Below are 57,671 nucleotides of genomic sequence, written 5' to 3'. Positions count from 1 at the left end.
CTATGGACTCGTTCGTCTGTAACGTAATAAGCAATATTCAAGTCAGAAATACGAGAAATTGTACAGTGCTGATTGTTTGTAATACTAATGATCGTGCTGCCTTCTCTTTTAAGTTTCGAAATATGATCAATCGTAATACTGTTCTCTCCTGATACCGACAGCACAATGGTGACACTATTGTCTAAATACTGCATATTCATCGGGAAAAACGGATCGTTGATGTAGAATGAAAATTTCTCAAGACTCGAAAAGTACCTTGCCCCATACTGCGCCAAAATACCAGAACTGCCCGTCCCAATAAACAGCACATTCTTTGCACCCGCAATGAGCTTCGCTGCCTCTTTAATCTTCTCCTCAAAATCTCCTTTAAGTGTCCGTTCGATAAATTCATACAGGAAATGCTGCGTGCTTTTCAAAGAAGGTGTTTGTTCTGCTTCTAAATACATTTTGAGCTTCACCTTAAATTCTGAAAAGCCTTCACAATTCACTTTTCGACAAAAGCGAAGGACAGATGAGGTCGATATATGTGCGGCATCTGCCAAATCACGAATTCTCATATAGACGACTTTTTCACTGTTTTCCATAATGTATCGGTATAAAGCGCTTTCTAGTTCATTAAAGCTGGAAATGACCTCACTTGAAAACATCTGACTTCCCCTTTCTCCAACAACATGACACAACACGTTTCTTTTATGTAACAAATCTCTAAATAAGGCACCCTTGCCTAAAGACGCTGAAACCGTTTACGCACAAGGGACTCTCACGATAAGCTATAGATGTACAAACAAATGATAAAAGATTGATTCACTCTATTATAACATTGTGCGTTACATTATTCGGAGGTGCAGAACATGGCAAAAGGATTAAAGGTTGTCACAATCGGCGGAGGATCAAGCTATACACCAGAACTTGTCGAAGGATTCATTAAACGGTACGAGGAATTTCCAATTAGCGAACTTTGGCTCGTCGATATCGAAGCAGGTAAAGAAAAGCTTGAGATCGTCGGAAATCTTGCAAAACGCATGGTGAAAAAAGCAGGGCTTCCAATCGAGGTTCATTTAACTTTAGATCGCCGGAAAGCACTGGTAGACGCTGATTTCGTCACAACACAATTCCGCGTCGGATTACTGGAAGCACGTATGAAGGATGAACGCATTCCTTTAAAATATGATGTCATTGGTCAAGAAACAAACGGTCCAGGCGGTCTATTCAAGGGTCTGCGCACCATCCCTGTCATTCTTGAGATTGTGAAAGATATTGAAGAATTATGCCCGGATGCTTGGCTTGTGAATTTCACAAATCCAGCTGGTATGGTCACAGAAGCCGTACTTCGCTATTCAAACCATCGCAAAGTCGTTGGACTATGTAACGTACCAATCGGCATTCGCATGGGCATCGCCAAAGGACTTGATGTCGACGCAAGCAGAGTCGAAGTCAGCTTTGCTGGATTAAACCATATGGTATTTGGACTGAACGTGTTCTTAGATGGCAAAAGCATCATGGATCAAGTGATCGAAGACATGGCAGATCCAAACTCTACGATGTCGATGAACAACATTCACGCCATTCCGTGGGATGCAGATTTCTTAAAAGGGCTTGGCGTAATCCCTTGTCCGTACCACCGCTACTATTACAAAACAAGTGATATGTTGGCTGAAGAAAAGAAAGCAGCAGAGAATGAAGGAACTCGTGCAGAAGTCGTCCGTGCACTAGAAAATGACCTGTTCGAGCTTTACAAAGATCCTGATCTTGATATTAAGCCGCCACAACTTGAAAAACGAGGCGGTGCTTACTACAGTGATGCAGCATGTAACTTGATCGCATCCATTTATAACGACAAGCATGACATTCAGCCTGTAAACACAATCAACAATGGCGCCATCAGTGACATTCCAAATGATTCTGCCGTTGAACTGAACTGTGTCATCACAAAAGACGGCCCAAAACCAATTGCTGTTGGTGAAATGCCGGTCGCTGTCAAAGGACTTATTTCTCAAATTAAATCCTTTGAACGTGTAGCCGCTGAAGCAGCCGTGACAGGCGACTACAACACAGCACTTGTCGCCATGACCATCAATCCGCTCGTCCCATCAGATGCCATTGCAAAAAGCATCCTAGATGAAATGCTAGAAGCACACAAAGAATATCTGCCACAGTTTTTCAATAAAGTAGAAGCATAAAACAGAACCGCACTTGTGAAAAGTGCGGTTTTTCTTATTTCCCGGCAAACAACTGATCCATCTGAGCACGGTCATAGTCTAAGAGCCAGTGCTGTAAACCTTCATAAACTGGACGCAGATGTTCTGGATCTGCCGCAATAAGATCGCAGCCTCGATCATCATATAAGTGGAAAATCATCTGTTTTGAGAGATTGATGAGATAAATGTCATAACCAAGCTTTCCTTTCAAGATTTGATTCGGTTTGTAGAAATCCTCTTGGCATATGGCTTGTAATAGCGGGCGCAATCGAATATCTTGCAACTGACACTTGAGTGTAAATCTCTCTCTTTTCATTGTTTCTTCTTGTTTTGGTTGTATATAGGTCAAACGCTCGTGACGCAATCGGTGACGCACTTGTCGGTATGCATATTTCTGATAAACTAGGAGCTTTTGCTTCGTTAATTCATGTTCATGCTGCGTATAGACATCCGTGACAAGTAGAATATCGTCTTCTGGATCAAAAGCATATCTGATAATTTTTAAAGCCCGATCGCCTGCTTTTTCTAATACAACCGATTCTTCTCCTAATGACCAATCTGCCACTTCAAAGCGAAGACCAAAAGGCCACCTATAAAAAAGAGACGGCGTGAGGACAAGATCAGGAAAATGACTTTTTAAAAAACGATTGGTTTGATCGCTCATCTCATGTCCTTCCATTGGTTTTATTTCTTATTTTACCGTTGAAACTGATGGAAATTCAATTGGAAATAAACTGTCATTTCTTATATGATAGAAAGAGAGGGAGGTGTGACCAATTGAAAAAATGGTTTTTACAGGTGTTCCTCACCGCATTGATCACGATGTGGATACAGGCTGGACTTGATCAGGCGAACATCATTCATATCAACAATGTATGGGTCGATGTCAGTAGCTGGATCCTAATCTTCTTTGTCATCTACGCACTTTTTGAATGGACTGCTCACGTCTTAGTAAAACGGAAAATCGCTCATCGCTGAACATCTCTTTTTACAGAGATGTTTTTTGTTGAAACTCTTCCTGCACAAGTTCATGAATGACGCCCATTCCTGCCTGACTTCCAGCTGCTGCTGCAAGAACAAGCTGAGCAGGTCCGCCTAAATTATCACCACATGCAAAAATACCGCTGACGGTTGTACGCCCAAGAATATCTGTTTCAATGCCCCCATTTTTCGTCATTTGACAGCCTAGTTTTTCAGCAAAAGGGGTTGACTGCTTGAAATCACTTGCGACAAATCCGCCTTCTCTTATCACTATCTCTCCATTTACAAGCTGAAGAGAGCGTAGCTGACCATTGTCATGATGGATCGCTACAATTGGCACATCAATAACTTGAATAGAATGTGTTGATAACAGTGCTTTCTCCTCTTCAGCTAACACTTGCTGTCCATTTGTAAATACAATCAAATCGTTTGTCCAATTGGAAAGAAGTTTCGCCATATGCAAAGCGCGCTGGTTCTCTGCAATCAGGGCAAGTGGCTTGTCCTTCAGCTCCCAGCCATCGCAGAAAGGACAGCTAAACAACGTCTTTCCATACACTTCATGAATCCCGTTGATCTTTGGTAATATGTCCTGAAGTCCTGTGGCCAAAATGATTTTTTTCGCTTCGAATCTTTCTCCTTCTTGTGTCAGTAACGCGAAGTTATCCTCATGATTTTGTATCTCCACAACTCTGCTTCGTTTGATTTGGATATTGGGGTAGTTTTGAAGATCCGCTTCTCCCGCTTGTCTGATCTCAAACGGTGTCATTCCATCGTTTGTAATAAATCCATGTGATTCATGAGTCACTCGATTTCTTGGCATCTCGTCATCGAATATCATGACCTGTTTTCTGCCCCGCCCCACAACAAGAGCTGCATTTAATCCGGCTGGCCCGCCTCCAATAATGGCACAATCTAATATCATATAAACCGCTCCTTTTCATTCAAGACTTTAAAGACTCTTAATATCTATAATTAGTTCAAAAAAATCACATGTTGAAAAATGGATTTTTTTCTGTCTGCTCTATTTGGCTTGCAATATCAACTAATCGCTTTTGACTTAACGTTTCCTGCATTTTCGTTTCAACATCCTGCATGACTTGTTCAATCAAACAGCCATCGTGAGGCATGAAAGAATCATGTGCTAAGGAACAACGAAATAAATGGGTTTGTCCTTCTACCGCCTGAATAACGTCTAGAAACGAAATGTCCTCCTTCTTTTTCAGAATGGTGTAACCACCTTTTGCGCCAGGTGTTGATTCAATCAATCCCGCCTTCACAAGCTTTGTTAAAATTTTAGATAAATAGGTAGGTGAAAGATCTTGCATCTTGGCGAGAGGCTCAACGCCTATTGCTTTCCCCTTTGGTGCAAGGGTTAAAAATACCATCGTATGCAGCGCATAGTTGGTCGCTTTAGAATATTTCATAGAAACATTCCTTTCTATCTATTGTAGACCTTTTATATCTGTAATTGATCATAGAGGATTCAAGAAGAAAAAGCAAGTATTGTGGATCTGCTTCTTTTTTCATTCCACATTTCGCATTTCCTTCCGATAATAGAAGTAAGCACGAATAAAAGCTTGATGAAGACTAGAAGGAGTGAAAAAAATGTCAGATCAACAGCACAATGCAGCACACGAAGAAGAAGAGGAATTTAACGTATACGACATGCTTCCACCCGCAGGAACAATCATTGGCGAAGCAACAGAAGAAGAAATGGAAGCTGCGGCAGCATTAGAAGTGAGACATTACGCCTTTATGCGTCTGCAAGACTCGTACATTCAATTTGATGGATCTTCTTATAAAGAATTGCTTAAAGACTTTCAAGAACTAGAATTTGATTCTGCAAAATTTTGGAGAGCCATCGCACGACGCCTGCAAGTCCCATACGAATGGCCAATCCGAATCGACCATGCAAACGGCCCTATTTATATTGGTGAAACAGAAGATAGCCGTGAGGTTGAGGAGAGTGCAGAGTAAAGGAATTGGTGACCCCCTTTTGGTGAGGGGGTCTATTTTAAAATTGATAGATCTTATTCCTCTAAATCAAATTCCAATGCGATTGATATATTAAAGGCAATGTGGGGCATTTCATCTATTTCTGATTGATTCAAACGCTTCGCAAAACGACGTGCATGCTCGACAACATCAACATGCTGCTTAATCATTTCGTCATTCATTATAAAGATCGTATTGATTGCCCAGCCAACAGTCGTTAACATTTCTTCGTCCTGAAGGGTTTCCATATATGTTTCTACTTCAGAAAAAATCCACTTGATATCATCAATTTGTTCCACTTGGAAATTCGAGATTTTTGAAAGCTGTTCAGGGTCTTTGGTTAAAAAGATATCTTTCACTTCTTCTTTTGATAATGGCGGATTCTGCTTTTCATATTCAGCCTGCCACTCTTCATCTGACATCCCATCTTCTTCGCTATCTTCTGCGGTATAATGCCCTGCAATTAGTTCATCAAACGAATCCGCTAATTTGAAATCCGTCTCATATTCTAGATCAAAGTAATGAATCGGCGGATGTTCCTTTGTTTCTCTATAATCCAAAGCGATCCACGTGTGACCATCCCCACAAATCAGTACAAGCCCCTCAGGCAATTCCCATTCTTCTATTAAATAATCACTGTCCATAATACCTTCGCCTTTGGCAATTCCTCTTAAGTGATCAAATGACACATGATCCTCTGCCCATCCATTCGGCTGGTCTGTTGGAAAAGCATTATGCAAGGTATAACCGCCATTTTGTTCGAGGATAAGCTTCTTATATGTATCAGGCAAGGTGACGCCTAGTTTCTTTTCTGCTTTTGCAATGCCTTTTTCATTGATTTTCTTAAAAGTCTCTTCACTTTCTCTGTCTGTGTCCCAAAATGGTTTCAAATAAAATACCTCCAATTGTTATTTCTATCTCATTTTACCATTTGAGAGAACTAGCTTAATAGTCCTATTCATAAAAAAAGAGAAGGGTTCCCCCTCCTCTTGTTGATCATGATTGTTCCTGATTTCTCGCTTCAAATTCATCTAGTATTGCACGCACTTCATCTGTTGATGATGTGTTCATTAATTGGTTTCTTAGGAAGCTCGCTCCTCTGAACCCTTTCACATAAATCTTAAAGAAACGATGAAGTGCCTTAAATGGACGCAAACCTAATGAAGAATATTGATCATGAAGATCAAGATGTAATCTTAAAAGACCTAACAGTTCGTCACTCGTATGCTCTTTCGGCTCTTTTTCAAAGGCAAATGGGTTATGGAAAATTCCGCGCCCAATCATCACTCCGTCTATTCCATATTGCTCAGCGAGCTTTAAGCCCGTTTGACGATCAGGAATATCACCATTGATCGTCAAAAGCGTATCAGGTGCTACTTCATCACGCAGTTTTTTTATCTCAGGAATAAGCTCCCAGTGCGCATCTACCTGGCTCATTTCCTTTCTAGTACGAAGATGAATCGATAAATTCACAATGTCTTGCTCCAAAATGTGTCTGAGCCAACCACGCCATTCATCGACCTCTGTAAACCCTAGTCTTGTTTTCACACTAACAGGTAATCCCCCTGCTTTTGCCGCTTGAATCAGCTCTGCCGCAACGTCTGGACGAAGAATCAATCCACTACCCTTCCCGTTTTGCGTGACATTTGGGACAGGACAGCCCATATTAATATCAAGCCCCTGAAATCCTAACTCCGCCATTCCAATACTCATTTGTCTAAAGTTCTCAGGCTTATCTCCCCAAATATGAGCAACAATCGGCTGCTCATCCTCTGTAAACGTTAAACGGCCTTTCACACTTTGAATGCCATCAGGGTGGCAGTAGCTCTCACTGTTCGTAAACTCTGTAAAAAACACATCAGGTCTCGCCGCCTCACTCACAACATGACGAAACACAACATCTGTCACTTCTTCCATTGGTGCTAATATAAAAAATGGCCGTGGTAAATCACGCCAGAAATTTTTACTCATCTTTCATCCAATTCCTCTCACGACATAGCGCCTTATGGGGCATGTCCTTCTGTAAATTCTTTCAGCAATTTTTATCATTATATACTTTAATATGAACTAGGCAAAATTGCAAAAAAGGATATTTCAAAACCAAATAGGGGGTAAAAATTAATTTTCGACCTATAATTACCGTTTTGTATTCAAGTGAAGGGCAGCCAAAATAAAAATATCCCGATATCGGTGTTATATCACGAAATCGGGATGCTTCAATACATTATGACTGTTGAATCACAAGACTAGCAACGCATTCAACATGTGGTGAGTGTTGAAGGTGGACAATTTAAATAAAGAGATGTAGTAGAATCACCTAATTACAAATCAATATCAACTTCTATAGTTTTAGAAATGATATTGTACAATTTTTTTGCCATTTTTTCCGAACGATAATCAATTATTTTAGTTGCGTTCGATATATATTTTATGCAACCCTCATAATCAAAAGGATTTGGAATTTTGTTATTCCCACTATGATCACATAAATTAAAATTTAATTCTTCGTACTTTTCTAGATAAAAATATATTTGGAATTCATCAAATCCATTCTTAAACTTCTTGAAAAATTCACTATTTAAATTCAATAGAACTATTTCACTTTTTTGTTCGATTAGTTTTTCCCAGTTTTCTTTTATAATCTTTAATTTAACCCCAAAAAAGTCACCCAGATAATTCCAACCTTTGGTATTATACTTTGATGTTGGATAATTTAATGACCCTGGGAATGGCATAAAGTTACCAGGTGTATGATATTTACTTCGAAAGAGTTCAATCTGTTTGGCTAAATGTTTCTTTTTTTTCTCATCTAAAGAAACAAGCAAATTTGCTAATCTATTTTGTGCATTCTTACTACCAAACATTGTCCCAAATGAATTTAAAGTTTCTCCAACTCTCCCTGGCCAAGGATATTCATAAAACCTTAAATTATCATCTTTGAAACACTCGTTATTTTGTTTAATATTTTCAAATAATACACAATATATCGCCAACATAATATTAGTATTATCTGCATCCCAATATGGGGATCCGTACAACGATGGCATTTGATTGAAATCGTTACCTTTATAATTTGCACTTGGTTCTTTTATCTCACTATGTGTAAGCAATTTGCAAAGAGATAATAAATCATTTTGATTATTATTTTCCCTAAGATTATTTAAATAGGAATAGATATACTTCAAACACTTTTCACATTTCAAATATATTAACCTCCTAATGTTATGAAAATACAATCCATAGCGTATGATATATTCTCCGCATTCTTGTTAATCCGATTGATTGCAGCAGCCTAGTATAAAATTTAAATAGGTTGTGGAACTTTCGTTAAGTCCTCTACTTTAATATTATATTGCTCTTCTATGAACTTCTGGTGTTTCTTTAACGCTTTAGGAATTACAATGAATAGTCGATTGATCGCTCTACTCAATCCAACATAGTAAATCCTATGTTCTTCGTCATTTTCCAAATTAGGATTAATAAGAAAATCTAAAGAATTAGGTACTAACAAAACATTTTCAAATTCATCACCTTTTGCTTTATGAATAGTACGGTGATGACTAGTGTCTTCTTTAAAACTTATACATATCGCAAGATGCTTATATAAACTTGCATTATAAAAATCTCGCGCAGCACCATTTCTAAATCCAGCCATTGATGTGAAATATGGCTTTACAACACTATAAAAATCCATCAAAGGCTTTTCATTAAAACTACTATACTTACTTAATAACTCTTGGAGTAATTTTATAGAGTTATTTACTTGTTCTTTTTCTGAATAATCTCTGAACAATGAATTCATTTTCTCTAATGCATTTTTGTAATCACCCAGTCGTGCAAACTCAACTGACTCTATTAAGTTTAGTATTATTTTCTGTCTATCTGGGTTACTATCAGCTTCCTTAAATTTAGTTAATAGTTTTGAATCTACACCATTTAAAGTAACCTGTGACTTCAGTGCATTCGCGGTAGGATTATCTCTTGAAAGCGTATGGATGACTTTATCCTCTCCGCACAAATTCTTTATTTTTTTATAAGCATCTATAGTATCCCCAATAAATAAAATCGGTACATGTTTATCAACGTTTTTATATTTATCTTGGACAATGTCCTTTCTAACCCGGTTTAATAAATCAATAATTTGATTTGAACTACGCCTATTTTCAAGGATTTGATATTCTGTCATGTTTTCTAATCGAAAGTTAATAAACTCTTCTATATTTGCACCTTGGAAAGCATAAATAGACTGCGCAGGATCACCAATAACACCAACGATTGTTTCTTCTTCTGCTATCAACTTTATGATTTTAGTTTGAATAGGATTTGTATCCTGAACTTCATCTAAGAAAAAGTACGGAAATTTTGCCCTTAACACTTTTAATATAAATGGATGTCTTGTTATTAATATATAGCTAAAGAACAAAACATCATCATGATCAATTTTACCGGTTGCCCAAAATATTTTTTTATAACTAATTAAATCGTCTTCTAAAATTTCTGTTACCTTACTTATTGAACCTGCTTTTTCTTGATTACCTACTAACTTTAAGTTTCCTTCTGCGTCATACTTATATTGTAAGTTTCCAAGCCAAACCAACAAGGAATCTAACTTTTTATCATATAGTAATTGCTTATATGAATTCGGATGAACTAAGTCATTTACACGACGGTGATTTTCCAACCACTTTTTAACAATTGAATATCGAGGACTAAAGCTATCGTGACCATTAACCTTTAAAACATTTACATCAAATTCTTCAGCAATATAAGGTAAGTATGGCTTTATAATATGCTTATACAAAAAACTATGAATAGTTGATACTTCTACTCTATTAGTTATACTTGTACCAAGCCTTTTCATAATCGTTTCAACACCGATATTTGTATATGTAATACAGGCTATTTTACGGCTTTTTTCTAACCGTAAAGAACTTTTGACAGTGTTTTTTATATGGTTAACTAACCAGTGTGTTTTACCTGCCCCTGGTCCTGCTATAACTTTAAAATGTTGTTCCAAATGAATATGATCGCTAGATGAAATAGTAATCATTTTTCACACACCCATTCTATAGCGTCTTTTATATATTCAGGTACAATAAACTCTACATAATTTTCCGTGTCAGTATCTCGTTTAGCTAAATTTTCTTGCAAAACGTAGGCTAATTCTAAAGCATTTACACCTTTACCAACAGAATTTAAATATCTAGCAGCTATTAATGCTATTTTTTTATCTGATTCGTCCCATGTAAGGTTAGTATGTTTAAGCGCCTCAACTATTCTAGTATTTTCTTCAGATTTACTTAATCGATCACATAGTTTACCTAAATCCTTACCTTCCTCAAATAATTTCATCAGGTCTTTTATTTCTTTTATATTTGACATAGAATTTGTTATTAAACCTTCAAATGTTGGATTGTAGCGAATTAAATCATACTCCAAAGTTTTCCCAAAAACTTCGTTTTGTAAAAAGAACTCGATGTTCGAAGAATAGTCTTCACCATGATTATTGAATCTATATTCATATTTGCTATTATCAATTTCCAATTCAAAAGGATAACATTTTTTATAGGAAGGCTTATCGGCCGTATTGTCTTTTCTTTCTGGATCCCTATCAGTAATACAAACAACTTTCCTATTAATTGCAGTTGAATTACTCGTATTAAATAAATATAAGAAATGATTGAAGTATTTCCCACCTACATTTATTACAGCAACATGGTTATCCTCTAAAGATTTCCCTGCATATTCAGCAAAAATGGACATTAGCAATTGTTCTGCAAGACCTTCTACTAAAATAAGTTTTTCTGCAAAAAGCATATTCGATTTAGTCGCGTCTAAAAATCTTTGTACATACTTTTTACTTTCTTCATTGGTTCCAAAAACTTTTCCTGGATAACTAACATGTGTTTCATTATCGACTTTATATAGACAAATTAGTTCGTCTAAACCTAATGCTCCCGTTATATGAGTTGAATGGGTTGTTACGAATAATTGACGTACCTTTTTATCTTTTAAATTTTGCTTTAAAAAATTAAGTAGCTGCCTTTGCATTGATGGATGTAAATGCGCTTCTGGTTCTTCTATTACAAGCATCGGAAAGACTTTTGCATTACTTCCTAAATAAGTTTCGCTCGCATTAACTTGCATTTTTGCTAATAATAAAGACATGAAAATCAAATTATTATAGCCAAGCCCATTATGTGTTATAGGCAATTGAATTCCCGTTTGATACTCTACAATTAATTTAAGTGCTGAATAAAGTTCAATATCTGTGATGCTACCTGCAAAATTTGGCTCTGCATTATCGAAAGAAGCACCTATATCTTTTGAATAGGATAAAATCTGTTTCTTCCCTTCCAACATCCTAATATTCAATGAGTCCATTAGAGTCTTCGCTTGATTTTCAAACTCCATTTTTTTATCTTTAATTTGTCGTTCTTTATCACCATCATCTAATCTCTCATTAGATTTAATATCAAAGTCCATAAAGAAATCGAAGACGTTTTTTAATAGCGTATTTTTACCACTAAACATGTCCCTTTCAACATCCCTAATGGCATCTAAAAACTGAAAGTCGAACTTCTTTAAATACTCGCCATCTACTGTAATTTGATTTTCTAAATTACCACCAAAAATTTTGTATGTATATAAACGTAAAAAGTTTCTATCGATAATTTCCCATGCTTCAGTTAGGGCTTTTGCGGAAGATAACATTCTTCTATAATCTTCATGGTATTTAAAAGGCAGACAAAATTCATAATGTATTTTTGCTTCGTATGGCTCTTCTAACTTAGTTAGCCATTGACCCCTTCCTCACTTATTCGAATAAGAAAAAGTTGGTGTTAATCTATAAATATAACTACTTTTTTATTTACTTTTATGTTTTGTTTAACAATTCCTAAGGTTCTTTTGGAACCACTTCATTTACAAAAAATCGCTATCTTTAAAATTTAACAATCCATCTTTCATGGGGGAAATCGAGGCATAGGGTTGCCAGATTTCTTCACTAAAAATCCCCGAACAAATTCTAACAATCCATTTTATTGGTTTATATACTAATTTCGATTTACTGAATAAAATAGTCCGCTACTATTTATTCAGCTTAGTAATTAGCGGTTCATATAGATTGGAAATCCATCCACAGATCGTGCCGATGCCTAACTCCGTGGTGGTCTAGTGCAAATAGCTGTTGCTACGCATTAGTTACAAATCCTCTATCTCAATCTTAGCTTGGAGATAAAAAACGATGGTAACACATCTAAAAATGTAAGAAGCTAATCTTCTGGGCGATAAGAAAAAATCGTCAAGTGCTTATGCGACTGCCCTAGCAGGTATGTATTAACTTTGTTTTGTGAATTGTCTACGGACAAAAAACTCACTTTTCATCTTGGGTTTGAGATGAAGCCTGCGGAATACAGGTACAAGTGAGCAGCACCCACCAAAATGGTGACAAGTGATGAGCTTGTAGTGTGCAACCAAAGAACCCAACACATTTAAAGTCTTTCTTTTACTCAATATAGACAGTCAATTTAACTGTACGCAGAAACCCCTTTTTTTAGCTTTTCTGAAGGGAACTGTATTTAAATTTTATAAAGATCAGACTTTTTCGTAGTAGGCGAAGTCTGTCTTTTTTTGTTTTTCATTTTTAGAAAGGAATGTTGCAAATGCAGTACAAACGAGGGTGGATTAAATCAGATGATGAAGTCCGAGAATACGCAAATAATGATATTGAATTAAGCAACAAAGGAGCATATATCAATTTAATGACGCAATTGAATAAATTAGCAAGGCATAGCAAAGGTATAAGTGTGCATAAATCAATGCCGCAATATTATCACCATATGCACTTATTTTGTTTATTTCTTGCTGACTATTTTAACTTAAAGACGTTAGTGAATATTCATGATAAACATATCGTTCAATATGTGATTGAACGACAAGATGAAGGTAAATCAGCTTCGACAATTAAAAACGATTTAGCTGCAATTCGATATTTTCACGATCAGATTCCAAATTCACGCTATCGAATCAGTAGCAATCAAAAATTAAAAGAAAAGTATCCAGAATTTGAACTAGAAAGGACGGTTTGGTGGAGTAAATCGCCGGGCAACAGAATTTGAATATCAGACTTTGGTTTCGCTTGCTTCTAAATCCAATAACCCGAAGCTAGCTATTATTATTCAACTGGCTCGTGAGTTAGGATTACGAGTACATGAAGCAGTTAAAATTGAGCGAGCCGCTGCAGAAAAGGCTTTAAGAACCGGTTATCTAACGGTAAAAGGTAAAGGTGGATTAGTTCGTGATGTACCTGTTCAGCCAATCGAGTTAAGTATGCAATACCACTTTAAAAATGCTCACTAAAAAGGACTCAATTCCTTTTACAAGAATTGCGCCCGATTATGGAATTAAGTGAATAACAATTTCAAATACCTCTATTATCTGTATAAAACTGCTTACTCATATTAAAGAGCGTTAAGGAGGTTGATTATTCAGCCTCTATTCTAACGCTCAATGTTTTCTAGAATTAACTAACGTTACTTTAATATAGACACTTTTGAATACTAATTATGTTTCTTTAAATATGTTCTCGCTAAATAATTCTTTATATACTGTTTAAGAAATGGATTTTTTAATAACTTATGAACTCTATGTGAGGACTTTTCATAGGGAGCATATTTTTCATCAGACAACCTCTGCCAATGGCTATTCAGCCAAGCTTCCACATATCCTTCTGGTGTATCAAAAGCTAATGCATCTACATCATATGTTGCATTTTTCCCACCTACGATCCCGTTAAAACTTTGCATAGTTGTGCCTTTTCCTAAAATTTCGCTGGTTATTTCTAGTGCTTTTTCTTCGTTCTCTTTGACAAATTGAATAACTTCATCGTTCTTCATAGCCATAGCGATTCCCCCCTTTTCATAATACTACTGCGCTTGTTTTCTACCATTCAAGACGCTTACCTTGTACTGCGACTCGATATTCTGCTGTTTTAGGATTGCTTTTAAGATACTTTTCCATTTCAGTGAAGACAATTGCTTTTGGGGCAGGTGAAGTTGATGTAGTAGTAGTAGCATTTAGTACTTTAGAATATGCAATTGCCGCTGTTACAACCGATGGGTTGTTAGTGTCAATTATTGTAATATTACCTTGTGTAGTAATTACTGGACCACTTAGTTCGATAAAATCCATAAGTAAGATCCTTTCTAAATTTAATTAATTTGAACTTTGACCTTCTTTGACTATAATCACATATTTGTATAGATAATGTCAAATTATCTCTCTACTCCCAGTTTCAATAACTCTTTACCAATTATTTTAAAATTGCGTGCTGTTATTCAAGAATATGGCCCGATTGTGGAACATAAGTTTAACATCAATCTTCAACTAAACTGCTCCGTTAATTGAATAAGGAAGTGATATTAAAAGCAACAATATCCACAATTAATTTACCCAGATGTTTTGACAAGAAGTGTACCACCTTTTTTCACTAGCCAAAATTCTTGATAAGAGGGTCATTCCCTCTAAAATACTTAAATTAATTTATCGACTACACTTCTACTTACATTTTTTAAAATAATCTAGTAACACCCTATTAAAATATGAGAACTCATCGTGTAGAATGTTTTCACTTTTAGCTAAAAGCCTTATTTACCTACTTTTTCAGGAGGAAAACATTCGATGAAAATCACACGTAAATTTGAAAATGATAATCCAATTGTTGCAATTAAACAAACGCTCGAAGTCCTGTTTGACACTTATATCGATCAGTTTTATGCTATTAACAAGGTGAATTCTACTACATCTTCTGATAACAAGGAGGATGTATAACATGCGATGTGCAGTTTATGCTCGTGTATCAACAGGGTTAGATAGTCAAAAGACATCAATCCCTTCACAAATTAAGCTCTTTGAAAATTACATTAAGGAAAAAGGCTGGGAGCTTTATAAAGTTTACTCAGATGTGCAATCTGCATCTAAATCAAATCGCAGCGGTGGTATTCAAGATTTAATTCAAGATGCAAAAGATAAAAAATTTGATGTCGTACTTTCGAAGGAAATTTCACGAATTTCACGGAATGGGATTTTTTCATATGAATTTAAAAATATCTTACTTCTTAATCAAATTCATGTCATTACTTTAGATGGTGCAATTAATTCAATGGGAGATAACTTCTTCAACTTCGGTCTGTTCGTATGGATGGCAGAAGCAGCTCGTACTAGCAAACGTATAAAGGTCTCTTATGAAGTCCGTGCTAAATCGGGACGGTTTGATGACGCTCCCTATGGCTACGATTTAGAAGATGGTAAACTCTATATTTCTAGAAGTGGCAGTGCAGAAGTTGTGCAACGAATTTATAAAGAATATATTGCAGGTGAGAGTTTTGACGCGATTGGGCGCTCATTGTTTAATGAGGGTGTTCCTACTCCTGCTCAAGAAAAGGGACACAAAAATGCAAATGTATTTTGGCATGGCTCTACAATACGTCAAATCCTTGAACGTGAAGTCTATATAGGTTGTTTAGTTCAAAGAAAACTTCTACAATTTCTCCGACAACAACTAAGCGTATTATTAATAAAGAATCGGACTGGATTGTAATCGAAAATACGCATGAGCCAATTATAAGTAAAGAGGACTTTGCATTAGTACAACAATTAATCAAATCTCGGAAACGTATTCGCTCACAACAAAGCACACATCTGTTCACAGGTTTACTTGTCTGTGGTAACTGTGGAGCTGGAATGCATTTTAAGCGTGATCGCTATGTGTGTGGAAACCAGAACAAACATGGAAAAAAAGCTTGTCCCGACAATTTCCGCCCAATTGAAAAAGAATTAGTTCAAGTATTATTGAATGATTTAAATACTATATACTTTTCAAATGTTTCCGTTGCTTCAACAGAGAAACTACTAGACAACAATCTGAAAAAGTTAAACTCAAAGTCAGTGAATAATCATGAAAAATTACAAAAACAGCTTGCTAGTCTCCGTACTAAGAAACAAAAGGCACTTGATTTGTTGTTAGATGATAAGATTAACCAAGAAGATTATGACGGTCTTGTAGCTACTTTAAATCCTGAAATAGAGAAACTAGTTGAACAACTAAATCTGTTACAGTATGAGGAAAGTAATATGCAAGTAGATGTTGCTAATTTGAAAGCGTATATCCTAAATCAATTAAATCCTAAACGACCACTCACAGAGCTAACTCCAACAATTTTAGCTCGCTTCATTCATAAAATAACAGTAAAAGCAGACGGCCAATTAGAAGTGCATTATCGCACTTCTAAACCGTCTGCTTTTTATGTTTCAGCAAATATTAAATTAGCGATTCCTAAGACTCACCCTAATAAAACGTCTGTTAAAAAACACGCTTAACTTAGGATTAGTCAATTAATTCAAGCAACGCACAGCACTCAACATGACTCGTATGCGGAAACATATCCACCGGCTGCACTTCCTCCGTCACATACCCACCATCTTCAAGAATACGCAAATCACGAGCTAGCGTCCCAGGATTACAGGACACATACACAACACGGTTTGGTTTCATCTTTAAAATCGTATCAAGCAGTGCTTCATCACAGCCTTTTCTTGGCGGATCAACAACTAACGTATCTGCTTTGATGCCTTCTTGGTACCAGTTTGGGATAACAGTTTCTGCTTCGCCGACTGCGAATTCAACATTATTGATTCCGTTTAAAGCAGCGTTGCGTTTTGCATCTTCAATCGCTTCTGGAACAATTTCAACCCCATATACTTTGCCTGCTTTTTGTGCGAGAAATAAGGAAATTGTACCGATTCCGCAATACGCATCGATCACGGTTTCTTCTCCTTGCAGCTCGGCATATTCCAGCGCTTTGTCATAAAGCACCTTTGTTTGGGCTGGGTTCACTTGATAAAATGAGCGGGCTGAAATAGCAAATTTGATGTCGCCAATCGTGTCATAAATGTATTCTTCTCCCCATAAAACGGTCGTTTCGTCTCCAAAAATGACATTTGTCTTCTTTGAATTCACGTTTTGCACAATTGACCGAACGTGTGGGAAGCGTGCTATAATCTGCTCAATCACTTGCTGCTTTTGCGGAAAATCAGCCGTTCTTGTGACAAACACAACCATCATTTCACCTGTTGCCATGCCGTAGCGAACCATGACATGACGCAACCAGCCTTTATGCCGCTCTTCGTTATATGCTTTGATGCCAAACGCATTGCAGATGTCTTTTACTGCCTGTACCACTTCGTCATTTTCTGATTGCTGGATCAAGCATTTTTCCATATCAATGATTTCATGGGTACGCTGCTGATAAAATCCTGCAACAAGTCCGCCTTCCCGTTCGCCAACTGGAACTTGTGCTTTGTTTCGGTAATTCCAAGGGGCTTCCATGCCGAGTACAGGATGAACTTTTACACGGCTCATATCAAGCTTGCCGATCCGCTCCAATACGTCCTTTACTTGTTTCTGTTTAAATTGTAGCTGACCTTCATAGCTCATGTGCTGGATTTGACAGCCGCCGCACTGCTTATAGATAGGACATGGCGCATCTTGCCTGTGCTGACTTTCCTTTGTCAGCTCCATGAGTCGTCCAAAAGCAAATCCTTTTTTGACACGTGTGACTTTGATTTTCCCTTGTTCCTCAGGAAGGGCATTCGGTACAAACACAGGGAAACCCTCAATTTTCGCTACACCTGCACCTTCGTGCGTTAAATCTTCGAAGGTTACATTGTAGTATTCATTCTTTTCAACAGGCGGTTTCATTTTCACCAATTTTATCACCTCATTTGCAAAGAAAAACTTGGTCGCCATAAGGAACCAAGTTCAGTCTTCACCCTATTTTTTCAGCTGTTGCTTTTGGCACAATAAATTCAATATGGCGATACAGGTTTTCAAATTCACCTGGCAGCATGCCGCCGTATTCACCATCTAAATTCAATTGCATTTTATCTTTTACATCTACCTTTACGCGATTCGCTTTTGCGTAGATGACATTGTTATCATGAATATGCTCGCCTCGAAGTGCAAGGCTGACCACTCGAATGGCTTCTGCTAGATTGACCTTCTTTAGAATGATCAGGTCAAACATCCCATCATCTAGAATGGAATCTGGCGCCAGCTTTTCAAAGCCGCCTACTGAGTTTGTTAGTGAAACAAGAAACAGCATGATTTCTCCATGAAACAATTTGCCGTCATATTCAATTTCGACTTCTGTCGGGCGAATGGAAGGAAGCATCTCCATGCCTTTCAAATAATACGCAAGTTGTCCTAGCATGGTTTTCAGCTTACTAGGCACTTCATAGGTCAGCTCTGTTAATCGGCCGCCTCCCGCAATATTAATGAAATACTGTCCATTCACTTTACCAATATCAAGCGGCTTTGCTACACCATCAATGATGGCATCTGTCGCTTTTAAAATATCTTCTCTTGGAATGCCAAGTGCTCTTGCGAAGTCATTGGTCGTTCCAACTGGAATGATTCCTAATTTTGGTCTTTTTTCAAGCGGTGCTAATCCATTGACGACTTCATTAATCGTGCCGTCTCCACCAGCTGCTACAATTAAATCAAAATCTCTCTGTGCGGCTTTTTCGGCTGCTTGTGTTGCATCTCCTGCACATGTCGTCGCATGACAAGATGTTTCATAGCCAGCCTGTTCAAATTTTTGCAAAACCTGCGGTAAATTCTTCTTAAAGAGTTCACGTCCAGATGTCGGATTGTATATAATTCGAGCACGTTTCATTCATCATCATCCTATTATCATTATGCAATCTATTTTCACCACTAACAACCTTTAATTATACTATGAGATTTGAAAATGGCAACAGAACAACCCCCTAATATTTGAAATCTCACGGTACGTTTCCCTCAGCAGATCAGCATTCTGATAAGATAAAAGAAAACGATGAAAAGGATGGTATGCCATGAAAAAGCCTGTCTATTTCAATCATGACGGCGGTGTTGATGATCTTGTGTCCTTATTTCTACTTCTTCAAATGGAACACCTGAAAGTGATCGGGACGTCTGTGATTCCTGCTGATTGTTATTTAGAGCCTGCACTGAGCGCCTCTCAGAAAATTATTGATCGATTTAGCCCATATGAGATTGAAGTAGCCGCTTCCAATTCTAGAGGTGTGAATCCATTTCCAAAAGAATGGCGCATGCATGCTTTTTATGTAGATGCTTTGCCGATTTTAAATGAAAAAGGCGCTATTGATACAAAAGTATCTAAGCTTCCTGCACATCTTCACCTGATTGAAACGGTGAAAAAGTCAACCGAATCTGTTACGCTGCTCTTTACAGGACCGCTCACAGACCTTGCACGCGCCTTAGAAGAAGATCCTTCCATCTCAAATAAAATTGAGAAACTGGTGTGGATGGGCGGCACATTCCTTGAAAAAGGCAATGTCGAAGAACCCGAGCATGATGGAACAGCAGAATGGAATGCTTTTTGGGACCCTTATGCTGTGAGCACCGTATTTCAAGAGCGTTTTCCAATTGAAATGGTCGCACTGGAAAGCACGAATCAAGTCCCGCTCACACTCGATGTCCGTCAACGATGGGCTTCCCTTCGCTCTCACATCGGGATTGACTTTATTGGACAATGTTATGCCTTTTGTCCGCCTCTCATTCATCACGAAACGAACTCGACTTACTACTTATGGGATGTGCTGACAACGATCACTCTTGCATCCACCTCATTTACCCGTTCAAAAGAAATGAATGCAATTGTTTATACCGAATCGCCAAGACAAGGACGTACCGAAGAACATCCAGATGGAAAATCGATTCAAGTCATTGACCACGTTGATCGAGATGCCTTTTTCCAAGCCTTTGAAGAGCTTATGAGAAAAGCGGTTTGTCAGATTTCATCATAAAAAAGCCCCGCTTATTAGCGGGGCTAAAATGAACTTGATTTTAGCCCTGTGTCTTCTTTTCAGCGTGATAGAAAACCTTTGCAGCCCTAGGAAGGACGAGTACCGGCGCGGAGCGAATTTGACATTCGTGAGCACCGGCACGCAGGACTGACAAAGAATGCGAGGGTTTGTCTACACGCTGAAGCCCCGCTCATGAGCGGGGCTTCCTCTTACTCTTCTTCAGCGTACTTTTTCTTACGTCTAAACTTGCTTAAGATTTCATACACGATTGGCACGATGACCAATGTGAGAAGTGTAGAACTTGTTAAACCGCCAATAACGGTGACGCCAAGTCCTTTTGATACGATCTGACTTCCGCCTTCAAAACCTAATGCGAGTGGCAGCAATGCACCAATTGTCGCAAGTGCCGTCATTAAGATTGGGCGTAATCTTGTTGTACCTGCTTCAAGTAAGGCTTCTCTTGTTGAAAGTCCTTCTTTTTCTTTATGAATCACTCGGTCAATTAAGACAATGGCATTTGTTACAACGATTCCGATCAGCATCAGCAATCCAATCATGGCATTTAAACTGATGGTTTCTTTCGCTACAAACAATCCAACGAGTGCACCAATAATCGTAAATGGAAGTGAGAACAGAATCGCAAATGGTGCAAGACCTCCGCCAAATGTAATGACGAGAACGAGGTATACAATAGCAATCGCTGCAAGCATTGCGAGTCCTAGCTGTGTAAAGGATTCCTCAATATCCGCACTTACACCACCTGTATCAATCGTAACGCCAGATTTTAAATCAAGCTTGTCAACTTTCTTCTGGACATCTTGTGTCACACTTGATACGTCGTCTGTTGTCATGTCACCAGATACTTCAGCGTAAATCTTCCCATCACGCTTTGTCACAGTGTTTGCTGTTGTGCCATCTTTCACTTTCACCACATCGCCAATTCGGACTTGTTGTCCTGTTGGTGTTGTGATCTTTTTATTCTCTAGATCTTTTTTACTCTTGTATTCATCTTTTTCCGTTTGAAGCTTCACATCTAGTTCTTTGCCGTCCTCTGTTACTTTCGTCAACGTTGTTTCATTACTTTGAGGAGCGATCGCCTGTGCGATTTGTGAAGCGGTCAAGCCTAGTTTCGCCAGTTTTTCTTGATCTGCATTAAACGTATATTCGTCATATTTCTCAGATAAGCTTGTGCTGACGTTTTTCAAGTTCTTCTCATCTTTTAAAATGTTCTCGACATCTTTGACTGTGCCTTCAATATCACTTGCTTTGTCACCGTACACATAGTACGTCACTGTATTGCTTGCGCCAGCAGATGAGAAGTCTTGTGATTTCCATTCCCCTTTAGACGTTTTGTCTTGAAGGGCTTTAACCACACGATCTTTTTCTTTATCAAAGTTCGGTGTGTCCTCGTCGTATTGTACGAAGAATAATGCACCGTTAGAGTTTCCACCAACACTTGCTGTCAGTGCATTTGAAGAGCCTAATGAATATTGAACCGTATTGACATGATCACGTTTCATTAAGTAATCTTCTGCCTTTTTCGTTTCAGCAATGGCTTGTTCTCTCGTTTGTCCAGGCTCTGGCGTGTATGTCACCATTGCCGTTTTTTCTGCTTCCTGCGGTAAGAAGCTGACACCGACAAGTGGTGCGAGGAATAAGCTGCCGATCAGCATCAAAATCGCAATTCCTGACGTGATCCATTTATGGTTCAATGTCCAATTGAGTACACGTCTATAACCACCAGCAAGTTTGCTTGGTTTGTGTTCTTTTACCTTTTTCGCTTTGCCGTACAGGTTCTTTTTAAATAGGCTGTGAGCCATCATTGGAACGATTGTAATGGCAACAAGTAGTGAAGCCATTAGAGCAAACACAATGGTTAATGCAAATGGGATGAATAGTTCACCAATCATTCCACCCACTAGCGCTAATGGCAAGAATACCGCAATTGTGACAATCGTCGAAGACATAATCGGAATAAACATTTCTTTTGTGGCTTCTCTAACGAGTGCTTTGCCTTTTAACGGTTCATCTTTTAACGCCATTCGTCGATAGATGTTTTCTATGACAACAATCGAGTCATCGACAACACGCCCAATGGCGACTGTCATGGCACCAAGTGTCATGATATTTAATGTGATATCCAGCTGATTTAATAATAAAACAGCAATCAACAGGGATAACGGAATGGAGATGACCGAAATTAATGTTGATTTGATATCTCGAAGGAACAACATAATGATAATGATCGCAAAGATTGCTCCGATGATCGCCTTGTTCAGCATTGTGCTGACAGATTCTTTAATCGGCTCTGCTTGATCATATGTCGTGCTGACTTTGATTCCTTTATTGTCTTTTTTGAATGTTTCAAGTTCTTTTGTGACTGCTTCTGCTACACTCACTGTGTTGGCATCAGAGCCTTTGACAATTTGCAAACCGATACTGTCTTTTCCGTTCGTTCTAGAAATCGATTCTGCATCTTTCACGACTTTAATATCTGCAATCTCAGAAAGTTTGATCGTCGGCAGCTCTACAGATTGACCGCTTGCTGCACCAGTTTGTTGCTGAGCTGCTGCTGCTTGCTGCTGACTTGCACTTCCAGCCTGTTGATCAGCACCTTGAGCTCCTGCATTTCCTGAGCCGCTAGAAGGCGCTCCAGCTCCTGCGCTTCCCGCACCGCCGCTTGCACTTGGTGTGACAGGAATTCGCATGTTTTTCAAATCTTTAACACTTAAAATATTGCCATCCACTACGACTGATTTTTGCTTGTTGCCAAATGTGTATAACCCTAAAGGTACATTGACATCAGAGCCTTTGATCATGTTTTGGACAGTTTCTTCATCTAAACCATATTCCTTTAATTTCTTTTGTTTAAAAGAAAATTCTACTTCTTTGATTTGTTGTCCAGAAGCTTCGACAGAAGAGACACCATCTAAACCTTGAAGAGAAGGAATAAGGTCATTTTCCACTTTTTGTGTCAGGTCTTGTAATGATTCTTTATCACCGGAGACACTAAGAGCTAAGATTGGAATCGCATTGATGCTAAAACGTGCAATTTTTGGTTTTTCTGCATTTTCTGGAAAATTGATATTGCTAATGGCATCTTCAATTTCCTTCTTTGCTTCATCCATATCTTTATTGTAATCGTACTCGATTTGAATCGATGAGGCATTTTCAAAAGAATTAGAAGTGACCACATTCACCCCATTGAGATTTTGTATCGACTTCTCAATTGGATCTGTCACCTTATCTGATACTTCGTCCGGCGTTGCGCCAGGATACGTTGTAGAAACCGTAATGACTGGAGTGTTGATATTCGGGATTGATTCTTGTTTCATATTCAATCCGGCATATAGACCAGCAACTGTTACGATAATCGTCATGAGCCATACAGCGAACTTGTTCTTTAATACAAAATTGATGATCGAATTCATTATGTCCTCCATTTTCCTTTATGTATTGACTGACTGGTCATTCTATATCATAATAAACGGTGATATACAATGCCGTCAACCATTTCACTTGCGTTTGACGTAACATTCTAAAGCTGAAGGGGCCTTATTTCATGAACGAAAAAAAAGAAAAGATCATTAAAGCAAGCATTCAGTTGTTTGCGAAAAAAGGTTTTTCTTCTACGACCATTCAGGAAATTGCAGATGAATGCGGAATATCTAAAGGTGCATTTTATTTGCATTTCAAATCAAAAGAACAGCTTTTCAACAGAGCGTTTGAATATTATATCGACACGTCTATGCAAAGTATTGAAAAGATTCGAAAAGAAAATCAGCATCTTGCGCCTAGAGATATCTTTCAGAAACAAATCGCTCAACAGTTCCAGCACTTTGCTGAGAACAAGGATTTTATCATTTTGATCCTCAGCGAGAACATTATTCCCGAAAACCAGCAAATTAAAAAGTATTCCAAAACGGTTAAAAAGCAGATGAATGATGAAATCCAAATTTCTATTTTGACCACGTATGGACAGGAGATCGAACCATATATAACTGACCTGTCAGTCATGATTCAAGGAATCATCCAATCTTATGTGCAGGTACTGCTTTTACAAGATCAGATGCAATTATCATGTGATGAGCTCTCATCCTTTATTCTCGACCGATTTGATGATTTGGTGCATGGGCTTCTCCGTTCTCATGCGAAGCCGATTCTAAAGCAAAACATTTGGGATGATGAAGCGCCAAATGCCGCTACTCTTCAAGAAGAGCTTCGATTGTTAAAATCTGAGCATCTGCTTTCGGATGATACCCTTGTATCCATTGAAGTTATTGAAGAAGAATTGGCCAAAGATGAGCCTCGCAAGCCGGTCATTCAAGGGATGCTGACAAATTTAGAAACGTGTGAGGACTCCGCTGTCCAAAGAGCTGTGGAACAATTGAAGCTATTCCTCCAATGACAATACGTGGCGATGTTCACTTTAGTTCACCTTTATCCCCTTCGAATATGTGCTAAAGCTTATGCTTCATTATAAAAAAAGAACCAATGAATTGATATACGGCGGTGGTCTGAATCTGTGATAAGACCCTGTCATGTCAATCAACAAAAAAACCGCCTCTTCCATGAGGCGGTTTTTGCGATTTATCGTTTTTTGATTTCTTCGAGAAGAATCTTGTTGACCATCGGTGGGTTTGCTTGTCCCTTCGATGCTTTCATGATTTGTCCGACTAAGAAACCAATCGCGCGGTCTTTTCCATTTTTAAAGTCTTCAATGGATTGCGGGTTGTTATCAAGTGCTTCTGTGACAAGTTTGAGCAGTGCACCTTCGTCAGAAATTTGGACAAGTCCTTTTTCTTTGACGATTGTTTCTGCATCTCCCCCATTTTCAATGAGCTCTTTGAATACCTTTTTGGCAATCTTAGAAGAAATCGTTCCTTTTTCGATGAGCTTGATCATGCCAGCCAGTCCTTGCGGCGTTAGCTTCGTATCTTCCAGCTCTTTTTGAGCCGAGTTTAAGTAGGCAGATACTTCGCCCATGAGCCAGTTTGATGCTTGCTTCGCTTCAGCACCTTCTGAAATGGTTGCTTCAAAGAAATCAGACATTTCTTTTGTCAGCGTCAGTACCATTGCGTCATATGCAGGAAGTCCAAGTTCATCAATGTAGCGTTTGCGGCGCTCGTCTGGAAGCTCTGGAATCGATGCTCTTACACGTTCTTTCCACTCGTCATCAATGTAAAGCTCCACCAAATCTGGTTCTGGGAAGTAGCGATAATCATCAGAGCCTTCTTTGACACGCATCAGGATCGTCTTTTTAGACGCTTCATCATAGCGGCGTGTTTCCTGCTCGATGAGACCGCCAGAAAGCAATACTTGCTCTTGACGTTTTTCTTCGAATTCAAGACCTTTTTGGACGAATGCGAATGAGTTCAAGTTCTTGAGCTCTGTTTTCGTTCCAAACTCTTCACGGCCGATTGGACGAAGAGAAATGTTGGCATCACAACGAAGTGAGCCTTCTTCCATCTTACAGTCAGAGACGCCTGTATATTGAATAATGGATTTTAATTTTTCTAAGTAAGCATACGCTTCTTCTGGCGTACGAATGTCAGGCTCAGATACGATTTCAACAAGTGGTGTACCTTGACGGTTGAAATCGACGAGTGAATAACCGTCGCCTGTGTGCGTCAGTTTTCCTGCATCCTCTTCCAAATGAAGACGTGTAATACCAATTCGTTTTGTTTTGCCGTCTACTTCAATTTCAATCCAGCCGTTTTCACCGATCGGTTTATCAAATTGAGAAATTTGATACGCCTTTGGGTTATCAGGATAGAAATAGTTTTTACGGTCAAATTTTGTATCAGTTGCAATCTCACAGTTCAGTGCCATTGCTGCTTTCATCGCAAAGTTCACCGCTTCTTTGTTCAGCACAGGCAGTACGCCAGGATAACCAAGATCGATGACACTTGTTTGCGTATTGGCAGCCGCACCAAAAGGCGTCGGTGAGCTTGAGAAAATTTTTGATTGTGTTTTGAGCTCTACGTGGACTTCAAGTCCAATTACCGTTTCAAAGTTCATTCTGATTCACCCCTTACAGTTCAGGTTTTGCTTTATGATGATCTGTTGCTTGTTCGAAAGCGTGAGCCACGCGGTAAACGGTTCCTTCATCAAAGTGTTTACCGATGATTTGCAGTCCTAACGGAAGACCATTTGCAAATCCACAAGGCACACTGATTCCTGGAACGCCTGCAAGGTTAACAGGGATCGTTAAAATGTCGTTTGCATACATTGTGAGTGGATCGCTTGTCTTTTCACCAATGTTAAATGCCGGAGTTGGTGTTGTTGGTCCTACAATGACATCATACTTTTCGAAAACATCTTCAAAGTCTTTTTTGATCAGCGTACGGACTTTTTGCGCCTTTTTATAGTATGCATCGTAATATCCTGAGCTTAGAGCGAATGTGCCAAGCATGATGCGGCGTTTGACTTCGTCTCCAAAGCCTTCAGAACGGGTATTTTTATATAAATCAATCAGGTTGTCTGCATTGTCTGTACGGTAGCCATAGCGAATACCGTCAAAACGAGCAAGGTTTGCAGATGCTTCTGAAGATGAAAGCAAGTAGTAAGTTGCAAGCGCATATTTAGAATGCGGAAGAGAGACTTCTTCCCATGTCGCACCAAGTCCTTCTAATACTTTCAACGCTTGAAGAACAGACTCTTTTGCTTCTTCGCCAACACCTTCGCCAAGATATTCTTTTGGCACAGCGATTTTCAAGCCTTTGATGTCGCCAGTTAATGAAGAAAGAAAATCTGGGACATCGACATTTGCACTCGTTGCGTCCATTTGATCAACACCAGAAATCGCTTGAAGAACATATGCATTGTCCTCAACATTACGCGTAATCGGTCCAATTTGATCTAATGATGAAGCAAATGCGATTAAACCGTATCTAGATACACGGCCATACGTTGGTTTAAGACCAACAACACCACAGAATGATGCCGGCTGGCGAATGGAACCGCCTGTATCTGATCCAAGAGAGAATGGTACTTCTCCAGCTGCAACAGATGCTGCTGAGCCACCACTTGATCCACCTGGAACTGTATTTAAATTCCACGGGTTTTTCGTTGCTTTGAAGCCTGAGTTCTCCGTAGAAGATCCCATCGCAAATTCGTCCATGTTTAATTTACCGATTGTGACAGCTTCCGCTTCTCTTAAGCGGTTCACAACGGTTGCATCGTAAATAGGATCGAAGTTTTGCAAGATTTTACTTGATGCCGTTGTACGTAAATCTTTCGTCACGATGTTATCTTTGACACCGATCGGCATACCGAACAATAGACCAAGCTCGTCCTTTTCACCAACGGCCTCGTCTAATTCCTTTGCGTACGCACGTGCTTTCTCTTCGTCCAGCGCTAGGAATGCTTGTACTTTCCCGTCTACTTCATGGATTCGTTTATAAGACTCGTCCACTAAATCAGAAACAGACAGTTCCTTTTTATGTAAAAGCTCTTTTAATTCAGAAATTTTGTGGTCAAACAGTGACATGCCTCAGGCCTCCTTTAGTCCAAAATTGATGGCACACGAATATAGCCGTCTTTATGATCAGGCGCGTTTTTGATGACTGCCTCAATGGAAAGACCTTTATTCGGAACATCTTCTCTCATGACGTTTTTCATTTTTAATACGTGTGTTGTTGGTTCAACGTTTTCCGTATCTACCTCGTTTAACTGCTCTGCAAATGAAATGATGCTATCAAGCTGTTCTGTAAACATCTCAGCTTCTTCTTCTGTAATTGCAAGCCGTGCCAAATGCGCAACATGCTTTACTTCTTCTATTGAAATTCTTGACATGCAGGTTCACCTCCAAAAATGATACGTGTTCGTGGTCATGATCATAAGTCATATACACTTTATCATATCAAATTTTACTGTTCTAAAGCAACTTTACGAGGACGCCTAGAAAGGCTTTGTCCCTTGATATGTCATTGTGGTGCATCCAGCGTCCAACATATTCATCAAGGTAACTTTCATTTTTCAGAAAATTTTTACTTTGAATTAATCTTGTAAGCGTTTCCATATAGATTCTTATCACCGATACACGCATTTTTTTTTATCATCAGGAGGTTTAAGAAGGTTGATCACCCGGGAATACTCTGATAGGTTAAGTAACCATAGCAGTGAGCAGACAAATCAATAGGCTGTTCTATATTTTGATTGAGGTGATGTCAAATTAATACGAAAAAGGTGATATGGAAACATGAGTATTGAAATTGGAATTTCTTTATCTATTTATTTTATTGGAATGCTGGCTATTGGCTGGTATGCATTTAGAAAAACAAATGACTTGAATGATTATATGTTAGGCGGACGCGGATTAGGTCCTTATGTAACGGCTCTCTCTGCTGGTGCATCCGATATGAGTGGATGGATGCTGATGGGGCTCCCAGGTGCTATGTATACAACTGGTCTTTCATCTGGATGGCTTGCTGTTGGGTTAATTAGTGGGGCTTACTTAAACTATTTATTCCTTGCGCCACGATTGAGATCGTATACAGAAGTTGCTGATGATGCGATTACCATTCCAGACTTTTTTGACAAACGGTTTAAAGACTCATCTACTTTATTGAAAGCTGTCTCAGCTGTCATCATTATGATTTTCTTTACGCTTTACACCTCATCAGGTATGGTATCAGGCGGACGCTTATTTGAATCAGCGTTTGGTGCTGATTATATGTTTGGCTTAATCTTAACTTCTAGTATCGTGATTTTGTACACACTATTCGGCGGCTTTTTGGCAGTTAGTTTAACTGATTTTGTTCAAGGAGCTATTATGTTTTTAGCATTAGTGCTCGTGCCGATCGTTGCCTTTACTCAATTAGGTGGACCTGTTGCCACATTCAATGATATTCAACAGATTGACCCTAAATTGCTTGATATTTTTAGAGGAACGAGCGTCATTGGCATTATTTCCTTCCTCGCTTGGGGACTCGGTTACTTTGGACAGCCGCACATTATTGTTCGCTTTATGGCGATTACGACTGTAAAAGATTTAAAGCCAGCACGTCGTATCGGTATGAGCTGGATGATTGTGTCTGTCATTGGTTCACTTTCTGTCGGTTTAGTCGGCGTGGCGTATGTTCATGAAACAAGCACCACTTTGGCAGACCCAGAAACCATCTTTATTGTGTTTTCTAAAGTGTTATTCCATCCGTATATTACTGGATTTTTACTTTCTGCCATTTTAGCTGCGATTATGAGTTCAATTTCTTCTCAGCTGCTTGTTACTGCAAGTGCAATGACAGAGGATTTATACCGTACGTTCTTTAGAAGAAAAGCTTCTGATAAAGAGCTTGTCATGATTGGACGTATGTCTGTACTAGTCGTTGCCATTATTGCTCTTTGTCTCTCTCTAAACCCAAGTGATACTATTCTTGACCTTGTCGGATATGCTTGGGCTGGATTTGGATCTTCATTCGGTCCCGTCATCTTGTTATGTCTATACTGGAAGCGAATGAATCATCACGGCGCTTTAGCTGGAATGGTTGTTGGGGCTGTTGTCGTTCTCGTTTGGATTTCAACAGGCTTAAACAACACGACTGGATTGTACGAAATGGTTCCTGGATTTATTTTAAGTGGTTTGACTGCTATTATTGTCAGCCTCTTAACAAATAAACCGTCTAAAGCTTCTAAAAAGCTGTTTAGCAAAATGGAAGACCATCTCGAAGAAGAAACAAAATAACCAGAAATGAGGAGTCATCTGCATTATGCGGATGACTCTCTTTATTTTTAAATAAAATGCTTTTCTTTCTCCCGTTTCTGAATAAAATAGAAGTTGTGCAGCCATATGGGCTGTGAGAAGATCATATACATGATGTGAAACGTACATGAAGTGAAAGGAGCGATACGCATGTTTTGGACAATTGAATGGGATACCGTCTTAAAATTAGCCGTTGCCACCTTAATCGGTTTGATCATCGGTCTTGAACGCGAACTTAAGAAAAAGCCGCTTGGGCTGAAAACGTGTATTGTCATTGCTGTCAGCTCCTGCGTATTAACCATCATCAGCATTGATGCAGCCTACAATTTCCCTCGAGTCTCTAAGCTTCAAATGGACCCACTCAGGTTACCGGCGCAAATTATATCTGGTGTTGGTTTTATTGGAGCAGGTGTGATTCTTCGCAAAAGCAATGACGTCATCTCAGGTCTTACGACATCTGCGTTGATTTGGGGAGCAGCAGGACTTGGGGTTGCAACAGGTGCAGGTTTTTATAAAGAAGCCTTCCTCAGTCTTTTCTTTATTCTCGTCAGTGTGGAATTTTTACCTTGGCTCTTCCAGCGAATTGGACCCATTCGCTTACAGGAAAAAGAAATCCGCATCAGAATGTCACTTTCTGATCGAAACCGCATGACAGAGATTTTAAAAGAAATGAAAGCACTCAATATTCGGATTCATTCTGTACGTATTGATGATTTAAAGGAAAAAGACTATCCGATCATGGAAGTACGTGTTCGCGTACATAAAGACCGCTATACAACCGATGTGTACTTTGATATTAAAGATTTAGAAGGCGTTGTTGGTGTGAAGTGTGATACGGTGTAGGATAAAAGGCCCCTTGCTCTGTCAAACAGCAAGGGGCTTTCTATTTATGTTGTTAGCTGATGAAAGTCAAAAGGTGTAATTGGGGTTTTGTCCTCAATCTCCTTTCGAAAACGCGCCAGCATGGCACTTTCGTCAGCGCTTAGTGTTCGGAGATCAAATGCTTGATGTAAAAGCCCATAAATAAGCATATGACGCAGCATAAGGAAATCTGGTATTGTCGCCAGCCATGCGTCATCAAGCTCATTCTCCTGTCGATAGCCTTTGAGAAAATGGCTCATAAATTCACCCGTAAATTCAGCTTTATCCTCATACGGAATCACCGGATACCAAAGAACGTTGTATAGCAAAATGCTCATATCGTTGATAAACCAGTGATACCCACAATCATCAAAATCAAATGCAATGATTTCTCCCTGATGATAATGGAAGTTCCCGTGATGTAAATCCGCATGCACCAGTCCATAGACATCCTTGGATATTCGGAGCTGGTGAAGCTTTTGCATCAGTTCATCTTTTCTCTGCAACACAACCGTTTGTTCAGAAGGAATATACGTTTCAAGCTTTAATTGCTCCTCCTCATACCACTCTTGACGTTTATAGCGAGGATCTTTCACTTGATATTGTTTAGTCGTTTGATGCATACGCCCAGTATAGGCTCCTAACGCTTGAAACAACTGTCCATTCCAATCTGCTTCGATCACTTTTCTGCCGGGCGCCTTTTCGTACACTCTCAGCAAAAAAGCGCCTCCTGCTTGATCGGGAATCGCTTCAACATCTTTTCCTCTTGCGGATAAAACCGGTTTAGCTACTGAGATTCCATGTTGAGATAAATACCGAATCCAGTCCATTTCTCCTAGAATATATGTGCGAGAGCGGCGAATGGTATGGGTAATTTTCAATATATAACTCGCCCCTTTTTCATCCGTATATTCATACACATAATTTTCTGCATCGGCTAGAAATGTGACCTGTTCTGGCTGAAAATGATAGAGTAGAGCCGCTTTCTTTAAGACCATTTGTTCATCGTATCGTGCTTTTACTTCTTTATGCATGCTGATTCTCCTTTTATCGTCTTTTTACTTATACATGACGGTAATCAGCATTTATACGAGCATCAACATACCTGCCTTTCCTTTTGGTTTCTTCACATACTTTGACAAAAGTTGAAAAATTCCTCTAATTAGAAATAAAAAACCGCCAAAAGGCGGTTTCAGATTGTTGACAAAGGGCTAAAATGAACTTGATTTTAGCCCTTTGTCTTCTTTTCAGCGTGATAGAAAACCTTTGAATTCTAGGAAGGACGAGTACCGGCGCGGAGCGAATTTGACATTCGTGAGCACTGGCACGCAGGACTGACACCGAATGCGAGGGTTTGTCTACACGCTGAAACCGCCAAAAGGCGGTTTTTATTTAGTCATATATATGGACCGTTGGTTCTTTATCTTCAGCATTTTTTGTGATGAGGGCTTCTTGCTGATCAGAAGAGGTGATGTTGATTTCTATATTGGTGCTCTTATAGTAATCCATGACTTCACCTGTTAAGTATTGCGTAAATGCCACGACTTCTGTTTTTCCGTAGAATTGCATTGGAATTTCTACTTTCATTTTTTGCAAGTTCCCGTTTTTATAGAAACCTTTGCCTACCACACCTGTGTAATTCGGGAAGTAGTCTTCTACCTTTGTCTTGAAGCGGTCAAATCGCTCTGAATCATCTTTGTAGCTGCTCTTGGCATTATCTGAAGGGAAGAAGACATTCTCTTCTTTAATCGTATCCCAACTGCCAATATCAGCTGATCCTGCTTTTACATCGGTTTTAGCGATGAAGTTTCCTGGAACAATAGATGATTTTGGTGCTTGTTTATAAAGAGCAATCATGACTGGGACTTTTTGCAGCCCGTCCATTTGACGAAGGCGTTTAATGACTTGTTCCGCAATTTTTTCGCCCTCTGCTAAAAGTTTCTTTGAATTTTTCGATGAATCGATGGTCACCTCTTGCTGAGGATCCCCGATATTTTCGCGATAATAATAGACAGAGTTAAGCGCAAGACCGATGACAACCCCGCCAAGCTGTAAGCTATTTTTATCTTTTCTGATTAAGTAATTATGTTCTAGCATGGAAGCTAAGTAGATTGGACTATTTTCATTTTTTGACTTTGTTGAACCTGAGTTTGGAAGAGCAGGGTTTAAGCCTAAGTTCTTAAAGTCTTTGTCTTCTTTTTCAGCCTTTTTCAGATCACTGCCTGTTTTTTTGCGGGCAAGCCAGCTGAGAACAGTATCTTCATCTAAATGCTGTCCTTCTTGGAACAGATAGTCGTTTGTATTGAATGATTCTGTTGCCAGGCGCATGAGTCCTGTTTCAAATTCATCAATGTCTAAGCGTGTATTGAGACGCTCTGCTGTTAGTCCTCTTGCCGCTCCTTGTTTAAACGGCAGCACCATTTTGTAATAGGAATCAGAGATGTTGTACATTGGGATGATCGCTGTTTCTTTCGTTTCATCCGTTTTTTGTGTGACCTCTTCCTCATCCTTTCCCCCAAAAGGTGCACACGCTGACAATACCAGTGTGAGCATTGTCAGCAGCAATAGCAACTTTTTCAATAGAAAACACTCCTCTTATTTCTTTAGCTCCTCGAGCATTTTGGCTTCGTCCCAAATTTCAATATTGAGTTCTTCTGCCTTTGTCAGCTTACTTCCAGCTGCTTCGCCGGCAATGACTAAGTCTGTTTTTTTACTTACGCTACCTGCTAACTTGCCACCTAATGCTTCGATCGCTGCCTTTGCATCATTACGAGACATTTCTTCTAATTTCCCCGTCAGCACAATCGTTTTTCCTGCAAAGTAGGAATCACTTTCTTCTACTTTCACCGGTTTTGGCCCAGTGTAGGTCATATTGACCCCAAGTTCTTTTAGTTCATTTAGCAGATCTAGAATTTCTTCTTTCTCAAAGTACGTGACAACTGCATCGGCCATTTTTTCACCAATTTCATCTACTTCAAGTAATTGTTCTTTCGTTGCTTGTTTTAACTGATCGATATCCTCAAAGTGCATGGCCAACGTCTTCGCTGCTTTAGAACCAATAAATCGAATACCAAGTCCAAATAATAAACGTTCAAGAGAGTTTTCTTTCGATTGCTCGATCGAACGCAGTAAATTATCGACTGACTTTTCGCCCATTCGTTCTAGCTGAATCAACTCTTCTTTTGTTAAACGGTAAAGGTCTGATACACGAGAGACAAGCTGTTCTTTGAAAAGTTGTGTAATAACTCGCTCGCCTAGCCCATCAATATTCATCGCATTACGAGACACAAAGTGAATGAGTCCTTCACGTATTTGAGCGGGGCATTGTGGATTGATGCACCGAAGCGCCACTTCTCCTTCAATTCTGACCAGCTCACTATGACACTCTGGACATTCAGTCGGCATGTGAAACGGCTTTTCTTCTCCTGTTCGCTGATCAACAAGGACCCCTGCAACCTCTGGGATAATATCGCCCGCTTTTTTGACAATCACTTGATCAAAAAGGCGGATATCCTTCTCTTTGATCAAATCTTCATTATGAAGAGATGCACGTTGCACTGTCGTTCCTGCCACTTTTACAGGCTCAAGAATCGCTGTTGGGGTGATGACGCCAGTACGCCCCACACTTAGTTCAATATCAATCAGCTTCGTCACGACTTCTTCGGCCGGAAATTTGTACGCAACAGCCCAGCGTGGACTTTTTGCTGTGAAGCCTAGTTCTTCTTGCTGAGCCAATGAATTGACTTTAATAACAATGCCATCGATTTCGTATGAGAAATCAGCACGCTTTGTTTTCAGTGTTTCAATGAGGTCGATCACTTCTTCAATGGTTTGGCACATCCGTCTTTCTTTGTTCGTTTTAAAACCAAGCTCATCGAGAAGATCAAGTCCTGCGCTTTGCGTTTCAACACCAATTTCATCAAGCTCCGCTATACTGTAGACGAAGATATCAAGGTTTCGTTTCGCTGCAATTTTCGTATCAAGCTGACGAAGTGAGCCAGCAGCCGCATTACGCGGGTTCGCAAACGGCTCTTCTTCGTTTTGCAATCTTTTTTCGTTAAGGGCTTCAAAAGAAGGTTTTGGCATAAATGCCTCGCCTCTCACTTCAATCGACAGAGGCCGATTGATTTTGAGCGGGATGGAACGAATGGTTTTGAGGTTCTCGGTAATATCCTCACCTGTTGTCCCATCACCCCGTGTGGCCCCCCGGACAAACACGCCATTTTCATAACGGAGAGAAACAGCGAGTCCGTCAATTTTCAGCTCGACATTATAAGCGACGTCGTCACCGACTGCTTGACGAACCCGGCGGTCAAAATCAAGAAGGTCCTGTTCATGAAACGCATTGCCGAGACTGAGCATCGGAGTACCGTGACGTACTTTTTGGAAGGCGTCTAAAACAGCTCCTCCTACTCTTTGCGAGGGTGAATCCGCTGCTTTTAAATCAGGGTATTCTTCCTCCAGAGAAATCAGCTCACGCATCCGCGCATCATATTCAGCGTCAGGAACACTTGGACGATCCAGTGTGTGATATTCGTAGTTGTATTGATTCAAAATCTGGTGTAGTTCCTCGATCCGGCGTTTCGCTGCTTCTTTATCCATCTGCTTCTTCCTTTCACTTCATCCGTTTTGTCAGTCCTATCAGTTTATTGCTTTTCGATTGGCGCAAATGCGGCAAGGAGACGCTTAATGCCTGTAGGGCTTGGGAAGGCAATATCAAGCTCTGTACTATCTCCACTACCTTTTACACTCACAACCGTGCCAACGCCCCATTTTTTATGAGCGGCTTTATCACCGACAGCCCAGCCAATGCTGCCGCCGCCTGTGTTTTGAATGGTTTGCGTTTGGGGACGTGAGACAGGCCCTCGTCTTTGCGGTCTTTCTCTCGTTTGGCCAAACGGTGTTTTCGTTTCTTTTTTCTCATTTAGGTTGTCCAATAAATCAGCTGGTATTTCTCTGATAAATCGTGATTCCATATTCATGTTCGTCCGGCCGAATAACGTTCTCATCTTCGCACTTGATAAATAAAGCTCTTCTTCGGCCCGTGTGATCCCCACGTAAGCAAGACGGCGCTCTTCTTCCATCTCGGCATCTTCCATTAGTGAACGGCTGTGCGGGAAGACGCCTTCTTCCATTCCCATTAAGAACACAACAGGGAATTCAAGTCCTTTTGCTGCGTGTAGCGTCATTAAAATGACCGCATCCTGATCTTCTTCCTCAGCCTCATCCAGCTTATCAATGTCTGCGACGAGGGCGAGGTCTGTCAGAAAGGTGACAAGTGATTTATCTTCATTTTGTTCTTCAAAGTTTTTAGTGACCGATAGAAACTCGTCAATATTTTCTAAACGGCTTTGTGCTTCAATCGTTTTTTCGATCTTCAGTGCTTCACGGTAACCTGTTTTCTCTAGGATCTCTTCCGTTAATTCAGTGACAGATAAATAATCCTGCATGTTTGTCATTTGGTCAATGAGCTGTTTGAACTCATCAAGTGCATTGGCTGCTCTTGCACTGAGTCCAATGAAATCCACCTGACCAAGTGCTTCAAACATAGAGAGATCATTCATTTCTGCGTATGCGGCAATTTTATCAACAGAAGTCGCCCCAATTCCACGCTTTGGTACGTTGACAATGCGCGCAAAACTAATATCGTCATCTGGATTTGCCACAAGGCGTAAGTATGCCAAAATGTCCTTGATCTCTTTTCTGTCATAGAACTTCGTGCCGCCGACGATGTTGTATTGAATGTTTGCCTTCATTAACGTTTCCTCTATGACACGTGACTGAGCGTTCGTTCGATAGAGGATCGCAAAATCAGATAATTTACGCTTGCCGCTCTGATGGAGCTGACGAATCTTGCCAGCGACAAATTGACCTTCACCGAATTCATTATCTGCGCGGTAATAGGCAATCTTCGCTCCTTCGTCATTTTCTGTCCAAAGGTTTTTTGGCTTACGGTTTGAATTGTTTTGAATGACCGTGTTTGCGGCATTCAGAATACGTTTAGTCGATCTGTAATTTTGCTCAAGCAAAATCACTTCACTGGACGGATAATCTTTTTCAAAGGAAAGAATGTTTGTAATATCCGCTCCACGCCAGCGGTAGATGGACTGATCCGAGTCACCGACCACACATATATTTTGAAAACGCTGAGCGAGCAATTTCACAAGCATGTACTGCGCTCTATTTGTATCCTGATACTCATCGACATGAATGTATTGGAATTTTCGCTGATAGTGTTCTAATACTTCAGGAATCCGCTCAAACAGACGAATCGTCATCATAATAAGATCATCAAAATCGAGTGATTGGTTCTTGAGTAATCGTTTTTGATAATCTGTGTAGACGTCGCTGACGACTTGATCGTAAAAGTCACCGGCTGTTTTTGCGTATTCCTCTGCGTCAATGAGTTCGTTTTTTGCACTACTGATTGAACCTAAAATGCTACGTGGATCAAACTTTTTAGGATCGATATTTCGTTCTTTTAAAATGTTTTTAATGACTGAAAGCTGATCAGATGTGTCTAATATAGAAAAGTTGCGATTCACACCAATACGGTCAATATCGCGTCGTAAAATGCGCACACACATGCTGTGGAACGTAGAGATCCAAATGTCATCCGCACCAGGCCCTAAAATCGCTTGTACACGCTCACGCATTTCTCTTGCTGCTTTATTTGTAAAGGTAATCGCTAAAATATTCCACGGTGCCACATGCTTTTCTGCCATTAAATACGCAATTCGATGCGTGAGCACTCGTGTTTTTCCACTACCTGCTCCTGCCATCAGTAGCAGCGGCCCGTCTGTTGCTTTGACCGCTTCTTTCTGCGCGTCATTCAGCCCTTCTAATAGATGATTCGATATTTCATTCATTTCATTCACCGCCAATTCGAACTTATGTTCTATTTTAACCCGTTTCGTCTTGTTTGACTATGATGACTTTTTCACTGCGTCGACTGTCTTTAACGCTTCTTTAAAATTGTCATAAATGACGTTTCCCACTACGACAACGTCTGCGTGCTGTGCAAAGTCTTTCGCCTGCTCTTCGCTTTCAATACCGCCGCCATAAAATAGAACCGTTTCATGTAGCACTGCTTTGGTTTCTTTCACAAGCTCTATATCTCCAAGCGTCCCGCTGTATTCTAAATAAAAGATGGGCAGTTTCATCAAGTGCTCTGCTACTCTCGCATATGCCCTTACGTCATCTATATCGAGTGCCGTATTGGCCTCTGTCAGCTTAGCCGCTTTACACTCTTCGTTTAAGATGACATATCCTTCCGGCACAATCTCTTCCATTGACATCAAATCACCGTATTCCTTCATCGCATCCTTATGCAGACCAACAATCCAATCAGGATGAGCGCTGTTTAACACAGTGGGGATAAAATACAGGTCAAAGCCAGGCACAATCATCTCATGTGTCGAGATTTCAAGGACACATGGCACAAGAAAGCGGCGCACCTTTGACATCAGTTGCAGCACGTTGTCTTCTGTCACGTTGTCACTGCCGCCAATTAAAATGGCATCCGTACCGGATTCACAAATCGCTTCAAGTTGTTCATCGGAAATCTCTTTATTTGGATCGAGTTTAAAGACATGCTTCCACTCGGTAACATCATACATGAAAAACGTTCCTCCATTCGTTTCATTCCATTTAAATATTATAACAAAATCAGACACCGCAAAAAATGGGTAACCTCCTTCAGCTAAAAGTTTCATTCTTTTGAAAATAGTCGATTTTCACTTTAGGCGAGGTGAATGGAGACTATATGAAAAGCTCCACTTCAAGAGGAGCTGAGGGAGATCAATATATTCGTGCTGAACTGAAATGAGAGCTACTTCATCTCATCACATGATATTATACATGAAAGGAACATTTTACTATCGACCAAGCAGGTGAATGATTTGAAAAGAACCATCACATATGATCAAACGATCGACATCGGATACATCTATCTCATCCCGCCTCGAATCGGGACAATCAAAGAAACCATTGAATTAGACGTGAATGAATGTGTGAACGTAGACATCGACAAAGAGGGCCGAGTGGCTGGGCTGGAGTTATTTGCAGAAGAAGCCGAGGTTTTGAAGCACACACCCGTTTATGAGGACGAGCTTTCGTTACGTTTTACGGATCAGGAAGTTCTCTCAACCTATCATTTATCGGGCATTGAATTTCTTTTCTCGACGCCTGATCACGAAGGGTTGATCGGTTTTACGATTGTCGATCCTCTTCGATATCACATCAAAAAAAAAGACAAGAAAAAACCGTTTTGAATGGTCAAAACGGTTTTTCTAAACTATTGTCTCACTTCATTAAAATAATGAACAGATGTCATGGCCCCTTCATCGACCATCTTATTGTCTTGAATATCTAACGGATCAGGGTGACCAGCTTTTTCAGGAACCTTTTCATCTGATCGGAACATGCTTGCCCATTTTTTGAGATGCTGTTTATTTTTCACTGCTAATAACACTGCACCACCAACCCCTAATCCTGCAAGTACATACGCATTCGGACGCTTATTCATGTATGTTCCCTCCCCTTATGATCTTATTTGTAAGTTACCCCGCCTTTTCATTTCTAAACGTCACAATCTGTTGAAGTGGTTTCTCTTTCAATGAAAAGTGGAATAACAACAGTAATGATAGAGAAAAGAGGGGATTTTCGTGACAACAACTTTCATTGTCATTGGCGCATTATTAGTGATTTTTTTCATCATACCAATCATTTTATTCATCTGGATTTGGATGCGAGATGAAAAACAGGAAGAGCATTCTGTCCTACGAAATTATCCGGTCATTGGAAAGCTACGGTTTATTTTTGAAAAAATAGGACCTGAGCTTCGTCAATATCTGTTTCTAAATGATCGAGAGGAGCTTCCTTTCTCAAGAAGAGAATACGAGCAAGCTGTCATGTCTGGGAAGTACAAAAGCCGGACAATGGGCTTTGGATCAAAACGTGATTTTGACAAGCCTGGTTACTATATTCGCAACGTCCTATTTCCAAAGCAGCGAGATGAGTTACGCATCGATCAATCTGAAAAAATCCAAACAAAAGTGTATCAGATCGATCAAGACAATTTACTGAGAAGAAGTGAACATACCAAAGAGGTCGAAGCAAAACCTTACTACCTCCATCAAGACGATGTACAAGTGATAGGCGAGCACACATGTCAAAAGCCTTTCCGTGTAAAAGGCCTGATTGGTCAGTCAGCCATGAGCTACGGATCTTTAGGCGATAGGGCCATTACAGCATTATCCTCAGGATTAAAGATGGCTGGCGGTACGTGGATGAACACAGGTGAAGGCGGGCTTTCTCCCTATCACCTCAAAGGCGGAGCCGATATTATATGCCAGATTGGGCCTGGTCTATTTGGCGTGAGAACAGAGGATGGCGCTTTTTCCTTTGAAGAGTTTAAGAAAAAAGCGAGCACGAGGAAGTCAAAGCCTTTGAGCTGAAGCTGGCTCAAGGAGCTAAAACACGCGGCGGACATATTGACGGTGAAAAGGTCACCGAAGAAATTGCAAGCATCCGTAAATTGCCGCCCCACCAATCCATTGATAGTCCAAATCGATTTGAGATGTTCCACTCCATTCCTGATATGTTTGATTTCATTGAACAGTTGCGAAGTATAGGCGGAAAGCCTGTCGGCATCAAGCTTGTGGTCGGACATAAAGAAAACATTGAGGAACTTGCAGCGTACATGAAAAAAAGCGGAAGGCATCCTGATTTCATTACAGTGGATGGCGGAGAAGGCGGCACTGGTGCATCCTTTCATGAATTGGCAGATGCCGCAGGGCTGCCGATTTTCACGGCACTCCCAATGGTTCATCAAATATTGAAGGAATACGGTGTCAGAGATCAGGTAAAACTCTTTGCTTCTGGCAAACTTCTCTCACCTGATAAAATTGCGATTGCCCTTTCCATGGGTGCTGACTTTGTCAATATCGCACGGGGCTTGATGTTCTCGGTTGGCTGTATTCGGGCGCAAGTATGCCACACGAATAAATGCCCAGTCGGGGTCGCCACAACTGATCCAAAGCTGCAAAAGGGTTTATCCATTGAAGAAAAGAAATACCGCGTCTGCAATTATATCCTGTCCCTTAGAGAAGGTTTGTTTAATTTATGCGCAGCAGCTGGAATTGAATCACCTATTCATTTTAACGAAAAACATATTATTTTTAGACAAGAAAACGGCCAGACAAGTGAAGTCCCTATGTTCTCAGGCACAGAGCAGTCTGTCTAGCTTAAAAAGGTGCGTTTCCACACCTTTTTTCGTTGACATTCTTGCTCAATCACGTATAAAGAACTTAATAGATCTTTGATAAGGAGAAAGAGTATGCGTGAAAAAAAGGTCCGCGGTATGAAACGAAAGACTCAACAGATCATAAAAGAAATGAACGCAAATACGCAGTCGTTTCCAGAGAATGTTTCTGACTACTGGCACCTGCCTCTACCAGCGGCTTATGATTTTATGACTTCCAACAGAACACCGAAAAAGATCAAACGTCTATGCATTCAAACTCTATTGAATAGAGCTGAGCATCTCATTGATTTGAAACCAAACGACGGGGACATATATCGTGTCGTGGTCGCAGTCGATCTGCCTGGATTATGGCATTCACAAATCATTGTGTTTAAAGGGGATTCTTATGTGAAAGATTTCTTCAACAGACAAGATGAGTATCAGACATGGCTTCCCCTTTCTGATCAGAGAAATATTCAAAAAGAATGGGATTTATCTGTTGCGCAAAATATGCGAACCATCGGTTTTAAGGAAGTGATCACTGATGACGATGAAGTGTCCTATGAAGGTGAACGATGGTTTATGGGAGAACTTGATGATATCAAATAGAGCCATTTCAACTGAAATGGCTCTATTTGTTCAACTTCAAAACGACAAATCATAAAGAATGTCTGCAGTGAAAGCTGCTTTATTTTGTTTCGTCCGTTGCTTGTTGCTCTGCTACGCGGTCAAGTGCCATTGTATAGGCATCGTTTCCGTAGTTCAAGCAGCGTTTGACTCGTGAGATGGTTGCAGTGCTTGCACCTGTCTCCGTCTCAATTTTATGATACGTGTTTCCCTCGCGAAGCATACGCGCTACTTCAAGACGCTGTGATAAAGATTGGATTTCATTGATGGTGCACAAATCATCAAAAAATCGATAACATTCTTCCAGGTCTTTAAGGGATAAGATGGAGTTGAATAGCTGATCTAAGCTTTTGCCCCTTAATTTATCAATTTGCATCTTTATACATCTTCTCCTTTACTATTGGCACACCGCTCCGCACTGACTTTTCCGAGAAAGCGGTATCTTTCCTGACTCATTTTTTTCAACCTCAGCAATGAGCTTTGAACGAATCATGACAGGTTTGGTTCTACGCTGAAAATGCCATCAGGTTCTTTCGTAAGCCGAAGCTTCTTTATCGTAAACAAATTCGACAAGTTTTGTCATATTCCTTGTGCGACAATCTGACAAACTTGTTTGCCTCCGATATCTAGAACACTTCTGCTCTGTTAAGTCTTTCCCTAAAAAACAGTATGTGTAGAAAGCTTGGCGAGACAACAAACCTGCGCCCCGCCTTGCTTAATTATTCAAAATATGTTGGTCGGCCAGCGTAACCGACAGATTCATTTTACAATTGGGCACTTCATTCGTCATGTCAAAGCCCTATGCTTTGTCACCATATCTAGCAGCGAAGAGATCCATTGCTCACTCCTGCCCTATAACAGCGGTCAGAAATCTAGCAAATATGATACAGCTCCACTCTGTTATATTTTAACGCATTATAGACGGAAAGAGTACAGTTTTTTTCATGACATCAAATATTCCTCTTGGTGTCACTCGAATATACGGCAAGTGTGTGCTTTGGAAAAAGACAAGTGTATCAATTGGGCAGTCAAATGGATACCCTCGCTCAATGAGTAGCTTGCGTAACGTTTGCTCCTGCTGAAGAACCGTTTCAAACGGTTCAGCTGATGCACAGCCTGATAATTGCAGCGGGATTTCATGCAAAATCTTTCCGTTTTCTGTGAGCACGATTCCTCCGCCAATTTCTTTCATTCGCTTATGAGCGAGCATCATATCATCTTTATTTTTCCCAATCACTAAAATGTCACCAGTGGTTGAAAATGAGCTGACAAACCCTTGCACCTTGTTTGCAAATCCTTTTAACATTGTGTTCACGCGCCACTCGCCTTTTCGATCAATCAGGCTGAAGAAGCTTTGATCATGGTCACAGGACAGCTGGTTGACAGAGTTATCAATCTCCACTGTATAGGGCTCCATGATGACAGAATTTCGCATTTTGACACCAAGCGGCATTGAGAATTGCAAGTCACTCATTGTCAGGTCATAGCTTAAATCTAATGGTTCAAGCCCACCATTTTCCCATTTTGTCTCTTGGAATTGATGCTGGTTCTCCCCCTCTAATTTCAGGATTACCCCTTTAGAAATCACTGTTTCTGGATTTGGATTCATCGGATCATCTAAAATATTCAAAGAAGCCAATCGGCCAGGACCGACCACGCCTAATAAGTCATCAATTTGATAGTATTTCGCAATGTTAAAAGTCGCCATATTGTACGCATCAATAGTAGGCACGCCTTCTTCAAGGGCAATGGAAATGAGACGATTGATCATGCCTTCTTCATAAAAGTGAGGCGCTGATCCATCTGTTGTATAGAAAAAGTGATCGTAGTGCCTAAAGTCACGCTCATGCAATTCCCTTAAAATGTTCACTAAATCTGGGCGGATGGAAGAATGACGCAAGGACACATGATAACCTAGAGACAAGCGTTTGAACACATCGTCTGCATTCATTGCTTCATGATCACTGTCCGCTCCAAACAGCTTCATTTTTGTTAGCGTTTTCTCAGAAGCCCCAGGGAAATGCCCTTCAATTCGTTTTCTCTGCTTCTTCGTTTCTTGCATGCAATATAAAATGAGATCATCACCGTCCATTAATCTTGGCCAGCTCGTTAATTCGCCGCCTTGAAGGACGTCGGGATGATCAATCCATTCTTTCCGATAGTTAATAGGAAGCATCTCATCTTCATACCTGACCTCGGTTTGAAGATCGTATCTGGACCACCAGAAGTACTGAAATGGCTGTTTTTTTAATTCACATAGAGTGGAAAGCGCTTTCTTTTCATTGCTTTGCAAAAGAAGAAATAAGTTATCGCTGACCATCGTTGTTGTGCCAAATTGAGACACATATTCTGCAAGTGATTGGGGATTATAAATATGGAACGGATGCGCGTGAGGTTCAATATACCCCGGCACAATGTATTTACCTTCACAATCAATCACACGTTTAGCTGATTTATTTTGAGGAAGCTCTGCTCCGACATAAACAATTCGATCATCATGTATCCAAATATTTGCCTTCACCCATTGCTTCAAAAACGGGTTTAGCACGAGTCCATTCGTTAAAAGGAGTGTTGGAACTATTTTTGAGTCGACTACATCGATTTGTGTGCGGATGTCATTGTTTCTCCAATTAAAAGTACGTTCGGACATTCACATACTCTCCTTCATTTGTATTAGCCCTATCGTAACATAACGAACCACGTTACGCATTAATGAAACGTTACAATTTCTTGAAATCACACTTAAAATAATTTAAAAAAGGAGAATCACTTGCAATGAAACCTAATCTTGGCTTAATGGAAGCGCTCATGAGAATTGCCTGCGGAATGACGATATGTACTGTAGCTGGATCCTTATATGCTCGAAAACCATGGAGTAAAATGCTGCTTTTTGGCATCATGCTCGGCGGATTAAAATTGGGCTCTGGTATTCTTCGTTTTTGTCCAATGACCTATATGTGTGAACAGCAGAATACACATAAAGAGAAGGCTGAGTAGACAGCCTTCGTCAGATCGTTGACAAAGGGCTAAAATATTTTATCCCTTTGTCTTCCTTTCAGCGTGACATGAAAACCCTTGAAGTCTAGGAAGGGCGAGCACCGGAGCGGAGCGAATGTTACATTCGTGAGCACCGGCGCACAGACCAGCGGGCGAATGCGAGGGTTTATCTGCACGATGGAGAAGGCTGAGTAGACAGCCTTCTTTTTTTGTGTGTGAATTATTCCGCTGCTTCGCACCATTTGACCAACGTACCAGCAATGATTTCTGCTGCTTCAATCACATGTTTGATCTCAATGGATTCATTCGGGAAATGGGCAAGCTCTGTTGTTCCAGGTCCAAACACAATGATTGGGATATCCGCTGCTTGTGACAGTAATCCGCCGTCTGTCCCCCAAGGGGCGGCTTCTACCTTTGGCGGGTGCTGCATGACCTCTTCGTATTGTTCCTTCAATAGACCTAAAAGCGGGTGATCAGAGTCGATTGACCCTGGAAGCCATCTAGCACCAAACCACTCCACTTCCACAGGGTGTTCTTGAAACCAATCATCCTTTTCAGCGAGTCCAGTCATCCAATTTTCTAATTCCTTCTCTGCCTGCTCAACTGTCTCACCTGGCATCACACCAAGCCTGCCTTCCATTGTGACAAGATCTGCGACAGAGGACGGCCAATCACCGCCTTGAATTTTCCCAATGTTGATTGGAATTGGAATCGGGATATGCTGAAACAACGGCTCCGTCACTCGCTGATTTCTTTCTTTTTCTAGTGCCGCTATATGAGAAAGGACCACCGTGCTCTTTTCAATAGCAGAAACACCGTGATACCTTGTTCCGCCATGAGCTGCCCTTCCTTTAATATGCAGCCTGAACCACTTTGATCCTTGCTGAAGCGGAAAAATGTTCATATGACTTGGCTCTGGAATGATGGCAGCATCCGCTGTGTACCCTTTCAATATCGCAGCAAGTGTGCCTGCTCCACCGCTTTCCTCTTCGACGACACTATGAAACACCACATCTCCTTTCAGGGGAATCTGAAGCGCATGCAGTGCCTCAAGCGCAAAGAGTAAAGAAACGTTTCCACCTTTCATATCTGTTGCCCCGCGTCCATAAAGTCTCCCGTTTATGATATGCCCGCTGTAAGGTGGATATGTCCATTGATTCGTATCTCCTGCCGGAACCACATCTACGTGCCCGTTTAATAAAATCGATTTGCCGCCACCTTTTCCTTTCAATCGCCCAGCAACGTTGGGACTCCCTTGAAAAGATCGGCGCGGGGAATAAAAATAAGGATGCTCTAGTAATTCATCGCCGCCAATTTCCCAAACGTCTACATCAAAGCCAATGGCGGACAGTTTATTGGCCACGATCTGCTGCACGTCTTCTTCATTTCCTTGGGTGCTGTCACATTGCACCATTTGCTGAAGAAGCGTAATGGCTTCATCCTGATGGTCTTTCATCCAGTTTCTAATACGTGTCATTGGCTGCAAGTCGTTCATCCTTTCTACACAACAGATTTGACATCAGGCGCTAAAATTAATGGCGCTTCAGTCGCCCTTATGACATCTTCCGGCTGAAATGGTGGCATGACTTCACGTAAAATGAGCAGCTGAGACTTGACCTCAATGACCGCCATATCCGTAATAATCAAATCGACACACGCTTTAGCGGTTAACGGCAATGTACAAGCCGATTTCACTTTAGATCGACCGTGTTTATCCAGATGGCTCATCACCACCACCACTTTTTTCGCTTTTTGCGCCAGCTCAATCGCTCCGCCCATACCCGGTACTCTTTTCCCCGGTACAATCCAATTGGCAAGATCCCCTTGGCTGCTTACTTCAAGTGCACCCAAAATCGTCATATCCAGCATGCCTTTTCGGATGATGCCAAAAGCAGTCGTACTGTCCATGTACGAGCCGCCCTTTGTCAACGTAATGGGAAAACCACCGGCATTGCACAAATTCGGATCTTCTTCCCCTTGCAGAGGCGAGGCTCCTGCCCCCATAATGCCGTTTTCTGCATGCAGCCACACCTCATAATGTGCTGGAATGTAATCTGCTGCTAGGGTCGGAATACCGATCCCAAGATTCACAATCATGCCATCTTCAATTTCTTGAGCTGCTCTTTTGGCAATGCGGTGTCTTAAATCGATGTCTCCCATGCCCATGTCCAGTTCACTCCTTTTGATTGCACGATTTGATTCACAAATACGCCTGGCGTCACGATTTCTTCTGGATCAAGCTGCCCCGCTGCCACAATTTCTTCTGCCTCCGCAATGGTCCAGTCTCCTGCCATCGCCACAATCGGGTTTGTATTCCGTGCGCTTTTATCAAAAATCAGGTTTCCCACTTCATCTGCTTTGTAAGCATTGACGATGGCAATATCCGCTGTAAGCGCAGGCTCTAACATATAATTCTTCCCATTCAGTTGAACCAATTGTTTCTCATCGAGATTCAGGCTATCCATCCCAACATCTGTCACAATGCCCGCTAGCCCCATTCCGCCTGCTCTGATTTTTTCTGCAAGAATGCCCTGCGGATAAAAATGAACGTCTAATGTACCAGCCTGCATTTTCTGTCCGGCAATGGGATTTGAGCCGATATGGGAGGCGATGATTTTTTTCACTCTTCCTTCTGTGATGAGCCTGCCCACACCAATTTGCGGGAAACCTGCATCATTTCCGATCAATGTCAGATCTTGAATATTTGCTTCCAAAATGGCATCAATCAACGATGGTGGTGAACCCACGCCGCCAAATCCGCCAAACATGATGGTCATGCCATCTTTTAATCGCGTCATCACTTCATCCAAACCCACAGTTTTGTTCATGTTCGTTCCTCCTTACATAGCAGATGGGAAAAACCCTCGATTGATTACTTCTTGTTCGACTTGTGTGATGGTCTGGCCGAATTTATCAATCAGTTCATCCATTTCCTGCTGTGTGATGGAAAGCGGCGGTGCGATCATAACCGCTGCGCCTCCGACTCCATTCTCTCCAGCGCTTGCTGGATACACAAGCAGTCCATTTTGTTTTGCCGTTTCAACGACGAGATTGGTTATCTGAGCATGTGCAGGAAATGGCGTTTTGGATAAACGATCTGCGACAAACTCAATGCCAATAAGCAATCCCTTCCCTCTCACATCTCCTATGATGGAATGGGCTACTTGCAGATCTTTTAAAGCATTCATCATGTATCGCCCGGAAAGTTCAGCCCGTTCGGGAAGCTGATGCTTTTTCATATATCGAATGACCGCTAATGAAACAGCTGCTGAAAGCGGATTGGCACTATATGTGTGCCCTGCCATGACAGAGCCGGAGCCGCTGATAATCGGTGCCATCACACGATCCGTTGAGACAACTGCTGCGATTGGAGAATAACCTGCGCTCATGCCCTTTCCGAGAACCATGATATCTGGTACCGTGCCCCAGTGTTCCATCGCAAACATTTTTCCAGTTCGTCCAAAGCCCGTCATGACTTCATCTGCGATCAATAAAATGTCGTTTTCTTCACAGACTCGCTTCATTGCTTCGAAATAACCGTCTGGCGGCAGGAGCGCCGCTCCCGCTGCGCCAACAATCGGTTCAGCAATCAATGCGGCGATCCTCTCTTTTCCTATACGCTGGATGACGGTCTTAAATTCCTGGACATACCACTCGACCTGCTTGCTGTCTTCCTTTGGCAGCCATGACCGGTAGCTATAGGGCGGTGACAGCACTGGGTGCTTTTCAAGCAGTGGTTCAAAGCGCTCTCTCCTTGCAATATGACCTGACATTGACAGCGCCCCTAATGTAATGCCGTGGTAACTCATCCATCTTGAGATGATATGATTTTTTTCCGTCTTCCCCTGCTCCTGCCAATGCTGAATCGCCATTTTCATAGCAGTCTCCGTTGCCTCTGAACCGCTCCCTACAAAAAAAGACCAGTTCAGATCACCTGGGCAAAGTGTACTCAATTCATACGCTAGTTCTTCCGCTGGTTCATTCGTAAATTGTGATCTGTACGTAAAGCTCACCTTTTTCGCTTGCTCCGTCATCGCATCAATAATCTCTTGTATGCCATGTCCAATACTTGCCGTGACTGCCCCTGATGAGCCATCTATATATTTTTTTCCGTCCCGATCATATAAATAAATCCCCTCTCCTCTCACAGCCACAGGATATTGCTGATTTAACATCGGTTTGATTAAGTAATCCCGGGTCTCCACTTTGTCATTCCTCCCTCTCTTGTCAGCAGCTGCACTTTTCTTTTTACATGAATCGCAAGAAAATTTTGTATACTTGGTATAAGATTAGCTTAATCAAGAGGGCAGTCATCCTCCATTCGCCATATGCCCGAATTTCACATGTGTTTTTTATACATGGTGTATAAGAGTGTTCAAAAGGAGGTCATGAGTCTATGGCGATTCTCGTCAAAGATGCACTCTCGCTCGATATGATGAAAGAAACCAAACTGCTTGCTGGAGAAAATGGACTGGATCGTCTTATCCAGTGGGTGACCATTGTGGAAATTATTGAGGACACGTCTAGACTTTCCGAAGGAGAATTACTTGTTACAACTGGGTTTGGACTGACAGAAAATAAAGAAAGACGCATCCGGCTTGAAAAATTGATTCAATCTCATCGTCTTTCAGCCATTGCCATCTATAAAGGCGTGTACTTAACGGAAATTCCCGCATCACTCATTGAAGCCGCCGAAAATAGCGATATTCCGCTCATCGAGATTCCGCCCCATGTCAATTTTTCAGACATCACAAAAGCCGTTCTAGAACAAATCGTCAGCAGTCAGCTCCATCAGCTCAAATATTCTTCTGCGATTCATCAAAGACTGACCCATTTAAATGTGAGCAATAAAAATGTCACACAAATTACAGATGAACTGGCACATCTCACCGCGGCAAATATCGTCGTACTGGATGTGTTTTTGCACCAAACAGCAGCTCATCTCGAAACAGACGAAGTGACCTATTCTCCTGCTTTTGGCTTTCTAACAGATGACGAACCGATTGAAACCTCTTCTCTGCTCAAGCAGGCAGAGGAAAAAGGCCGGCTCGTCTATGACACATATGGTGCGTTTGTTCTAGCGGCATGCCCTGTGATTGCAATGGGGGATATTTTCGGGTTCATTGTGGCGTTAAAGAAAAAAGAGACGTGGCACCATCTCGATGCCATCGCCATTGAGCATGCCGGTGCGGTGTATGCGATTGAATGGTTGAAACAAAAAGCCATTCAAGATACAGAAAACCAAATGCAGGGGCATTTATTGGATGATATGCTGCAACAGCAATACACAGAAGAAAGTTATGTCATCGAACAAGCAAGAAAGCTGCAATATGATATGAGCGAAGAACAAGTCGTCATCTACTTTCAATTTCAGCATCAGCACACACAGCTCGATCATCAAATGGTGCAGCGCCTATCCCAATTGCTCACATCCATTTTTGAGCGCAGACAAATTCCTTTTTTATTAAAGGCAAGGCTTGATTCCATTTTCGTTCTGACACCCGCAGGAAAAAACACGTATCAAGAAACAAATTGGTATCGCGCATCAGAAGAATGCCGCAGTACTTGGTCTTATTTTTTCCCCGTCCATCCCATTGTGATTGGCATTGGAAGAGCCTACGACCAGATCAGTCTCTTTGCTAAAAGTGCAAAAGAAGCCCAGTATGCAGCAAGGCTTCTTCCTCTTTTGAAAACAGATGACAGCATCATTCATTATCAGAAGCTCGGCCTATATGGGATGCTGCTTGAAATGAACGAAGCCGGAATGAATTTGCATGACTTTTATGTGGAGCTGTTAAGCCCGTTGCTTTATACAAAAAAACAAGGAGCTGACCTGATTCATACACTCGAAGTGTATTTGGCACACAATGAAAATATTCAAAAGTCAGCGGGGGAATTGTTTATTCACCGGCATACGTTAAGCTACCGGTTGAAACAAATTGAAACGAGAACAGGCTGCAGCCTCAAATCCACTGATGATCGGATGAAGCTGCAGCTGAGTATCATGGCGTACCGCCTATCTGGTCTGCTTGATCAGATGAGAACCATTTCATGATTCATTTGGCGTTTTGACCCATAGATTCATATCTTCAATTTTGTCAAAAATATAGCAGTTGTTTTGAAAGCGTCCGGTGTATGTATACCCGAGCTGATAAAATACTTGATTCATTCCATAGGACAGTGCACGGGCAAGAGAGTAAAAGACATAAATGTGCATGGATTGAAGCTCTTGTTCGAGGGCTAGAATCAAATGATGCATGAATCCTAGTTTTCTGTATGTCGGAAGGGTTGCACAATCTGTTAATTCTGCATGACCATACGGTACATTGATTTCAGCAGAAGCGGCACTTACAAGTTGACCGTCATGTTCAACAGCATAAAAAACCGTCCCTTCCTCCATTACCTTTCGGATGTAATCTGGCTCGTTCATTGGCGTGGGGTACGTTTCAAAGACCGTATCATAGAGCGCTGCCAGCTTGTGCACATCCTCTGGACCGGCTTTCCTCATCACATACTCATCCTGCCACACGCCTTGGTCTTTTTTCATCGGCTTTTCTTGAATAGACGCAACCATTTCATCTTCCTTCAGCCAAAATGGGCTGTTCATTCGATCTTCGGTCAGAAAGAGCGACATGCCGTACGCATCACTTCCGAGAAAATAATGAGAAAACACGCCTTCAAGCCGAAAGCCTTTTGCTAAAAAAAGAGGCATATGCTCGCGCCTTACTTTTACAATAACCTTAGACGCCTTGCAGTCCGCCGCTTCCTGAAGCACGGACTGAATCACATCCTGCACCCTGCCGCTATAGTCATCCAAACGAATTCGCTCGTTAAATGGATCCATACAGATCAAAGCAGAAAAACGCTCGTTTGCAAGTTTCTTCAATTGCACCATACACTCATTCCCCTCTTAGCTAATGAAAAACTTCCAAATTAAAAATGAAGAAATAGCAATGCCAGAAAAAATGGATAGGATCATATAACTAATGGCTACGCCTTTTTTCAATTCATTCTGCTTAATGGCAGTCAACATGATGTTATTTATGGCTATGAGAAATAAAATAAGTATGACTAATACACCAATGATATATGTTTTAATAACCATGTTTTAACCACCATTCATTGAATTTATGTTTGATTCGATATGTTCATTAAATGTTTTTAAAGAATACGATGGATGATTTTTAAAATCGTCCATTTTTTTAATTTTCCCACCATGGATTATATAAATATGTTCCGCAAGTTGCATAACAAATGCCATATCATGAGATGTGATAAGGAACGTTTTACCCTCTTTTTTGAATTCTAAAATTTTAGATGTTAAATATTGAATGCTCATGACATCTAGTCCAATTGTAGGCTCATCCATATAGATAATCTCTGGGTTAATAATATCTAAGAAGCATAGATTTAATTTTGTACGCATTCCTCGAGAAAAATTCTTTACTAATTTATCATCTATCTCAGTTAATCCATATTTTTGTAAAATTCCATTGAAATCATTTCGAGAAAATTTAATATTATATATATAACTGATGTATTCCAAATTTTCCAAGGCTGTTAAATACTCAATTAACAAAGGTTGATCTGAAATATAACCAATTTTCTTTTTGAATTCATTAGATAAAGGATAGCTTAAGTTGTTACCTTGATATAAAATATCACCTTCCTGCTTTTGAATTAACCCTAAAAGGATCTGTAATAATGTGGTCTTACCCGCTCCATTTGAACCCAATATAAATGTGATGTCATTCTCTTTTAACTCCATAGAGATATGATCTAAAACAACTTTATTTCCATCAAATATCTTAGTTAGATTTCTAACACTTAATAAACTCAAAATAAATCACCGAACCTTATCATGCATTGAATTGAAATTAGAATGATAAAGAAAATAGCAGGAGAATATAGAATATTATATTTCTTTTTGAAAAGTGTTAGAATCAACGAAGTTTGTATTAAAATAAAGTATAGCCAATATAATGAGGACCATGAATTTTGATAGAAATCTAAAGAAGTATTAGAACTTATCATAATGATAGATTGTACTAAGAGATCAACTACTTGAATATACAGACCAAAATAAAGTATATCGACAATTCCTGAGTAAGTAAGTTCAGCCTTCTTACCTTTAAAAATATTTACAATCTTGTTGAAAATATAATATAAAATACCAATCGCATATAAGTTTATTAAACTTGTAATAAGTTGCATAGGTAATTGAAAATAAACACTAGTGAGTATTAACTCAATTTTTTTTAACCCTTCAGATTCTAATGAATTCATATCCGATCCTGCAGCTTTGAGAATATCATCAACTATGGAATTTATACCCGTATCAACATGTTGATAAATTAGTGAATACGTCAAAATACTACTAAACAGAAACAAAAGTATATATTTTTTTTGATTAAGTACGTTTGATGAGTACATATAATCCTCCCTTTAAAATGTCTTACTCTCTATTAGGGCTGCCAATGCATTTAAAATAAACACCAATATCATAACCGCTACTGAATACTTCAGATATTTTCTTATTCTTATTTTTTTTCTTGAATGCGCACTAAATATCACCAATATTAAAGGTACAAAACCTAGTGAAGAACTCAAAATTAATGAAGGTACTTCTAATAATCCATGCCAGAAAACAAGTTCCATTGTTTGTTGAAGGCCTTCACTCGAAATTTTATATGAAAATGTTGTCCCAATATAGTAACCATTTATAAAAAGATATATAAAACTTAACAAACCAAAGGTTATAGCTCCTAAAAAAAATAGAACAGACACTACAGAGTTATTTATAAAAATATCCCAAAAACTTAGTTCTAAATGATTCTCAACAAAACTATCTTTCATATTAAGTCCTGTAAAAAAAGAAATCCCTAGTGTAATAATAGAGAGCATGATGCTAAATAGCATTACCTTATCTATTTTCTTTATATACTGAATAAGAATATTCCCCATACAAAACCTCACGTTTCTTTCTTAAGATTAAAGAAAAACTGATTATGACTATTAATGTTTGTACAATTAAAATAACCGTACTAAGCAAAATTCTAAACCATCCATTAAAAAGCAGTTCAAAAAAAATAATAATAATTAAATTGGAGTATAAAATCATAGTATTGAATGCCATTTTTTTATAAGGAGCATATCTGTGCGGAATTGCCAATTTATTCACAAATGAAGTTTTAGCACTATTAAAATAAACACTTATTATTGAAAAACTAATTGTATTTAGTATTAGGCATACTAGGGCTAAAAGAAAAAACGCTAGTGTGAATTTAAATACAATACTAAATAAAATTAAAATTGGAAGCATACTAACCAAAATAATAATGTTGTTCAATATGATTTTATTTATTAACAAATTAGTTAAATCAAACCCGGAAAGAATATAATTTTCTACGTATCTTTTTTCATTTCCTAAATAATTTTTTGATAACTCCTCAACTGCTCTCAAACACTCACCAATCAATAGCAACAATACTAAATTATTAGGGATTATTATTTCAACTTTCATTATAAAGTTAAGTATTAATAACAGTATACTTGCCATAAAATAAACAAAAGAGTTAATTAGAACCTTCTCTAATATACCTTGCGATGCAAGATATTTAATTTCTTTATTTAAAATCGGCGACTTGAAAAATATTCTATTAAATAACAACCCTTTTTTATTTTCCATATTATTCACTAAATTTAATCGAGAATATAGTAACACTTTTAATAAAACAACTATCAACAATATCATAAAGCTGAGCATTATAAAAATAGAATTAAATATATCTATCGAGAAAAAATATCCAAGACTATCAAAATAGGTAAAAGGGTCTATTTTATTTTCATTATACAAATAACCTATTATTTTTTCTAATTCACTAATAGCTATTGAAACAATATAAAAGAATAAGACTAACATCAATGATTTAAAAAAGATTGTAACCACTGGTTTTGCTAACTTCATTTTTAAAAATTTCACTACTGAAACTATATTATTTGTTATCAAATAAATAAGAAGTGCCGTAATGATGAAAAATATAGCGTTATATAATGATGAGTAACCAGCTAACCAAAAAGCTATTCCTATTGGTATGAATATAATTAAACTTTCCATCAGTACAATATAATCATACTTTATTGCCTTGATATAAAAGAATTTTTCTCTGTTTAATGGGAAAACCTCGGGATATTCAATTCTTTTATTTTTTATGTATTCGTAAAGGAAATTCTTATGAATACTTATTGATAAAAAAATAGAAAAAACACAAATAATTTTTTGTACATTTAATAACTTAATTTCAAATAAACTGAGTATGTAGAATAAAAGTATAGTCAACATAAAAAAAAGAAGATACATAAAGGCCTCTTTAGAACTGATCTTATATATATCTTTATATTGTCTTGTAATCGCTCTAATTTCCAATATGATTATTTTAAACATTTTACCTCCTATTAAAATAAATCCGATATCGTAATATCGGATTTATCACTCTTACCAAGCTACAGTTGCTGCTTTGCCAGCCTTTAATTTTTTCATAATAAAAGTACCACCAACAGCAAAGATACTGACAATTAAGAGTGCACCAACTCCTGTTCCAGCTGCTAAAAGTGCAACTCTTCCAACTGTAAGCGCTCCACTTTTATGAGCTGTATTTAAAGCTACAAAAATGGCACCAGCAGTAGCTGATGAAATACCGAAAGTTCCAGTTAGCATAATTAATAATTTCATAGTATTCACCTACCTATTTATTGGACTTGAAACCATATTAACACATTATATACATATTTCAACATATTTTCTGTTATTATCATATCATTCTATGAATCAAAAGATCCGTTAACTACCTATCATCTGTACTAGCTGAAATTCAGTGCTTAGTTTTCCCCGCAGCCTTCAGCGCACGGGCGCCAATGTCACGGCGATAAAATAAACCTGGCTGAATGATTTCTTCAACCGCTTCATACACTCTTGATCTTGCTGCTTCAAATGTGTCGTCAAATGCGGTCACATTTGCTACACGGCCGCCATTTGTGACGAATTGATCGTTTTCCTTTTTTGTTCCTGCGTGGAAGGTGACGACATCAGAGACCGTTGTTTGCAAAGCACCGATTGGCGTGCCTTTTGCGTAGTCTTCCGGGTATCCTTCTGAAGCAAGAACCACACTGACAGCGGCTGTGTCTTTCCACTGCAAGTCCACATCTTTTCCATCTAGAATGTCTAGGAAGACTTGGACTAGATCTGATTCAAGACGAGGGAGCACTACTTGCGTTTCAGGGTCGCCAAAGCGTGCATTGAACTCAATGACTTTTGAGCCTTCTGGTGTTAGCATTAAGCCCGCATATAAAATGCCTGTAAACGAACGCTCTTCCTGCACCATCGCGCGAGCTGCTGGTTTGACGACGTCTTCCACCGCTTTTTGTACCACTTCATCAGAAATTTGTGGAACCGGTGAATAAGCGCCCATCCCGCCGGTGTTTGGTCCTTTGTCATCTTCAAATGCCCGTTTATGATCCTGTGCGATCACCATCGGATACACCTTTTCTCCATTGACAAAGGCCATCAGAGAAAACTCTTCACCTGTTAAAAATTCTTCAATGACAACCGATGCACTCGCATCACCAAACTTTTCATCCTCTAAAAAGTCATGCAGGCAGTTGATCGCCTCTTCAAGCGTCATTGCAACGGTCACGCCTTTTCCTGCGGCAAGCCCATCTGCTTTAATGACAATTGGGGCACCCTTTTCTTCCACATATGCCTTCGCTTCTTCAAACGATGTAAAGGTGGCGTAAGCGGCTGTCGGGATCTCATAATTTTTCATTAAGTCTTTTGCAAATTCTTTTGAGCCTTCAATGACTGCGGCTTTTGCATTCGGTCCAAATACCTTGAGTCCTGCTTCTTCAAATGCATCGACGACACCTGCAATTAAAGGAACCTCTGGACCGACAATTGTTAAGCCGATGTTATTGTCTTTTGCAAAACGAATTAACGCTTCATGATCGCCCTCGTCGATTGGGACAAGCTTCGCAGCATCTGTCATTCCATCATTGCCGGGTGCGACAAATACTTGGCTGACAAGTTCGCTTTGATTCACTTTCCATGCGATGGTATGCTCTCTTCCACCTCTGCCGATAATTAATACGTTCACACTGTCATCCCCTTAATGTTTGAAATGTCTAACGCCAGTGAAGACCATGGCGATGCCGTATTCATCTGCTTTTTGGATTGATTCTTCATCACGAATGGAACCACCTGGCTGGATGATCGCTGTGACGCCTGCCTTTGCAGCAGCTTCCACTGTATCGCCCATTGGGAAAAATGCATCAGAACCTAGTGCACTGCCTTTTGCCTTTTCACCTGCTTGCTCAATCGCAATGTTAGCCGAGCCAACACGGTTCATTTGACCAGCACCAATACCTGCTGTCATTTGATCCTTCGCTAGAACGATGGCATTTGATTTCACATGCTTGACGACTTTCCAAGCGAGCTTTAAGTCTTTCCATTCGTCTTCAGTCGGCTCTCTTTTCGTTGGGATAGAGATCGTTGCTTCCTCTAAGCCGTATGTGTCGATATCCTGAACGAGCAATCCACCATGAACACTTGTGAGCTGCTTTTCTTTTTTCCCAAGATCTGCTTCTACATCTAATGTTAGTAGACGAAGGTTCTTTTTCGCTGTTAACACATCAAGTGCTTCTTGGCTGAACGATGGTGCGATGACGATTTCTAAGAAAATCGTATGGAGCACCTCAGCCGTTTGCTTGTCTACTTCACGATTAAGCGCCACAATGCCTCCGAAAATAGACGTTTCATCTGCTTTAAATGCACGATCAAATGCTTCTGCAATCGTTTCTCCTGTCCCAACACCACATGGGTTCATATGCTTTACAGCCACAGCCGCTGGATCCGTAAATTCACGTACAATTTGAAGAGCTGCATCTGCATCTTTGATATTGTTGTAGGAAAGTTCTTTTCCATGTAATTGCGTTGCAGTAGCTAAAGAGCCTTTGCTTGGAAGCGCATTTTCATAGAACGTCGCCGCTTGGTGCGGGTTTTCTCCATAACGAAGAGATTGTTTTTTCTCAAATGTGACTGTGAACTGTTCTGGCTCTGTTTCGCCAACAAAGTTCGTTAAATAATCCGCAATCAGGGCATCGTAAGCAGCTGTATGACGGAATACTTTTGCTGCAAGCT

Annotated in this window: 53 protein-coding genes and 1 pseudogene (2 of these 54 running past the window's edge); 17 read left to right on the top strand and 37 right to left on the bottom strand. The window is 40.0% G+C overall.

Going from position 1 to position 57,671, the window contains the following annotated elements:
* On the bottom strand, positions 1-647 hold the 5' portion of the coding sequence (locus tag M2353_RS03505) for a MurR/RpiR family transcriptional regulator (RefSeq protein WP_045034443.1). The gene continues 85 nt to the left of window position 1, outside the view; only the first 647 of its 732 coding nucleotides appear in the window; its start codon is at positions 645-647; its stop codon lies off the left edge, out of view.
* Positions 648-851: 204 nt separating this feature from the next.
* On the opposite strand from M2353_RS03505, the gene M2353_RS03500 reads away from it, so the two are divergent.
* Positions 852-2,180: a 6-phospho-beta-glucosidase gene (locus tag M2353_RS03500; protein ID WP_056408143.1), complete on the top strand. Its 1,329-nt coding sequence runs from the start codon at positions 852-854 to the stop codon at positions 2,178-2,180.
* 34 nt (positions 2,181-2,214) lie between these two features.
* Here the strand turns inward: M2353_RS03500 and M2353_RS03495 are convergent, their stop codons facing one another.
* Positions 2,215-2,862, bottom strand: coding sequence for a DUF3885 domain-containing protein (locus M2353_RS03495; RefSeq protein WP_284724955.1), 648 nt, complete (start codon positions 2,860-2,862; stop codon positions 2,215-2,217).
* Between the two features lie 113 nt (positions 2,863-2,975).
* Between M2353_RS03495 and M2353_RS03490 the strand changes: the two genes are divergently transcribed.
* The gene (locus tag M2353_RS03490) at positions 2,976-3,176 is read left to right on the top strand and encodes a hypothetical protein (protein WP_024718613.1); all 201 of its coding nucleotides are present in this window, start codon (positions 2,976-2,978) and stop codon (positions 3,174-3,176) included.
* A gap of 10 nt (positions 3,177-3,186) precedes the next feature.
* Here M2353_RS03490 and M2353_RS03485 read toward each other — a convergent pair whose 3' ends face one another.
* Both M2353_RS03485 and M2353_RS03480 read right to left on the bottom strand, forming a co-directional pair.
* Complete coding sequence (locus M2353_RS03485) at positions 3,187-4,101, bottom strand: NAD(P)/FAD-dependent oxidoreductase (RefSeq protein WP_024718614.1); 915 nt, start codon at positions 4,099-4,101, stop codon at positions 3,187-3,189.
* 64 nt (positions 4,102-4,165) lie between these two features.
* Positions 4,166-4,603: an Rrf2 family transcriptional regulator gene (locus M2353_RS03480; RefSeq protein ID WP_024718615.1), complete on the bottom strand. Its 438-nt coding sequence runs from the start codon at positions 4,601-4,603 to the stop codon at positions 4,166-4,168.
* Between the two features lie 181 nt (positions 4,604-4,784).
* Between M2353_RS03480 and M2353_RS03475 the strand changes: the two genes are divergently transcribed.
* On the top strand, positions 4,785-5,156 hold the full coding sequence (locus M2353_RS03475; protein ID WP_024718616.1) for a hypothetical protein: 372 nt from the start codon (positions 4,785-4,787) through the stop codon (positions 5,154-5,156).
* A 53-nt stretch (positions 5,157-5,209) separates the two neighbouring features.
* Here M2353_RS03475 and M2353_RS03470 read toward each other — a convergent pair whose 3' ends face one another.
* The 5 genes from M2353_RS03470 to M2353_RS03450 form a co-directional block, all read right to left on the bottom strand.
* Positions 5,210-6,064, bottom strand: a complete 855-nt coding sequence (locus M2353_RS03470) for an SMI1/KNR4 family protein (RefSeq protein WP_284724954.1) — start codon at positions 6,062-6,064, stop codon at positions 5,210-5,212.
* A 106-nt stretch (positions 6,065-6,170) separates the two neighbouring features.
* A complete protein-coding gene (locus M2353_RS03465) occupies positions 6,171-7,145 on the bottom strand; it encodes a tRNA dihydrouridine synthase (RefSeq protein WP_284724953.1) in 975 nt (324 codons plus the stop codon).
* A gap of 350 nt (positions 7,146-7,495) precedes the next feature.
* Entirely contained in the window at positions 7,496-8,377 is an 882-nt protein-coding gene (locus M2353_RS03460; RefSeq protein WP_284724952.1) for a hypothetical protein, read from the bottom strand.
* 101 nt (positions 8,378-8,478) lie between these two features.
* Positions 8,479-10,224 (bottom strand): UvrD-helicase domain-containing protein, encoded by a 1,746-nt coding sequence (locus tag M2353_RS03455; protein ID WP_284724951.1) that lies wholly within the window; start codon positions 10,222-10,224, stop codon positions 8,479-8,481.
* On the bottom strand, positions 10,221-11,939 hold the full coding sequence (locus M2353_RS03450; RefSeq protein ID WP_284725984.1) for an ATP-dependent nuclease: 1,719 nt from the start codon (positions 11,937-11,939) through the stop codon (positions 10,221-10,223). Before M2353_RS03450 ends, M2353_RS03455 begins: the two co-directional genes overlap by 4 nt.
* An 899-nt stretch (positions 11,940-12,838) precedes the next feature.
* Between M2353_RS03450 and M2353_RS03445 the strand changes: the two genes are divergently transcribed.
* Both M2353_RS03445 and M2353_RS20230 read left to right on the top strand, forming a co-directional pair.
* A complete protein-coding gene (locus M2353_RS03445; RefSeq protein WP_186316948.1) occupies positions 12,839-13,294 on the top strand; it encodes a site-specific integrase in 456 nt (151 codons plus the stop codon).
* 10 nt (positions 13,295-13,304) lie between these two features.
* Entirely contained in the window at positions 13,305-13,535 is a 231-nt protein-coding gene (locus M2353_RS20230) for an integrase domain-containing protein (RefSeq protein ID WP_425332865.1), read from the top strand.
* A 200-nt stretch (positions 13,536-13,735) separates the two neighbouring features.
* On the opposite strand, the gene M2353_RS03440 is transcribed toward M2353_RS20230, so the two are convergent.
* On the bottom strand, positions 13,736-14,077 hold the full coding sequence (locus M2353_RS03440) for a topoisomerase (RefSeq protein ID WP_284724950.1): 342 nt from the start codon (positions 14,075-14,077) through the stop codon (positions 13,736-13,738).
* Positions 14,078-14,117: 40 nt separating this feature from the next.
* Complete coding sequence (locus M2353_RS03435) at positions 14,118-14,366, bottom strand: hypothetical protein (RefSeq protein WP_284724949.1); 249 nt, start codon at positions 14,364-14,366, stop codon at positions 14,118-14,120.
* 489 nt (positions 14,367-14,855) lie between these two features.
* Between M2353_RS03435 and M2353_RS03430 the strand changes: the two genes are divergently transcribed.
* From M2353_RS03430 to M2353_RS03420, 3 genes are read left to right on the top strand one after another with little or no spacing between them, the layout of a single operon-like run.
* Positions 14,856-15,005 carry a hypothetical protein gene (locus M2353_RS03430; protein WP_268390429.1) on the top strand — a complete coding sequence of 50 codons (150 nt, stop codon included), beginning with the start codon at positions 14,856-14,858 and terminating at the stop codon, positions 15,003-15,005.
* Position 15,006: 1 nt separating this feature from the next.
* Positions 15,007-15,774, top strand: a complete 768-nt coding sequence (locus tag M2353_RS03425) for a recombinase family protein (protein ID WP_284724948.1) — start codon at positions 15,007-15,009, stop codon at positions 15,772-15,774.
* On the top strand, positions 15,693-16,553 hold the full coding sequence (locus M2353_RS03420) for a recombinase zinc beta ribbon domain-containing protein (RefSeq protein WP_144667880.1): 861 nt from the start codon (positions 15,693-15,695) through the stop codon (positions 16,551-16,553). Before M2353_RS03425 ends, M2353_RS03420 begins: the two co-directional genes overlap by 82 nt.
* A 7-nt stretch (positions 16,554-16,560) precedes the next feature.
* Here M2353_RS03420 and rlmD read toward each other — a convergent pair whose 3' ends face one another.
* The gene (rlmD, locus tag M2353_RS03415; protein ID WP_284724947.1) at positions 16,561-17,940 is read right to left on the bottom strand and encodes a 23S rRNA (uracil(1939)-C(5))-methyltransferase RlmD; all 1,380 of its coding nucleotides are present in this window, start codon (positions 17,938-17,940) and stop codon (positions 16,561-16,563) included.
* A 61-nt stretch (positions 17,941-18,001) separates the two neighbouring features.
* Positions 18,002-18,910 carry a diacylglycerol kinase gene (locus tag M2353_RS03410; RefSeq protein ID WP_007496845.1) on the bottom strand — a complete coding sequence of 303 codons (909 nt, stop codon included), beginning with the start codon at positions 18,908-18,910 and terminating at the stop codon, positions 18,002-18,004.
* Positions 18,911-19,091: 181 nt separating this feature from the next.
* Here M2353_RS03410 and M2353_RS03405 point away from each other — a divergent pair, with 181 nt between their 5' ends.
* Positions 19,092-20,045, top strand: a complete 954-nt coding sequence (locus M2353_RS03405) for a nucleoside hydrolase (protein ID WP_284724946.1) — start codon at positions 19,092-19,094, stop codon at positions 20,043-20,045.
* 209 nt (positions 20,046-20,254) lie between these two features.
* Here M2353_RS03405 and M2353_RS03400 read toward each other — a convergent pair whose 3' ends face one another.
* Complete coding sequence (locus M2353_RS03400) at positions 20,255-23,476, bottom strand: efflux RND transporter permease subunit (RefSeq protein ID WP_008344233.1); 3,222 nt, start codon at positions 23,474-23,476, stop codon at positions 20,255-20,257.
* Positions 23,477-23,607: 131 nt separating this feature from the next.
* Between M2353_RS03400 and M2353_RS03395 the strand changes: the two genes are divergently transcribed.
* Positions 23,608-24,453 carry a TetR/AcrR family transcriptional regulator gene (locus M2353_RS03395; protein WP_008344236.1) on the top strand — a complete coding sequence of 282 codons (846 nt, stop codon included), beginning with the start codon at positions 23,608-23,610 and terminating at the stop codon, positions 24,451-24,453.
* Between the two features lie 182 nt (positions 24,454-24,635).
* On the opposite strand, the gene gatB is transcribed toward M2353_RS03395, so the two are convergent.
* Genes gatB through gatC form a run of 3 tightly spaced genes read right to left on the bottom strand, consistent with a single transcriptional unit; the run spans position 24,636 to position 27,842 of the window.
* Entirely contained in the window at positions 24,636-26,066 is a 1,431-nt protein-coding gene (gene gatB, locus M2353_RS03390) for an Asp-tRNA(Asn)/Glu-tRNA(Gln) amidotransferase subunit GatB (protein WP_007496855.1), read from the bottom strand.
* Positions 26,067-26,079: 13 nt separating this feature from the next.
* Positions 26,080-27,537, bottom strand: a complete 1,458-nt coding sequence (gatA, locus tag M2353_RS03385; RefSeq protein ID WP_007496857.1) for an Asp-tRNA(Asn)/Glu-tRNA(Gln) amidotransferase subunit GatA — start codon at positions 27,535-27,537, stop codon at positions 26,080-26,082.
* Positions 27,538-27,551: 14 nt separating this feature from the next.
* Positions 27,552-27,842 (bottom strand): Asp-tRNA(Asn)/Glu-tRNA(Gln) amidotransferase subunit GatC, encoded by a 291-nt coding sequence (gene gatC / locus M2353_RS03380; RefSeq protein WP_003213898.1) that lies wholly within the window; start codon positions 27,840-27,842, stop codon positions 27,552-27,554.
* A gap of 406 nt (positions 27,843-28,248) precedes the next feature.
* Here gatC and putP point away from each other — a divergent pair, with 406 nt between their 5' ends.
* Both putP and M2353_RS03370 read left to right on the top strand, forming a co-directional pair.
* Positions 28,249-29,730, top strand: a complete 1,482-nt coding sequence (gene putP, locus M2353_RS03375; protein WP_035703561.1) for a sodium/proline symporter PutP — start codon at positions 28,249-28,251, stop codon at positions 29,728-29,730.
* 168 nt (positions 29,731-29,898) lie between these two features.
* Positions 29,899-30,591, top strand: coding sequence for an MgtC/SapB family protein (locus M2353_RS03370; protein WP_425332864.1), 693 nt, complete (start codon positions 29,899-29,901; stop codon positions 30,589-30,591).
* 44 nt (positions 30,592-30,635) lie between these two features.
* Here the strand turns inward: M2353_RS03370 and M2353_RS03365 are convergent, their stop codons facing one another.
* The 5 genes from M2353_RS03365 to pcrB all read right to left on the bottom strand — a co-directional run bounded on the left by M2353_RS03365 (position 30,636) and on the right by pcrB (position 38,228).
* Positions 30,636-31,643, bottom strand: coding sequence for a phosphotransferase enzyme family protein (locus tag M2353_RS03365; RefSeq protein ID WP_284724945.1), 1,008 nt, complete (start codon positions 31,641-31,643; stop codon positions 30,636-30,638).
* A gap of 358 nt (positions 31,644-32,001) precedes the next feature.
* Positions 32,002-33,189 (bottom strand): CamS family sex pheromone protein, encoded by a 1,188-nt coding sequence (locus tag M2353_RS03360; RefSeq protein ID WP_008344253.1) that lies wholly within the window; start codon positions 33,187-33,189, stop codon positions 32,002-32,004.
* Positions 33,190-33,204: 15 nt separating this feature from the next.
* Positions 33,205-35,211 (bottom strand): NAD-dependent DNA ligase LigA, encoded by a 2,007-nt coding sequence (gene ligA / locus M2353_RS03355; RefSeq protein WP_007496867.1) that lies wholly within the window; start codon positions 35,209-35,211, stop codon positions 33,205-33,207.
* A 44-nt stretch (positions 35,212-35,255) separates the two neighbouring features.
* Entirely contained in the window at positions 35,256-37,478 is a 2,223-nt protein-coding gene (gene pcrA, locus M2353_RS03350) for a DNA helicase PcrA (protein WP_060780844.1), read from the bottom strand.
* A gap of 57 nt (positions 37,479-37,535) precedes the next feature.
* Positions 37,536-38,228 (bottom strand): heptaprenylglyceryl phosphate synthase, encoded by a 693-nt coding sequence (gene pcrB, locus M2353_RS03345; RefSeq protein WP_008344257.1) that lies wholly within the window; start codon positions 38,226-38,228, stop codon positions 37,536-37,538.
* 282 nt (positions 38,229-38,510) lie between these two features.
* On the opposite strand from pcrB, the gene M2353_RS03340 reads away from it, so the two are divergent.
* Entirely contained in the window at positions 38,511-38,882 is a 372-nt protein-coding gene (locus tag M2353_RS03340; RefSeq protein ID WP_284724944.1) for a DUF2283 domain-containing protein, read from the top strand.
* A 23-nt stretch (positions 38,883-38,905) separates the two neighbouring features.
* Here the strand turns inward: M2353_RS03340 and M2353_RS03335 are convergent, their stop codons facing one another.
* Positions 38,906-39,136 (bottom strand): hypothetical protein, encoded by a 231-nt coding sequence (locus tag M2353_RS03335; protein ID WP_017366762.1) that lies wholly within the window; start codon positions 39,134-39,136, stop codon positions 38,906-38,908.
* A gap of 139 nt (positions 39,137-39,275) precedes the next feature.
* Between M2353_RS03335 and M2353_RS03330 the strand changes: the two are divergent.
* Positions 39,276-40,855: pseudogene (locus tag M2353_RS03330) on the top strand (FMN-binding glutamate synthase family protein).
* A 93-nt stretch (positions 40,856-40,948) separates the two neighbouring features.
* On the top strand, positions 40,949-41,464 hold the full coding sequence (locus tag M2353_RS03325; protein ID WP_045034428.1) for a DUF3916 domain-containing protein: 516 nt from the start codon (positions 40,949-40,951) through the stop codon (positions 41,462-41,464).
* Positions 41,465-41,543: 79 nt separating this feature from the next.
* Here M2353_RS03325 and M2353_RS03320 read toward each other — a convergent pair whose 3' ends face one another.
* A complete protein-coding gene (locus M2353_RS03320; protein ID WP_007496879.1) occupies positions 41,544-41,858 on the bottom strand; it encodes a YerC/YecD family TrpR-related protein in 315 nt (104 codons plus the stop codon).
* 531 nt (positions 41,859-42,389) lie between these two features.
* Complete coding sequence (locus M2353_RS03315) at positions 42,390-44,132, bottom strand: adenine deaminase C-terminal domain-containing protein (protein WP_284724943.1); 1,743 nt, start codon at positions 44,130-44,132, stop codon at positions 42,390-42,392.
* 125 nt (positions 44,133-44,257) lie between these two features.
* Between M2353_RS03315 and M2353_RS03310 the strand changes: the two genes are divergently transcribed.
* The gene (locus M2353_RS03310; protein WP_284724942.1) at positions 44,258-44,479 is read left to right on the top strand and encodes a YgaP family membrane protein; all 222 of its coding nucleotides are present in this window, start codon (positions 44,258-44,260) and stop codon (positions 44,477-44,479) included.
* 220 nt (positions 44,480-44,699) lie between these two features.
* On the opposite strand, the gene M2353_RS03305 is transcribed toward M2353_RS03310, so the two are convergent.
* Genes M2353_RS03305 through M2353_RS03290 form a run of 4 tightly spaced genes read right to left on the bottom strand, consistent with a single transcriptional unit; the run spans position 44,700 to position 48,684 of the window.
* Entirely contained in the window at positions 44,700-45,965 is a 1,266-nt protein-coding gene (locus M2353_RS03305; protein ID WP_284724941.1) for a peptidase, read from the bottom strand.
* 14 nt (positions 45,966-45,979) lie between these two features.
* Positions 45,980-46,645 carry a 3-oxoacid CoA-transferase subunit B gene (locus M2353_RS03300; RefSeq protein ID WP_041506661.1) on the bottom strand — a complete coding sequence of 222 codons (666 nt, stop codon included), beginning with the start codon at positions 46,643-46,645 and terminating at the stop codon, positions 45,980-45,982.
* A complete protein-coding gene (locus tag M2353_RS03295; protein ID WP_039168513.1) occupies positions 46,621-47,307 on the bottom strand; it encodes a CoA transferase subunit A in 687 nt (228 codons plus the stop codon). The genes M2353_RS03300 and M2353_RS03295 overlap by 25 nt, the downstream gene beginning before the upstream one ends.
* Before the next feature lie 12 nt (positions 47,308-47,319).
* Positions 47,320-48,684: an aspartate aminotransferase family protein gene (locus M2353_RS03290; RefSeq protein WP_284724940.1), complete on the bottom strand. Its 1,365-nt coding sequence runs from the start codon at positions 48,682-48,684 to the stop codon at positions 47,320-47,322.
* Between the two features lie 191 nt (positions 48,685-48,875).
* Here M2353_RS03290 and M2353_RS03285 point away from each other — a divergent pair, with 191 nt between their 5' ends.
* A complete protein-coding gene (locus M2353_RS03285) occupies positions 48,876-50,534 on the top strand; it encodes a PucR family transcriptional regulator (protein ID WP_045034425.1) in 1,659 nt (552 codons plus the stop codon).
* On the opposite strand, the gene ablB is transcribed toward M2353_RS03285, so the two are convergent.
* From ablB to purH, 8 genes are all read right to left on the bottom strand, one after another.
* Positions 50,529-51,374: a putative beta-lysine N-acetyltransferase gene (gene ablB / locus M2353_RS03280; protein WP_041506664.1), complete on the bottom strand. Its 846-nt coding sequence runs from the start codon at positions 51,372-51,374 to the stop codon at positions 50,529-50,531. The genes M2353_RS03285 and ablB overlap by 6 nt on opposite strands.
* A 15-nt stretch (positions 51,375-51,389) precedes the next feature.
* Positions 51,390-51,584 carry a hypothetical protein gene (locus M2353_RS03275; protein WP_148944438.1) on the bottom strand — a complete coding sequence of 65 codons (195 nt, stop codon included), beginning with the start codon at positions 51,582-51,584 and terminating at the stop codon, positions 51,390-51,392.
* A gap of 3 nt (positions 51,585-51,587) precedes the next feature.
* Positions 51,588-52,319, bottom strand: a complete 732-nt coding sequence (locus tag M2353_RS03270) for an ATP-binding cassette domain-containing protein (RefSeq protein WP_148944437.1) — start codon at positions 52,317-52,319, stop codon at positions 51,588-51,590.
* A gap of 605 nt (positions 52,320-52,924) precedes the next feature.
* Positions 52,925-53,443 (bottom strand): stage II sporulation protein M, encoded by a 519-nt coding sequence (locus tag M2353_RS03265; protein ID WP_148944436.1) that lies wholly within the window; start codon positions 53,441-53,443, stop codon positions 52,925-52,927.
* Positions 53,403-54,923, bottom strand: coding sequence for a hypothetical protein (locus tag M2353_RS03260; protein ID WP_284724939.1), 1,521 nt, complete (start codon positions 54,921-54,923; stop codon positions 53,403-53,405). The genes M2353_RS03265 and M2353_RS03260 overlap by 41 nt, the downstream gene beginning before the upstream one ends.
* A gap of 51 nt (positions 54,924-54,974) precedes the next feature.
* Positions 54,975-55,211, bottom strand: a complete 237-nt coding sequence (locus M2353_RS03255; protein ID WP_148944434.1) for a hypothetical protein — start codon at positions 55,209-55,211, stop codon at positions 54,975-54,977.
* A gap of 139 nt (positions 55,212-55,350) precedes the next feature.
* Positions 55,351-56,628, bottom strand: coding sequence for a phosphoribosylamine--glycine ligase (gene purD / locus M2353_RS03250; RefSeq protein WP_282746691.1), 1,278 nt, complete (start codon positions 56,626-56,628; stop codon positions 55,351-55,353).
* A gap of 12 nt (positions 56,629-56,640) precedes the next feature.
* Positions 56,641-57,671: the 3' portion of a bifunctional phosphoribosylaminoimidazolecarboxamide formyltransferase/IMP cyclohydrolase gene (purH, locus tag M2353_RS03245; RefSeq protein ID WP_284724938.1), read on the bottom strand. 508 nt of this gene lie beyond the right edge of the window; the window shows 1,031 of its 1,539 coding nt (coding positions 509-1,539); its start codon lies beyond the right edge, outside the window — the gene reads right to left on this strand; its stop codon occupies positions 56,641-56,643.

This window comes from Bacillus aerius, from assembly GCF_029894105.1.
Taxonomy (GTDB): domain Bacteria; phylum Bacillota; class Bacilli; order Bacillales; family Bacillaceae; genus Bacillus; species Bacillus altitudinis.
This window is presented reverse-complemented; position numbering and strand designations above follow the sequence as displayed.

Coding starts and splice junctions, on each gene's coding strand:
- M2353_RS03440 (WP_284724950.1), bottom strand. CDS start 14,077: ATGGCTATGAAGAACGATGAAGTTATTCAATTTGTCAAAGAGAACGAA.
- M2353_RS03325 (WP_045034428.1), top strand. CDS start 40,949: ATGCGTGAAAAAAAGGTCCGCGGTATGAAACGAAAGACTCAACAGATC.
- M2353_RS03465 (WP_284724953.1), bottom strand. CDS start 7,145: ATGAGTAAAAATTTCTGGCGTGATTTACCACGGCCATTTTTTATATTA.
- M2353_RS03395 (WP_008344236.1), top strand. CDS start 23,608: ATGAACGAAAAAAAAGAAAAGATCATTAAAGCAAGCATTCAGTTGTTT.
- ligA (WP_007496867.1), bottom strand. CDS start 35,211: ATGGATAAAGAAGCAGCGAAACGCCGGATCGAGGAACTACACCAGATT.
- pcrA (WP_060780844.1), bottom strand. CDS start 37,478: ATGAATGAAATATCGAATCATCTATTAGAAGGGCTGAATGACGCGCAG.
- M2353_RS03320 (WP_007496879.1), bottom strand. CDS start 41,858: ATGCAAATTGATAAATTAAGGGGCAAAAGCTTAGATCAGCTATTCAAC.
- M2353_RS03455 (WP_284724951.1), bottom strand. CDS start 10,224: ATGATTACTATTTCATCTAGCGATCATATTCATTTGGAACAACATTTT.
- M2353_RS03425 (WP_284724948.1), top strand. CDS start 15,007: ATGCGATGTGCAGTTTATGCTCGTGTATCAACAGGGTTAGATAGTCAA.
- M2353_RS03255 (WP_148944434.1), bottom strand. CDS start 55,211: ATGAAATTATTAATTATGCTAACTGGAACTTTCGGTATTTCATCAGCT.
- M2353_RS03480 (WP_024718615.1), bottom strand. CDS start 4,603: ATGAAATATTCTAAAGCGACCAACTATGCGCTGCATACGATGGTATTT.
- M2353_RS03500 (WP_056408143.1), top strand. CDS start 852: ATGGCAAAAGGATTAAAGGTTGTCACAATCGGCGGAGGATCAAGCTAT.
- M2353_RS03335 (WP_017366762.1), bottom strand. CDS start 39,136: ATGAATAAGCGTCCGAATGCGTATGTACTTGCAGGATTAGGGGTTGGT.
- M2353_RS03430 (WP_268390429.1), top strand. CDS start 14,856: ATGAAAATCACACGTAAATTTGAAAATGATAATCCAATTGTTGCAATT.
- M2353_RS03295 (WP_039168513.1), bottom strand. CDS start 47,307: ATGAACAAAACTGTGGGTTTGGATGAAGTGATGACGCGATTAAAAGAT.
- M2353_RS03300 (WP_041506661.1), bottom strand. CDS start 46,645: ATGGGCATGGGAGACATCGATTTAAGACACCGCATTGCCAAAAGAGCA.
- gatC (WP_003213898.1), bottom strand. CDS start 27,842: ATGTCAAGAATTTCAATAGAAGAAGTAAAGCATGTTGCGCATTTGGCA.
- M2353_RS03435 (WP_284724949.1), bottom strand. CDS start 14,366: ATGGATTTTATCGAACTAAGTGGTCCAGTAATTACTACACAAGGTAAT.
- M2353_RS03405 (WP_284724946.1), top strand. CDS start 19,092: ATGAAAAAGCCTGTCTATTTCAATCATGACGGCGGTGTTGATGATCTT.
- M2353_RS03265 (WP_148944436.1), bottom strand. CDS start 53,443: ATGGGGAATATTCTTATTCAGTATATAAAGAAAATAGATAAGGTAATG.
- M2353_RS03260 (WP_284724939.1), bottom strand. CDS start 54,923: ATGTTTAAAATAATCATATTGGAAATTAGAGCGATTACAAGACAATAT.
- M2353_RS03485 (WP_024718614.1), bottom strand. CDS start 4,101: ATGATATTAGATTGTGCCATTATTGGAGGCGGGCCAGCCGGATTAAAT.
- ablB (WP_041506664.1), bottom strand. CDS start 51,374: ATGGTGCAATTGAAGAAACTTGCAAACGAGCGTTTTTCTGCTTTGATC.
- putP (WP_035703561.1), top strand. CDS start 28,249: ATGAGTATTGAAATTGGAATTTCTTTATCTATTTATTTTATTGGAATG.
- M2353_RS03370 (WP_425332864.1), top strand. CDS start 29,899: ATGTTTTGGACAATTGAATGGGATACCGTCTTAAAATTAGCCGTTGCC.
- M2353_RS03365 (WP_284724945.1), bottom strand. CDS start 31,643: ATGCATAAAGAAGTAAAAGCACGATACGATGAACAAATGGTCTTAAAG.
- M2353_RS03495 (WP_284724955.1), bottom strand. CDS start 2,862: ATGAGCGATCAAACCAATCGTTTTTTAAAAAGTCATTTTCCTGATCTT.
- M2353_RS03445 (WP_186316948.1), top strand. CDS start 12,839: ATGCAGTACAAACGAGGGTGGATTAAATCAGATGATGAAGTCCGAGAA.
- M2353_RS03400 (WP_008344233.1), bottom strand. CDS start 23,476: ATGAATTCGATCATCAATTTTGTATTAAAGAACAAGTTCGCTGTATGG.
- M2353_RS03275 (WP_148944438.1), bottom strand. CDS start 51,584: ATGGTTATTAAAACATATATCATTGGTGTATTAGTCATACTTATTTTA.
- pcrB (WP_008344257.1), bottom strand. CDS start 38,228: ATGTATGATGTTACCGAGTGGAAGCATGTCTTTAAACTCGATCCAAAT.
- M2353_RS03315 (WP_284724943.1), bottom strand. CDS start 44,132: ATGTCCGAACGTACTTTTAATTGGAGAAACAATGACATCCGCACACAA.
- gatA (WP_007496857.1), bottom strand. CDS start 27,537: ATGTCACTGTTTGACCACAAAATTTCTGAATTAAAAGAGCTTTTACAT.
- M2353_RS03475 (WP_024718616.1), top strand. CDS start 4,785: ATGTCAGATCAACAGCACAATGCAGCACACGAAGAAGAAGAGGAATTT.
- M2353_RS03285 (WP_045034425.1), top strand. CDS start 48,876: ATGGCGATTCTCGTCAAAGATGCACTCTCGCTCGATATGATGAAAGAA.
- M2353_RS03410 (WP_007496845.1), bottom strand. CDS start 18,910: ATGAAACGTGCTCGAATTATATACAATCCGACATCTGGACGTGAACTC.
- M2353_RS03310 (WP_284724942.1), top strand. CDS start 44,258: ATGAAACCTAATCTTGGCTTAATGGAAGCGCTCATGAGAATTGCCTGC.
- gatB (WP_007496855.1), bottom strand. CDS start 26,066: ATGAACTTTGAAACGGTAATTGGACTTGAAGTCCACGTAGAGCTCAAA.